This is a genomic window from Halanaerobacter jeridensis (genome assembly GCF_016908315.1).
Taxonomy (GTDB): Bacteria; Bacillota; Halanaerobiia; order Halobacteroidales; family Halobacteroidaceae; genus Halanaerobacter; species Halanaerobacter jeridensis.
The window spans coordinates 1-57,671 of the sequence record NZ_JAFBDQ010000005.1 but is presented as its reverse complement, the minus strand read 5'-3'; the positions used below and the strand labels follow the sequence as shown (position 1 = coordinate 57,671).

Below are 57,671 nucleotides of genomic sequence, written 5' to 3'. Positions count from 1 at the left end.
CAAAAATATAGGGTAACTTTAGAGGAATTATTAGCTGTTAATCCGCAAATAGAAAATCCTAATCTTATTTTTGTTGGTCAGATAATTTGTATTCCAAGTGTAGCTGTAGTACCTAAAAAAAATATAATTTTAATGACTTATACTGAATATTTAGCATCTATTTCTCAATTTATTGCTCGCACAGTTGAAGGATTGGTTTTAGTGCAGGAGTTAGAAAATGGGAAAGCGGTTGTGACTTTTTTTGGTGCCAGGTTACCTGCTCCCCAAGAATTAAAAGGAGATGCGTTTGATTCTTATTTAGGCGAGATAAATATTGCTGATGAACGTTATTTTGCTAATTTAGAGATTGTGATAGAAGAATTTAGTTATTTTATTCAGAGCGGAACAATTACTATTGAGAAGCCGATTTTAGTGGGAACAATAGTCATTCCGGATAATCCGTTTGCTGTATTTAAAAGCAAAATAGCCATTAAGCTCTATAATCAAGTTGAAAGGGTAATGTCTGATTCTTTATTAGTAGGTAGAGTAATTAAAGATGAACTAAAGCATAGCTGTGAAGGAATAAGTTATGTTATTCAACCAGAAGATACGCTTTATCAGATAGCTCAGAAACTTAATATTTCAGTTGAAATGTTACTTACAGCTAATCCACAGTTAGAAGACCCTAGTCAACTTTATATTGGGCAGCCGCTTTGTATTCCAGAAGGAGTTGTTCCGCTGAGCAAATGGGCTGTAGTATTAGCTCCTCCTGCAGGTAGAGAATTGTCTTCTTTAGCTGGTGGAGTAGCTTTGCTGGATAAATTAGAGGAGAATAATTATGCTGCAACCTTTGTTGTTACTGGAGTGCCTGCTCCGGAAGAATTGGAAACTGCTGAGTTTAATGATTATTTAGCTGTAGTCGAAATTGCTGGGGAAGAATATACTAGTATTCTGAAAAAGACTACTTCCAGCAACCAAGAACCAACTTGGGCGGGAGTAGTTGTGATTTCCAATAATCAGTCTGTGGAGCCTCAAAATAGTAGATTAAACGTGTTTCCGGTTAATAAGATAACTAAATCTAGAGGTGATGTTATCTTAAGTGGAACTGCTGATAGGCAGAAGATCATCCGAAATTTATAAATTTAAAAATGATAAATAAGTAGTTTTTACTTTCATCACAGTTTAGAAATAATATCAAATTGTTTCTAAACTGTTGTTATTCAGCTCAGTGGGGAGCCTATTAGCAGTTTCTGCCTATCAATGCAATAACCAAAATATTTTATCAGGCATATAATAATATAAACTACTAGTTAGAGGTGATTGAAATGAGTGACGGCAGAAAGTGTAAAGGAGAAGTTATACTTGTGAGAGCAGGAGATACATTATATAAAATTGCTCAAAGATATGGAATTACCCTAGAAAGTTTGTATGCAGCTAATCCACAGTTGGGAGGTTCTAGTCAGATTGATGTAGGGCAGAAACTCTGTATTCCTACTGCCAATGGGGGTGATGAGTTTATAAAAGAAGCGGTATTACTGCTGCCGCCAATGTTGCCTACTCTTGAAGAAAATAATCTTCCTATCCCCTATGATTTAGGCGGAACAATGTTGTTACAGCAGATAGATGATGATGCTTATGAGGCAGTCATATTTGCTACAGGGCTGCCTAGTTTAGAAGAGTTAGGAAATTTTGATTCTTATGTGACTTTAGTAACTAGGATGAATGAATATGATTCTCCTCCGGAAATTGGAAACTATAGATATACTAAAGTTTTGAAAAAAACTACCCGAACAGCTGGTGGTTCTCTGCAACCAGTTTGGTCAGGAACTTTAGGTACGATAGATCCGGAGGAATATTTGATCAGGGTTTTTGCTTTACATCAGACCACTGGTCGAACATCAGAAGGAAATATTTTAATTGAGGAAGATTATTCTGAATATGGAACAACTTATCGAATTCAAGCCGGAGATACTTTAAGTAAAGTAGCAGAAAAATATAATTTGACTTTGGACCAATTACTAGCTGTAAATCCTGATATAGGAGATCCAAGCCAAATTTTTGTAGGTCAAACGATTGTGCTGCCGCCGGAAGCTTCTATACCGAGAAAATATACGGCAGTAATGACTGCTTCAGATTATTTTAAGCCTGTTCCACCTTGGACTGGGGGAGTAGTTTTAGCTCAATATACACCTGACAGAGGATATGTTGTAACATTTGGTGCAGTGGGGATACCGCCTGTGCCTGAGGTTATAGGTGATGAGTTAGAGTATGATAGCTATTTAGCTACGATCAATATTCAACTTGGGTTTGAACAGCAGCTTTCTTATTATGCTGTTTTAGAACGAGTTGTTACTCCAGTCCAGGGTTCAATCTGGGCAGGAACAGTAATTTTACCTCCGGAATTGCCATATAGTGTGCAGGGAGCGGAGGTCAATATTAGACCATATTATCAACCGGATGAGATATCAGGAGCAGAAATTTTATTATCTGGCAAGATAGCGGAGGAATTTTAGGATTATGACCTGATTAAAGGTTAGATAAATTGACTTTTAGTAAAAATTTTAATTCAAACAAAAAGAAAGGTGGTGAAAATCCTGCTTATAAGAAAAACTGTGCATAGGATTATAGCTAACACAATCTAATCTTGTATGATTGTGGTCTATGCATTATGCATAGGATTTTATATTATAAGCAGGAATTATATGAATGATTGTCCAGGGACTAGATATACTGTGCAGCCGGGCGATACTTTAAACAAGATAGCTCAGAAATATGAAGTTGCAGTAGATGATTTACTGGCTGCTAACCCGCAGATAGAAAATCCTAATTTTATTTTTGTTGGTCAGGTAATCTGTATTCCAATTGAAGAAATTGAGGGAAGTGAAAAATGGTCAACAGTACTAACTCGACCTCAAAATACTGAATATCCTTCAGTTTCAAACCGAGCTGGAGGAGTGATTTTACTACAGCAGCTAACAGAAGATAGTTATGATGTGACTGTTTTTGCTGCTGGGCTGCCGGAACCAGAATTGCTAGAATCTCAGCTTGATTTTGATTCCTATGCAGTCATGACTAGATTTTTTAGTCGAGAACGCGGAGGAACTTTTTACTCTGAATTAAAGCAGACTGCTGTGGGAAATCAAGAACCAACCTGGAGTTTGGCTTTAGGTGGAATAAATTTGTCTAATACAAAAATAGTAGGAATTGTGCCTTATGATTCAGTTGCTTTTGTGCCGGGCTCTTTTGTGTTAGTAGAAAATCAGTATTCAGCCGATCAAACAACTGATTGTGTAGGGAAAACTTATACTGTCCAAGCAGGAGATACTTTATATGAAATAGCCCAAAGATATGGAATTACGGTAGATAATTTAATTGCTGCTAATCCTCAAATAGAAAATCCTAACCAAATTTCTGTGGGAGAAAAGATATGTATACCTACAGAAGCAATCGTACCGGAAAAATGTGTTGTGATACTGACTGCACCTGAATATTTGAGACCTGTGCCTGCTCGACGAGGTGGTGTTGTTTTAGTGCAGAAATTAGCAGAAAACAGCTATGCTCTGACTGTTGGTGCTACTGGTTTGCCGGCTCCAGAATCAATATTTGATGGGCAGTTTGATTCTTATGTAGCTGGAGTGGGAATTGGCATTGGTACTGGCGAAGGGCGGAGTTATTCTATTATTTTAGAAGAATCAACTTTTTCTGGGGAGCAATCAACCTGGAGTGGAACAAAAGTTATTCCTGAAGATCCATTTGCTGTGCCGGGAACTAGAATATCTGTCATGCCGTATTCTAGAGATACTGGGGTACGAACTAATCCTTTGTTAGATGGTATGTTGGGGAAATGTAAAAGGTGAAAAAAGGCAGTAAAATAATTAGTCTACAAATTTTGATTGCAATCTTATAATTAATCTGCTAAAATTAAATGGTAGGCGATGGAGCTCGCCTTTAACTATTGCTAAATATAGCAATTGATGGCTCCTACTTGCTTGGGGATTACTTTATCTTCTCAGCGAGTAGGGGTCTTTTTTATATAAAGTGTAGCTTTCCAGATGTAGATAAAATGATTTTTTATTATTCTGCGTTAAGACTTATTGCAAACTAGATTTAAAGTCGCTGCGAAAAAATTTCATCTACATCTAAGGTAATCTTACTTTAATAGTGTGGGGCAGGAATGGTCTTATAGAGATATTCTCTTTTAAAAGAAAATATCTTTAGCAAAGATTCTTTTAACTTTAACTGTCTTACTTATATAGAAAAGGGAGTGGGATAAAAAATGGCGTTAAGTTTAGCAATTATAATTTTGTTTGGTCTAATACTTAATAAGGCTTTTGACCATGTTAGTTTACCAGGGTTATTAGGAATGTTGATTTTGGGAGTAGCAATTGGTCCGTATGGTTTTGATGTAATGAGTCAAGAATTACTGCAGGTTTCGCCGGATTTAAGAAAAATAGCCTTGATTATTATTTTAATTCGAGCCGGACTAGGCTTAAAGAAAGAAACGCTAAAGAAAATAGGAGTTCCTGCAGTTAAGATGAGTTTTATTCCGGGGCTAATGGAAGGTTTTACGATTTTGTTTGTGGCTAATTATTTATTAGATATCTCGTTAATTGAAGCAGGAATTTTAGCTTTTATTATTGCTGCTGTATCTCCTGCTGTAATAGTTCCTCAAATGTTAAATTTGATTGATCGGGGTAAAGGAGCAGCTAAGGGGATTCCAACTTTAGTTTTAGCGGGAGCATCAATCGATGATATAGTCGCAATTACTCTATTTTCTACTTTTCTAGGATTTTATGGGGGACAGAGTGTTAATTTAACTTGGAAACTTTTAAATATTCCGATTTCAATTATCCTAGGAGTAGCAATTGGAGTTGTGGTAGCTTTATTCTTGATTTATTTGTTTAAAAAGTATCATATGCGTGATACTAAAAAGGTATTGTTGATTTTAAGTGTGGCTATATTTCTGGATGTATCTAAAGAAGCGCTCGAAGGAATTATATCAATTGCTAGTTTATTGGGAGTAATGACAATTGGTTTTGTAATTATGGAAAAATATAAGGAAGTAGGGCAGAGGTTAGCGGCTAAGTTTAATAAAATCTGGGTGTTTGCTGAATTATTATTATTTGTGTTAATTGGTGCTGAGGTTAATATTGAGGTGGCTTTACAATCAGGCTTAGTCGGGCTAGTAATTATTGCGGTTGGTCTTTTAGCTAGATCGATTGGGGTTTTAATTTCATTAATTAATACTAATTTAGAGTGGAAAGAGAGATTATTTTGTGTGATCGCTTATCTACCTAAAGCAACAGTACAGGCTGCTGTAGGGGCAGTACCGTTAGCTGCAGGAGTTGAGTCGGGGGAATTAATTTTAGCATTAGCAGTCTTATCGATTGTAGTAACTTCACCTCTAGGAGCATTAGGTATTAAGTTAACAGGAGAGAGATGGTTGGCTGATGGTGAAAATTAAGTAATTATTATTATAGCAGTTGTAATAATTTATAATTAATGAATAAATCCTTTGACAAATAGCTAATCCTGTGCTATTATTTATTTAGGTTGATAAAAAAACTTCTTATCAACTGTTTTAAAAAACTTAGGAGGAATTTTATAATGAAAGAACAAGGTAATGTAAAATGGTTTGACGGGAAAAAAGGTTATGGATTTATCGAAAGAGAAGCAGGAGATGACGTATTCGTTCACTTTTCTGCAATTGAAGAAGAAGGTTACAAAACTTTAGAAGAAGATCAAGAGGTAGAATTTGAAGTAGTAGAAGGCGATCGTGGATTGCAAGCTGAAGATGTTGTTAAGCTGTAAATAAGCTCTAACTAACATAAATTGCGACCTTACAAAGCTCTGGGGAATTTCCCCAGAGCTTTTTTAATTTTTTGTAATTTTAAAAGTTCATAATAACTAGCATAATCCAGGAGTAGCCTTGAGCTGCTCCTGGATTATTTTTTGCTTAACTGATTGATTTGTTTTTTAATCAGTCTAATTAATTTGGGGATAGACTGTCTTAGTGGATGAGAAAGTTCTGTTCCTAAATTTAGATTAGCAGGTTCAATGCCATAATAGATTACTGTGTGAGGTAAATTGTTAATTTCGCGAGCTAAGGCAATAACTTGAGGTAAAGAATAATTATGAGTGGTTCTTTTAAGTCTATTTTTTGATCTGTGTTTTGCTAAATTAAAGTGATAAATGGTCCCAGCCGGTTTACCTTTTTTAATAGCATCAATTACAATTACGTGCTGCGATGTACTCAATTGTTCAAGATAAACTAGGGGACAAGTACCGCAGTCTACAATTAAAATTTCTCTACTCCAGGTTTCTTGCTTTAATTGTTTAATTACAGTTGCTCCTAAACCATCATCTGACATTAAGATATTACCAAGTCCTATAATTGTAACTTTATAATTGATTTTTTCCATAGTTAATATTTATTAATAAGTTGAATTAATTATACATTGCTAGCGTCAATTAATAAATAAAGTTAATATTTTTTGTCTCTTTTATTTTTGCTTGGAAAATTTTCGTTTTTTAAGACTATAATCAATTAATAGTGATAAACAATTGATTAAGCAGTCAGAGTTAATTGTAGAATTGCTATATGTATTATATTTGTCTTCATATTTTTGAATATTGTTTTTATACTTTTCAAGTTAGACTCCCCCCATAAGCTTTTTAATACAGCATATTAGATAAATGTTCTTTCGTTACTAAAATAGAGTATAAATAATTTTAATAATAGATAATTTGAAAACATAATATTATTAGAGACATAAAAAGGGGAGGTATATTTGTGAAGCGAAATGAGTTTATCAATCTTTGTCAGAATTATTCTCCTTACCAAGGTAATAAAGGGCATAGTTCTTTAACTCATAAAATCTTAGCAGAAGTAAGTAGTTATCATGATTCTCAAACTGAAAAATTACCTGTAATTTGGTTAGAAACAAATTGTAGTTGTGATAATAATATTTCAATCATGAATACAACATATCCCTATTTAGACCGATTTTTGGAGGAAACAATTGATTTGTTATACAGTAATACTTTTATGGCTGCCCAGGGCCAAGATGCGGTTAATAATCTCAAAGCTGCTGCTAATAAAAAAGCCGGTCAATTTACTTTAGTAGTAGAAGGAGCAATTCCTTTACAAGAAGAGTACAATGTTGTCTTCATTACTTCCCAAGGAGAAGTTAGTGCTTTAGAAGCAGTAAAGTGGTTAGGTGGCTTGGCTAAATATGTAGTAGCACTAGGAACTTGTGCTAGTTTCGGTGGCCCTAGTGCAGCTCGACCTAATCTCAGTCAAAGTGTAGCAGTCAGTGAGGTATTAGACCGGGAAGTTATTAATGTCAGTGGTTGCCCGGTGAATGCTGATTGGTTTGTTGGAACTTTAGCGCATTTATTAATGTATGGACGGCCAGAACTTGATAACCGCAATCGACCAACTTTATTTTATGGTTATACTATTCACCGCCATTGTCAGCGTCGCTCTTATTTTGATAATGGTAACTTTGCTGAAAATTTAGGTGAGATTGAATGTATGTTCAGTCAAGGATGTGTAGGGCCTAAAACTAGAGCAGATTGCCCTTATCGGAAGTGGATTAATGTTAATTGGCCAGTCGAAGCTAATACTCCTTGTATCGGCTGTACTAATCCCGATTTTCCCGATGGTTCGACGCCATTTTTTACTCCGCTATCTGAAAACAGTAATGAATAAACAGTCAAGACAAAAGAGAAGATAAAGCCTAATTCTTAGACTTAAACTCAATCTTTATTATATTAAAGAAGGGGGTTAGAGAATATGAGTCAGACGATTAATTTTAGTCCTGTTACGCGATTAAGTGGATTACTATCAGTCAAGGTAGTTATAGATGATGGTTGGATCAAAGAGGCTAATGCTAAAGGTACGATGTTTAGAGGTTATGAAAAAATTATGCAGGGCCGGAAAGTAACTGATGCTGTATATCTGACGCAGCGGGTATGTGGGATTTGTTCTTTGGCCCATGGAGCAGTGGGTAGTTATTTATTAGATGAGTTATATGGTAGTACTTTATCTCAGCGGGCTCAGTATTTAAGAAATATTATGCTGGTTGCTGATTTCTTACAAAATCATATCCGCCATTTTTATTTTTTTAGCTTGCCTGATTTTGTTGAGTTTCCTAATCGGCCTCCGTGGCAAAATCAAAATCTTGTTGATGGGCGTTTGAAGCCTAAAGATAATCAGCGCTTAGTAGGTCATTACTTTGATGCTGTCAAGGTTGCGCAGGAAGCGCATGAGATATTAGCTTTATTTGGCGGGAAAGCACCGCATCAACATAGTTTTGTGCAAGGTGGTGTAGCAGTAGCTCCTACTGCTGATAAGATTAATCGAGCTCAAGCATTATTAGCTAATATTTTGCAATTTATTAGAGAAAAACTGATTCCAGATACAGAATTGTTGGCCCAAGTTTATAATGATTATTTTAAGATTGGGGTTACTCCTAAGCGGTTAATTTCTTGTGGCTTATTTAAGTTTGGTGAACAGAATCAAGATGATTTTTGGCCTAGGGGAGTAATTAACGGGCGGCAGTTTGCCCAGCCTGATGTGGATAAAATTGAAGAAACAGTAGCTAATTCTTGGTTTGAAGAAGAAGATGGTCAGTTAGAGCCGGCTCCAGATAAACCAGGAGCTTATAGTTGGACTAAATCTGTGTAGTATGACGGAGATTTTTTTGAAACTGGTCCTTTAGCGCGGGCAATTATCAGAGGTGACTATCCGTTAAAGACTTCAACTATGGATCGTATTGTAGCCCGCTCACGAGAAACACTGCAGATTGCAGAATTAATGGAGAAATGGTTGGCTCAATTAGAACCTGGTCCACCTCCAATTAGTCAAAGTGAAAAGCCAGTTAAGACTAAGGTCACAGCTACTACTGATGCGATGCGGGGAGCGCTATTGCATCAGGCAGAAATTGAAGGAGAAGAAGTATCAAGTTATCAAATTATAACGCCTACCGTTTGGAATTTTTCTCCTAAAGATAAATTGGGCCGGCGGGAACCAGTAGAAAATGCTTTAGTCGGAACTAAAATTCCTAATGCTAATTTATTAACTACGATTTTAGGACGGATTATTCGCTCTTTTGATCCTTGTATTTCCTGTGCTACTCATGTGCTTAATGTTGAAGGAGAGATAGAAGAAAAGGTTACGTTTTGATTGATAATTGAAAATTAATAATGGAGAATAGAAAAAATTATTGTTTGAAATGTTAATAGGAAATAAAGGGTGATTAAGATGCATGAAATGTCAATTATGGCTCGGGTATTTGAAATTATAACTGCGACTAAAGTTGAGCAGCAGTTAGAAAAAATTAATAGTGTAGAATTAAAAATAGGCCAACTAACTTGTATAGAAGAAAGTGCATTAAGATTTGCCTTTTCTGCTTTTGCTGCTAGTACTGGAATGGAGGAGGCTGAATTGAAGATAGAGTGGGTCACGGCTCAAGCTAAGTGTAAAAATTGTGGGACTCAGTTTAAAGTGAAGAAGCGAAATAAATATTGCCCTAATTGTAATAGTTTTTGTCAACAATTGTTATCGGGGGATGAATTATATTTAAGTACCATTGAGGGGGAATCAGCATGAAAGTAGAAGTAGAGAAAAATTTATTAGCTAAAAATGAGCAAAGGGCACAAGAAAATAAAAGCATTTTAGAGCAAGCAGATGTTTTTGCTTTTGATATAGTTGGTTCTCCTGGCTGTGGTAAGACGACTTTATTAGAATATTTATTAAGTGAATTAGGTCAAGAGATTAATCTAGCAGTAATTGAAGGGGATTTATATACGAGAAGAGATGCCGAGCGACTAGAGGGTTATGGTAGTCAAGTAATTCAAATTAATACGCAGGGGGCGTGTCATTTAGAAGCATTATCAATTCAACAGGTATTAAAAAAATTGGATTTATAGCAGTTAGATTGTTTAATTATTGAAAACGTAGGTAACTTAGTCTGCCCTGCTTCATTTGCTCTAGGTACGGCAATGACAATTACTGTACTTAGCGTTCCAGAAGGTAATGATAAACCGCTTAAGTATCCTGCTTTATTCCAGCAATCTGATGCAGTAGTCATCAACAAGTTGGATTTATTAGAGCAGAGCAATTTTTCTCTTTCCGAAGTTGAATCTGATTTGAGATCTCTGCAGCCGGAGTTAAGAGTGTTTCCTGTTTCTTGTAGTAATCAGCAGGGATTAAAAGAATTTTGCAGTTATTTAAAAGAAAGGATTAAGCAAAATGAATGAGCAAGTAATTCGTAAGTTTGTGATAGTAAAGGGCATAGTACAAGGAGTTGGCTTTAGACCCTTTGTTTATAATTTAGCTCAGCATTATGATGTACAAGGAGAAGTTAATAATACTCAGCAGGGGGTAGAAATTGATGTGCAGGGCTCGCTGCGGGGAGTAACTAATTTGATTAATCAAATTAAATCTAATCCGCCAACCTTGGCCCAAATAGAAGAGATAATAATCAACCAGCTGCAATCTACGAATTATCAACATTTTAAAATCAAAGATAGTACAGATGATAATGAACAGTTAACCTTTGTGACTCCAGATGCAGCTTTATGTTCACAATGCCAAGAGGAATTATTAGATGGAGATGATAGAAGATATAGATATCCGTTTATTAATTGCACGAACTGCGGCCCACGCTTTTCAATTATTGAGAGTATACCATATGACAGGGAGTCAACTACTATGTCTGATTTTAGTATGTGTGAAGATTGCCTTAGTGAATATCAAGATCCGACTAGCAGGCGCTTTCATGCTCAGCCAAATGCCTGCCCTGATTGTGGGCCACAGTTATTGTTTTTGTGTAAAAAACCCAACGGGCTTGCCCTTGGGTCAAGAACACAACTATTCACATAATATATAATCTATTGTGGGATAATATGTGTTAAAGGAGCAAATAAAATGTCTTCAAGTAAAGATAATACTAAAATTAATATTGCAATTCCTTTTGATCGGGAATTAGAAAATTTAGCTAGTATTTATTCAGTTGAAGAAGAGACTACACTAAGCTATTTAGATTTAATGCGTAGAAGTATCAAAGAAAAGTATGATTTAAATGAATGAATATAATTCTACTAACCATTGTAAATATTCCATCAAATATCATTTAGTTTGGTGTCCTAAATTCAGATTTGAAGTTTTAAATGGCGATATAGCTTTATCTTTAAAAGATATTATCATTAATATTTGTAACAGATATAACTATAAAATATTAGAGTTAGAAGTAATGCCAGATCACATTCATATTTTTGTATCTGCTAGACCCACAGTTGCTCCTACTGATATAGTAAGAACTATTAAAAGCATATCAGCAATTAAACTTTTCAAGGAACATCCTAAATTAAAGATTTTTTATGATCGTTGTGGTTCTTTGTGGAGCAAAGGATATTTTGTAGATACAGTAGGTAATGCTAATATTGAAACTATTAGAAATTATATAAAAAATCAAAACCTTAAATAGGGAATGAGGTCAAATTATGATTAAGCGATTTGTTCCTATCGAACGGGGATATAAATGTCGGATATATCCAAATCAAAAGCAAAAAGATATAATCAACCAAACTATAGGGTCTAGCCGATGGGTATATAATTATTTTTTAGACAAAGCTAAACAAAATGGCTATGCAAATAAAACTCAATATATTAAAGATCTTCCTAAACTTAAAAATCAGGAAGAAACTTCATGGCTTAAAAATGCTGATTCTATAGCTTTGCAGCAATCAATTAGAGATCTAGATAAAGCTTTCCAAGATTTCTTTAACGGTGATAAAGGATTCCCTAATTTCAAAAGCAAGAAAGGTTCTCGACTATCATATCGTACCGAATATTTTAAACGATCTAGCGGAACTGAAAGTATAGAAATCAAAGGAAATAAAATCAAACTTCCTAAAGTTTCTTGGATCAAATTTTCTAATTATAGTGAAGAAAATATTGGAGGTAAATTAAATAATGTTACAGTCTCTAAATCAAGAACAGGAAAGTATTATATCTCTATCAATGTTGAAAAAATTAAAGTTGTAGAAGTTAATTATTCCAATGATGGTCAGATAGGAATTGATCTAGGTCTCAAAGATTTTGCTATTACATCAGAGGGCGAAAAGATAGAAAATCCTAAACATCTTTCTAAATATGAAAATAAACTAGCCAGATTACAAAAACAATTAGCTCGTAAAAAAGAAGGTTCTAATAACTGGCAAAAGCTCAAACATAAGATTGCTAAAGTACATGAAAAGATCAAAAATGTACGAACTGATTTCCTCCATAAATTAAGTACAAGACTAGTTAAAGAAAATCAATTTATCTGTCTTGAAAACTTAAACATTGAAGGTATGGTCAAAAACAGCAAACTTGGCAAACATATAACAGATGTATCTTGGGGCAAATTTACAGATATGCTAGAATATAAAGGTGACTGGTATAATTGTATCATTCAAAAGGTAGATAGATTTTTCGCAAGTTCTCAAACTTGCAACGAATGTGGAACTAAAAATCCAAATGTTAAAGATCTATCTGTAAGAAACTGGACCTGTGAATGTGGTGCTGAACATGATCGTGACCTTAACGCAAGTTTGAATATCCTCCAAGAAGGAAAGAAACTGTTAGCAGGTTAGTCCACATCCTACAAGTCCTAACGGACTTTTCGTGAAGCTCATAAAAAACATATTTACCGTCGGGCTGACGGGAAATCAAGCTTCTGGAGGCGTTGTAAGTTGCCTCAACCAGTCTTTTGGCTGGTCTAGAAACTGTAAGACCTGATTTGTCTTGCCATTTACGGTAGGTTCAGATTAGGCTCGTTTCAATGAATGAAGAAACCTGAACGGGCTTGCCCTTCAGGTAGGTCATTGGCCCATGGACTTGATGTATTAGTAGCGACAAGTGGAAATTTAAGTGGACTACCGTTAGAATATACTAATCAAAGAGCAGGAGAAGAATTAACTGCAGTAGCTGACTACTGTTTATTACATAATCGCAAGATAGAGGTGCCGGTAGATGATGCAGTAACCAATGTAGCCCTTGGTCATGAACGAGTAATTAGACACGGCCGTGGTTTTGCACCACAAGTGATTAAAGTAAGCTCAGAGGTAGCTACTTTGGCCTGTGGAGGAGATTTAAAGAATACATTCTGTCTCAGCAAAGGAGAATTTGCTTTTGTAAGTCAGTACACAGGCAGTCTAAGTAACTTAGAGACTTACCAACGTTATCAAGATAATATTGAACATTTAGAGCAGTTGTATGATATAGAACCGGAGTTAATTGTTCATGATTTACATGAGGGTTATTATTCTACTCATTATGCTCAGCAATTACCAGGTGAGAAGATAGCAGTGCAGCATCATCATGCCCATTTAGTCAGTTCTATGGTTGAACATCAACTCCAACAACCGGTGATTGGAATTGCTTTTGATGGAGTAGGTTTAGGAACTGATGGTCACTTGTGGGGGGGAGTTTTTTATTTGTGATTATAGTGATTTTATGCGTGTAGGTCATTTGCAGTATGTAGCTCAACCCGGCGGAGATCAAGCAGTTAAGGAACCATGGCGGATGGCAGTTAGTTATCTCCACCAGGCGGGAATAGAAGTAACTGAAATCTTTACTCAAAATATGTCTCAAATAAAGCCTGATAAATTAGCTGCAGTAGAGCAAATGTTAGAACAAGATATTAATTGTCCTCTTACTTCTAGTCTTGGACGATTATTTGCGGCAGTAGCAGCTCTATTAGGATTGTGTTTAAAAAGGAGTTATCAAGGGCAGGCTGCTCTTAAGTTAGAAACTGCAGCTCAAACTGTTAATAATAATGATAGTTATAATTATCAAATCAGCAAGAGAGCAGGTCAGTATCAGATTTTGATTACCACTTTGATAAAAGAAATTGCTGCTGATTTAAGAGCGGGAGTAGATGCAGGTATGATTGCTCGTAAATTTCATAATACAGTGATTAATTTTAGTGTTAGGTTATGTGAGATATTGCGACTACAATTCAAATTAGATCATGTAGTATTAAGTGGAGGGGTATGGCAGAATCAGATCTTATTGATTGAGGTTTATCGCAAGTTAACAGCTGGGGGATTTAAAGTTCATCTACCTCATAAGATTCCTTGTACTGATGAGGGCTTAGCAGTAGGACAATTAGCAGTAGCTAATTATCAAGAGAGGGGTCATTTGTAATGTGTATTGCTGTGCCGGTTAAAGTTATAGAAATTGTTAATGATACAGAGGCTGTAGGAGCAGTAAAAGGAGTTAGAAAGACAGTCAATATTACTTTGATTTCGGAAGTAGAGGTAGGAGACTATGTGCTGCTTCATTCGGGATGTGCGATTCAAAAGTTAAATCAATCTGCAGCCCAGGAAACTTTAGCTGCTTTTAGAGATTTGGCCCAAGATGCGGGGGAAGAAAGATGAATTACTTAGAACAATTTAGGGCTGCAAAGATAAACAGTAAACTCTTAGAAAAATTGCAGCAAGAATTCACAGTAGTTAAAGGAAAGATTAAAATAATGGAAGTTTGCGGTACTCATACGCAGGCTATCTCGAAGATTGGGCTGCGGGAACTACTGCCGTCTAATGTAGAATTATTGACAGGTCCAGGCTGCCCAATTTGTGTAACGCCGTTTAGTTATATAGATACTGCTATTAGTTTGGCTCAGCAAGAAGGAGTAATGGTAGCAACTTTTGCTGATTTTTTAAAAGTGCCGGGTAGTAACAGTACTTTGGAATTAGAACAAGCCCAGGGGCCAAATGTTAAAACAGTATATTCACCGCTAGATGCTGTCAAGATTGCTGAAAATAATCCTGAACAAGAAGTTGTATTTTTAGCTGTTGGTTTTGAAACTACTGCGCCTGTGATTGCGTTAAGTATTTTAGACGCGCAAAAAAAGAATCTGACTAACTATTCTTTGTTACAAGCTCTCAAAACAATGCCGCCGGTGATGGAAGAGTTAGTTTTAAATCAGTACTTAGATATAGATGGCTTTTTGTGTCCGGGGCATGTAGCTAGTATCATTGGAGTAGAACCTTTTCAGTTTTTGGCTAAAGAATATGATTTACCTGCTGTTGTAGCTGGTTTTGAAGTAGGTGATATTCTCTTTGCTTTAGAGCAAATTATGGAGATGATTGTAAGACAGGAAGCTAAAGTAGTCAATGCCTATCCTAGAGTTGTCGAACAGAAAGGAAATCCAAAGGCTTTAAAGATTATGGAGCAAGTTTTCACCTCTACTGTAAGTCGGTGGCGTGGTTTGGGAAAGATAACTAATTCAGGGTTAGAATTAAGGCCGGAATATCAAGAATTTGCTGCTGAGAATAAATTTGATTTTGCTTCTGCAACTGGTAAAGTAGCAAAACAGTCGGGGTGTAGTTGTGGAGAGGTGTTGATGGGAATAAAAAAGCCAACTGATTGTGAGTTATTTGGGACAAAATGTACTCCATCACATCCTCTGGGCCCATGTATGGTCTCGCAGGAGGGGAGTTGCGCGGCGTACCTATATAAAGTTTCAGTGAAAATGAAACTTTATAGTAAAGAGTAATCAGTAATGAGTCAAAACCATAAAATCAAAATCTTAAAAAAGACACAACCACTAAGATTATAGTTTTTGAACTTGGTTTTGACTTTGTTTTTGATTTTCTACTCATCACTCTTTACTTGTTACTAATTACTATAAATCTTCACTAAAAAGTGAAGATTTATATAGAATTTAGGAAAGGAGTGAGCAAAGTGAAAACGATAACTTTGGCCCACGGTAATGGTGGGGAGTTAATGCAGGAGTTAATTAAAGATATTATTTATTATTATTGCGGTAATGATATCTTATTGCAGCAGGATGATGCTGCTTATTTGCCTGAAGTAGAAGGGGAATTAGTAACTACTACAGATTCTTTTGTCGTTGATCCCATCTTTTTTCCTGGGGGGGATATTGGTAAATTAGCTGTCTGCGGTACTGTTAATGATTTGGCTGTGAATGGAGCGCACCCGTTATATTTAACTTTGGGATTGATTTTGGAAGAAGGGTTGGAGATAGATAAATTAAAACGTATTATTAAGTCAGTAGCTGAAACTGCACGGAAGGCAGGGGTTAAGATAGCAGCAGGAGATACTAAGGTAGTGCCGCAGGGTAAAGGAGGAGGGATTTATATTAATACTACTGGATTAGGAGTAGTTGGCCCGGATATCAATTTACAAGATGCTAAAATAGAAACAGGGGATAAAATAATAATTAGTGGTTCTATAGGTGATCATGGAGCAGCTATTTTAGCTAGCCGAGAAGAATTTGAAGTGAGTAGTGCATTAACGAGTGACTGTGCTTTATTAAATAATTTAACTGCTCAAATTTTAAGCTCTAGTGGTGGAATTAAATTTTTAACTGATCCAACACGAGGTGGATTAGCTACTGCACTACATGAAATAGCTCAGCAAAAGCAGGTTACGATTAATTTAGAAGAAGAAATACTACCGATAAAAAAAGAGGTCCAAGGCTTAGGAGGAATCTTAGGAATCGATCCACTTTATTTAGCAAGTGAAGGGCGGGTGTTATGTGTTGCTGCTGCAGAAGAAGCGGAAGCAGTAGTTAATGCTATGAAAGATAGCCCTATAGGAACAGGCACTGCAGTAATTGGAGAAGTTACAGGAGATAAATCAAGAGTCTGCTTGACAACTAATTTAGGAGGGACGAGAATTTTAAGGCCATTGCAAAAGCAATTATTACCGCGTCTTTGTTAAAAAAAGGGATAAGCCGTAAAGACTTATCCCGAGATTAGTATTTATTGTGCTGGAGGTAATTTTATTTTAGTATCTGGATAAACTAAATTTGGATTTTCAATATTATTTAATTTAATGATCTTAGACATTTCAACACCAAACCAGTTAGAAATTTCTGATAATGTATCTCCTGCTTCAACTTTGTAAATATAGTGGTTATTATCTTTAGCTACAGATAGAATTCTTCCATTTTGAGTAGGGGCTATAGTACCTTTGTCTTTAATATAATCAATTACTATTTCTGCTAAACCGTCTGCTTCTTGCACTGTTTCTGTGTCTTTAAGCATATCATATCCATCCCCACCAGCAGCCATAAAGTCATTGGTAGCTACGCGGTAGTATTTATTAGGTTTAACAAACTCTCCATTTACGTGAAGAAACATCCCTCTATCTCCCGCTGGCTTAGAACGGTTAAAGATAATAGACATATTGCCAACTTGTGGGAATAATCCTTCGTGAGCTGGATATTGTGTTAAACCGTGTTCAACTGCTTCCATTAGAGTTTTACCTTTCATTTTCTTAACAACTACATAGTTACCAAGTGGTAAGACGCGGATGATATCACCTTTAGTTATTTCACCTTGAGCAATAGAATCTCTAATACCTCCACTGTTAGTAAGTGCCACGTCAGCATCAGCTGCACTTAACATTGCATCGGCAACTAAATTACCTAAGTTAGTTTCACCAGTCCGAATATTTGCCCGGGCTCCATTTAGTTCTACGGCAGTTTTACCAATCACTTCAGAAGTGATTTTGTCCTGTTCTTGTTTGATTTCTTGGACTAGCTTTGTAATTTCTGGATCAGGCTTAACATCTGCAGCTTCTTTTTTAGTAATTAGATTGGCTTCGCTATTAACTAATTTTTTATTCTCAATAGTTAAGTTAACAACACCTAAGTTCTTAGTATGTTCTCCTGCCATAACAATTGGGGTATCATTGATGACTCGTCCTTCTTTTAATTCATGATGGCTGTGACCATCAACAATTAAATCAATGGCATCTACTTTTTTAGCTACATCAGCACTAGTATATTTACTACCTTCACTTAAACCTAAATGGCTGACAGCAATAATAATATCGGGATTTTCTTGTTTTTGTAGTCTATCTACCATCTTTTGAGCTGATTGAATTGGATCTTGGAAAGTAATACCTTGTACATTTTTTGGATGAGTTTTATAAGCAGTTTCTGGAGTAGCTAAACCAATAAAGGCAATTTTAACTCCATCAATTGTTTTAATTTCTCCTGGAGGGAAGGGATAGTCTTGAGTGTCATCTTTGTTAGTAATATTAGCAGCGATAACTGGAAAATCAGTCATTTCATTTAATTCTTTTAATCGTTTAACACCATAGTTGAAATCATGATTACCAGGTGTCATCACATCATAGCCAATAGCATTATAAATTTGAGCAATACTTTTTCCTTCGACTAGATTAGCAATGATTTGACCGTGAAAAGCATCTCCCGCATCAATAACGAAAACATTATCGGATTCATTGCGAGCTTCTTTGACTAGACTAGAAATTTTGGCAAATCCCATACCAGCATATTTGCCTGCTTCCACTCGGGCATGAGTATCATTTGTGTGGAAAATTTTCAGCTGTAAGTCGTCTGCTGCTGCAGTCACAGAAAAAGATACTAATAAACAAAGGACTAAGGACAATAAAAGTGTTTTTTCTTCAAAATTGCCACCTCCATAAATGATTTGGTTTAAGAGTTCATTATCTTAATTTCGTTATAGATAACAAAAATTCCTGTTAATTATTATAATTTAACTTAAATTTAAAAAATAATTGCTGAAATTTTATGTAATTTATGATATAATTATGATAATGATTATTATTTTTGTTAAGGCCAATAAAATTATTAAATAAATTGGAAGTGTTGGAGGGTTGATAATGAGATTAACTATTAAACAAAAGATTTTAGGTGGTTTTGGTATTGTTTTGTTATTGATGGTAATTATGGGAGGAGTTTCTTTTTATTTTATAGGTGAAATTGAAAATTTTAATTCAAAAGCGGAAAATTCAACTGCTGAAAAAATAAATGTTTTAGAAAGAGAGATTGATCATTTAGAATGGGTGAATTCTTTAGCAGATGTAATTTTACATCAAGAAGATTTTTCGGGAGAATTAGACCATACTCAATGTGCTTTCGGGAAAACATATTATCAATTATTGGATACAGAAGAATTTAAGAAAATGCCGTCTGAAATACAGAAAACTTTAAAAGATATTGAACAGCCTCATAAAGAACTTCATCAGTCAGCTAAAAAAATTATTGAGATTAAAGAAAATCAAGGGATACAAAATGGGCAAGGCTATCAATTAGCCTTAGAAATTTATAATAATCAAACGCATGAAAGTTTAAAGAAAGTACAAAGCAATTTTAATCAATATCAAAATTATTTAACTACTGAGCAAGAAAGAAACCTTAATATAGCAAAAACGAAAGTTAATTTAGCTCAAAAGGTGATATTAATTAGTACTATTATAGCAATTATAATTGGATTAGGAATTGCATTATTGATTAATAAAAGAATTTCTGGCCCTATAAATAAAGCTGTTAATTTTGCTGATGAAATAGCATCGGGTAATTTAACTATAGAGGCGATAGAAGTTAAATCTAATGATGAAGTTAGTGATTTAGTAACTGCTTTAACTCAAATGCAGGATAAGTTAAAAAAGATTATTACTAATTTATTAGATAAGACAGAAGATTTATCAGCTTATAGCCAGCAATTATCAGCTGCGGCAGAAGAGGGGAATGCTTCAATTGATACTACGAAACACTTAATTGAAAAGATGGCTTCTAGTATTCAACAGATTTCAGCTAGTACAGAAGAAGTAGCTGGTTTTGCTCAAGAAGCTAATGCCCAAACAGAAACAGGAGATAAAAATATTCAAGACACAATTACTAATGTAAATAATATTAATCAGTTAGTTTCTAAAGCAGTAAATGCTATTGATGATTTAGATAATAATTCTGAAGAGATTGAGAATATAATTAATTTAATTAATAGTATTGCTGAGCAAACTAATTTATTAGCTTTAAATGCTGCTATTGAAGCTGCTCGAGCCGGAGAACACGGACAGGGATTTGCTGTAGTAGCGGATGAAATTAGAGAATTAGCTCAAGAAACTTCTCAAGCTACGGATAAGATTGCTAATCTAATTGATAAGACACAGAGTAAAACTAAAGTTGGCCTTAAGGCTATTAGAGAAGTAGAAGAAAAAGCCCAAACAGGACAAACTATTGCTGAAAATACAGGAGAAGTTTTTGCTGAGATAAAAAATGCTAGTGGAGAAACTTCTGCTCAAATTGAAGAAACTGCTCATGCTTCTCAGACATTAGTTAAAGATACTGATGAAGTGATGAATGCTGCTGAAGATATCGATACTATGTCAGAAGAAGTTTCTGAATCAGCACAAGAATTAGCAACCATGTCGCAAGAATTACAAGAAGAAGTTGCTTACTTTAAAATTTAATCAAGATAAGCAGAGTTACTTCTGGGGGTTGAACTCCAGAAGTTTTTTATTTGCAAGAGGAAGAATTAATTATTAGCTAGAAGTTATAATAATACAGAGAAAATATGTAAATTGTATTAAGGAGGGCGTATTGAAGATGAAAACGGCTTATTTTAGATTTTATGCTGAATTGAATGATTTCTTCCCACCTGGACAGTCCGGAACTTGGCATCATCATCAATTTAAAGGTATCCAGTCAGTGAAAGATAGAATTGAGAGTATTGGTGTACCACACCCTGAGGTGAGTTTGATTTTGAGTAATGGAGAACCGGTTGATTTTTCTTATCATGTCCAAGCTGAAGATTCGATTAGTGTTTATCCGGCTTTTAGAACTTTTGCTCTTATTTCTGATATTAGGCTCCGCCCTCTATATGAGCCACCGTATCAATTTGTATTAGATGCTCATTTAGGTAAATTGGCCCGTTATATGAGAATGCTTGGTTTTGATAGCTGGTATCGCAATGATTATGATGATCCAGAATTGGCTCAAATTTCTGATGAAGAAGATAGGATTTTATTAACTAGGGACCATGGACTATTGAAAAGAAGTAGAGTAAATTACGGCTACTTTGTCCGTGAAGATGATCCGCGCCGGCAGCTGCATTCAGTCTTAAGCCGCTATGATTTATTTGGCAAAGTTGGTCAGCGAGGCCGGTGTACTGAATGTAATACGCTTCTAAAAGCAGTAGAGAAAGAAAAAATAATTGATAAATTAGAACCCAAAACAAAGCAGTATTATCAGGAGTTTTATTTATGTCAGCAGTGTAATAAAGTATATTGGAAGGGGTCGCATTATCAAAATATGTTAGCAGGGATTGCTGGTTTAAAGAAATAGCAAAAGATAAAAAGTAAATAGTAAGTTTAAAAAATCTCCTAGATTATTCTCGGGAGATTTTTATTTTGTATAAAGCAAAGGATTTAGGTAATAATAAAGAATTGAGCTTTGCAGGAATGCAAAGAATGGTATTTAAATACATATTATGAAAACTAATAAACCGATAGCTGCTATTTGTCATGGGATTCAAGTATTAGCTGCTGCTAATGTATTAGAAAATAAAGAGTGTACTGCCTATCCTGCGGTAAAAACAGAAGTTGTTAATTCTAAAGGAAGTTGGGTAGATAAAGATGTTGATGCTGCTCATGTAGATGATAATTTAGTTACTGCTCCTGCGTGGCCGGCTCATCCGGAATGGTTAGCTAAGTTTTTAGAGATGTTGGGAACAAAAATTAAATTATAATTTTTATTTCACATAAGTTCTCTCAATATATGACTTACTATAGTTGAAAAGATTAGAATAAAATGGTAAAATAAATTTAATGAACTATTCTTTGGGTAGCAAATTTAGATTCACTGCGAAACATGTTCACAGTAATTTTAGGAATCCGTTAATAAATGAGAGTCTGCTGTTAATTGAAGGGAGATAAAAAATTGGAGTAATGAGGTGATAAAGTGAAAGTAAATGGAATAAAGAAAATGTTGATTTTATTATTGTTAATGATTAGCATTATGGGCTGTAGTTTTCAACCAAGTGTCACCAGAAATCCTAAGCGAGATTATCCTGAGATATATCAACGGATAAAAGAAAACTTAGAAAGTGGTTATCATGAAAAATTTGAGATGAAAAAGATGAGATACATAAGTGAGACAAATGTTTATGTAGCTTATTGTAATCCAGTGGATGATAAAGAATTTGTATTTGAAGCTCGGACAGGCGGTCATAAATACGGTAATTCAGTTTGGGATAGATATGGGAGAAGACGAGTAGGGCACAATATTAATCAATATTACGAAAATATGATTGAAGACCTTTTTCCTTATGAAAAAAAAGTTTTTTATGTTAATGGGGGTACTTATTCAAATTGGGACCATATTCCTTCCCAAAAAGAATTATTTGAAGAAGATCACGAAAACACTTATATATTGCCGCATATTCACATATTTAAAAATGTAATAAAAAAAGATAAAGAAAATTTTTTAAGAAGTGTTTTACGACTCAAAGAAAAGCTAGAAGGACAAGATTTAAAGAGGTCAGGCATATATATTTATATATATAGAGGAGAATTATTTAAAGATATAGATGTAAATTGGTTACTGAATGCGACAGATGTATTTAGTAATGACATAGATTTAATGAAAGATGGTTATGATGGTCATGCAAAGTATAGTAGAGCTAGAATATACATGGCAGAAAAAAATATAACTTAAAAATTAGAAGTGAAGATTATAAAAAAATCAATTCTGTTAGTGATATTCAAGAGGATTGCATTTCAAAAACTGGTTGGGAGGGATATAAAAAAGAAATAGAAGAGATAAAAAATAGTTATAGAAATAATTATTTAATTACAGAGGAGGAGATCAATGAGTGGAAAAAAGCCAAAAGCAAATGATTATTTAAGTTTGATTTTTAGTGATATGGTTTATGAAGATTTTTATAATGGTAAAAAAGCGGATGGGGGAGATGAAAATTCTACTATAGAAGAAATATTTTTTAATTCAGCGGAAAATAGATTTAAAGATGATCCCAAATATAGAAAGAATAGATTGGAAGTTAATTATACTAACTATGATCAATTAAGTAATTGGAAATTTTTAATGAAAGATGGAGAAAATAATTTAGAAAGAAAAGAAGAGCCAAATAATTTATTTTATAAAATAAAATCTGTAATTATGAATTTTGTAATGGGTCAAGCAGGTCCTATGATCGATGCAGGAACTGACCCGGATGTATTATCATTAGTTATAAAACAAGTACCTCTGTTACCTGTGCTAGCAAAATTAAATAAAGCGGCAATTTCTTTTAATTTGACTAATTGGGCGTTGGTCAATCAATTAGAAGATTTAGTTTATAGTAAAATAGATAAGTTCTTGGAAGGAGATTTAGGTGCAGGCGATGGATTTTATGCAGCAGCTTTTGTAAATGAAGGTGATAAAGAAATAATCATTGCTTATCGGGGGACAAATGAAACTAGAGATCATACAATGACTAATTCTTTGATTGCTGCTGGTATTCCTAGTGAGCAATTTGATAAGGCAGAAAATTTTTATAAACTTATTTTAAAAGATCATTCGGAATATAAGAATTACTCTTTCACTTTCACTGGACATTCCTTAGCTGGAGGATTAGCTCAGTATGCAGCAGTTATGGCTCAAGGGAATGGTCATCATGTTTATTGTAAGACGTGGAATGGAATTGGAATTAAACATTTTAAGAATTTCTATGGTAATGAGTTTTTAGGCTATAAGGATGCTTTGCTCTTTTTAGTTAATAAAGTTTTAATAGGGGAAAGAGACTTAAGAGATGAACTTGATAAGAGGGTCTATCAGGAAATTCAAAAGTCAGATATTATTCAAGGAACTAGTATAAATTCTAAATTTGTAAAAAAGAATGAGGCAGGAATTCCGGAAATAGATAGGATTAAATTTATTAGAGAATTAGTAAAACATAGATTAGATATGATTGATGAAGCAGCAGATAAAGTAAAAAAGTTCAAGCAAGAAATCAAAGCAATTGAAGAGAGAATGGAAGCAGGAGATTATAATCAATTTACTTATCAGATGGAGTTGAATAATGATTTAAATAAAAAAAGTTTACTCCAAGGTAAGATTGACAACTTAAAAGATGAGTTGCTTAGTGAGGGTTATCAACAATTTGAAGATATTAGTGATACTGATCAATTTACTGAGCAGTTATTAGCACTGCAGAAAGATTATAAACAAGCATTAATAGAGGATAGTTTGATAAAAGAATCTGGTTTATCTTTAATTATGCCGATTGAAGAGGCTGAGGAATTAGAAGAGATAGCATTTGAACTTGCAAATAGAAAATTACGTTTTGCTGAAAAATATAAAAAATTGGATAAGTCAAATCTCCAAAATTATGCTAATTCTTATGATATTACGGGAACAATTTTTAAGCATGTAGGTAACTGCTATTTAGTAGATAAAGAATTTAAAGATAATAGCGAAATAAAATATTCGGATTTAATAGAAGAAGGTTCTCTTAAAGATGGGGCAGGTGAAATAGGAGGAGAAGAATTAGAATTAGCTAAGCAGCATGGTGTTAATATATTTTACCCTTATATATTATTAGAAAAGAAAGGTAACATAGGAGAACCAGAAAATTATAAAGGCGGGACAGCAGAAATCGGAGAGTTAACAGATAGTTTGAGTTATGATTATTTGCGTTCAATAATAAAATATATAATTTTAGAAATAACTGATGATGGTAATGATTTAAAAGAATTAGAAGAGTTATATTTAAAATATAAATCAGCTAGTAGAAAGAAGACTGAAGAAACTTTTCAAGATAATTTATTTAAATTATCTAAGGCAACTTTATTTAATAGTGTTAAACAGCAAGGTCGGAAGTTAGATGAAGTTACTAAAAATAATATTAACCAGGATTTAAATGAAGAATGGATAACAATAGAGGAGTCTTCTTTGCTAAAAATATTAATAACTATTTATAATGAATGTAAATATACAATAGTAATTGATGAAAATAATAGTGAGTATAGCTTAGATACTGCTATTTTAGCGCAACTAAAGAAAATAGATGAACAAGACAGGAAAAAATTATGGCGCTGGTCATCATCTGGAAACATCAAGCAGTTATTCTTAGGGACAGCAGGGGTAACGCAGGAGGAAGAAACAATCTACCACAGCACTCCAATTACTAATTCTTCCCAACAGATAAAAATGAACATTACGGCTCCACCAAATAGGCATAATTTATTTGGCAGCAGTAAACTAGAAGAGAATAGTAAGTCTCAAAGAGATCCGTTTGAGTTTGTGATGGGCATGGGCCAAATAGATACTTATAATCAAGACAGTGATCCCCAGACTGATATCATAATTAATGAAGTACAGTTAGGAAAGAAAATTGAGATTCAAGAGGAGTATTTAAATAATCTAAAAGAAGATGAAGATAAGTATTATGGCACTGAAATATATGAAGAAGTATTTGCAGAGCAAGATTTTAAAGTAGAATATCACTTACAGCCTAATTTTAGTCAACCAGAAGAAAACGTACTGATTGCTTATTACGGGCCAAGCGCAACTAAAGATGGTGTGACTGAATTTACGACAGAAAAGTTAAATAGGACAAGAATAGATGAGTTTGTGAATGGAGATTATGGCATCTATCTCCCGCGTGTACATAGAGTAGAAGGTAGTTTAGAGGCGGAGATAGTTGATGATGGAATCAGAGAACTGCAGTATTATGAGATTTATGCCCACCGCCAACAGGAAAACTCTAAAATTAGTGGTGATGGATTGAAAATTGCTCTACCGAATGGCGAGCAGAAGTTATTAGGTCAAGACTTAGAATTTAAAAATGAAGTAGAACTTATAGAGAATAAATTAAAGTATGAATTCACGGATAAGTTCGGCTTTTATTATGCTTATATTCCTGAAGAGTCTACTGTAGAAGTTAATTATAGTTATGGGGCAAGTTTTGGCAATAACAAACAGTACTTTTCTAAGTACGGCGGTAAAGTCATAATAGATAACTATCAATATGGTGACTTTGGTTTAGAATTTATCGTGCCGGAAGATGTGTTATACGGTAGTAGGAGAAGATACGATCTTGAAGATGAAGTAGTTAATTATGCCACAGTCCTCTACGGCAGTCGGAATTTGGTAGTCCAACTGGATAGAAGTAACTGTGAATATAAATTTACTGCAGGCAGCAGCGGTTTTTGGCAGCATAATAATACTGTAGAAGAGGAAAGTAACGGCAGTGGAAAGATACTGCTGAAGTTTGGAAAGCAGGACTATAGGGATGCAGCTAGTTTATTAAGTAAGACTGAAGTTGCAAAGGATACGCAAAAAAATGTCTGTTTAAATGGTGATAAGATCACTTTTACTTATCTAAAAGAGCTGGGCAATTTAGTAATTAATTTTGGTGACTATAACAATGCCTTATTAATTAATGGTTTTGAAAATGGAGACTACGGTCTGAACCATGCTAAATTCAAGTTTCAAGATAACCGAGGTCAGTCACCAGACCAATATATATTTTATAACGGAGAATCAACTCCAACTTACAAACGAGAAGATGAAGGAACAAGTAGTTTTAACGGCGTCGTTATGGAATCAGACGGCAGCGGCAAGATCCTACTAAAATTATTTGGACAACTGCATAATTTAGCTGAACTTAATTTTAAGCAGTTACCTAAGCTGAAAAGAATAGCTAATTCAGATGGTAATACTTATGGAATAAAGACTTTTTATGAAGTTAAAGTCAAGAAATATAAAACGGCCACTTTATATTGTGAGTATAGCCAAAATTGTTATGACGACAAGTATGATTTAGTAATTAAATATGGTTCGAATCAGCAGTGGAAGATAATGATTAAGAAGTTTCGGAACGGTGATTATGGAATTAAATTACCGCTTAATAGGATTGATGAAATAGCTGGAGCTAATTCTAAATTCAATCGTAAAGAAAGGGATAAACTAATTTGTTATGCTTAAAATTATTTGAGGGTGGGGTAAAATGACAGGAAAGAATGAATATCAAAAGACTAAACTAGCTAAAGATGAGCGTGAAATTAATATTGATTTAGAAAAAAGAAAAACTAAAATTAAGATTAATGGCAATTTGATTGGCCCGGGGATTAAAGAAACAGAGGAAGAAGATATAGATTATAAAGATCAATATGATAATAAATACCGTAAAGAAGATGGTAACTTAGTGATGTTATATTTAGATCAGAATAATGAATTAAATTGGGCTTTAATTGATGATTTTAAAGAAGGGGATTATGGTTTGTGGCTAGATAAACCTGCTCCTTATTATTTAGAGCAAGGAAAGATATTTGAGCAAAGTGCGGAAGAAGAAGATACTAAAGGTGCAGTACTAGGAGTGAAAGAAAATCAATACTTAAAAGAAGAAAAACGAATAAAAAATAATTTTTTATGGATTTACCGAGGCGATAAGATAGTCTTTCCGGAAGAAAAAGAAGAAAATAAAAAGCAGCAAAACAAAGAACAAAGTAAAGCTCAAGGTCAAGTTGCTGCTAGTGTTGGTAGCAGTAGTGAGAAAGAGAAAGGAAAACAAGGTGCAGCAACTAATAGGAACAGTAATAATAGAGCAAGTTATAGTCAGACGAGCAAAAATAATAGCGGCGGTAATAGTCAAGGAAGTTCTAGTGGAGGAGGTCAGTTGTATGTCTGTTCTGGTGCAAGGCTGAAATGTAGCGCTGGAAGTACCCCCAGTCAATTACAAGTAGTATCAGGACATAATTCTAAAGTCTGTGGTAATTTAATTGCAAATGTTATTGCATTAGTTGTCAGAAAACCCTAATGGGCTTGCCTTTGGGTTAAATGACAACATTTTAGAAATAATTGAATATTATTTCTAAAATAAGATATACTAAATATAAGTCAAAAAAATGAAACCCTACGATAAAGAGTAAGCGACAACCAAGCTGCTCTATAAAATTAGAAAAGGGTTAAAATATAATACATACCGTCGGGCTGACGGGAATTCAAGCTTCTGGAGGCATTGTAAGTTGCCTCAACCAGTCTTTTGGCTGGTCTAGAAACTGTAAGACCTGATTTGTCTTACCATTTCGGTAGGTTTAGATTAGGCTCGTTTCAATGAATGAAGAAACCTGAACGGGCTTGCCCTTCAAGTAGGTCATTGCAAAATTACTGAAAGCTCTTGTACGCCTAGTCTTCCCTCACCATGGACTAAGGTGAAAGAAAACGTGAAAGTTGGTCAACAGTCTGCTTTATTGGAAGGTTCTAAATTAATGTGTTCTACTGGCGGTCAAATAAAAATAGTTGCTCCTGGGCAAAGTATTCTTAAAGAATGAGAAACTGGTAGTGCCCAGTTGTAATTAGTGAAGAGTGACAATTAAAAAATAAAAAGTAAAGAGTAAATTCAAAATTTAAAAAGAAAAAACTAAAAAAAGATAAAAATGGGTAGACGAACATTTTTATTAGATATTAGCAGCTAAAGTAAGCAAAATAGTCCGTGTATTGTGCCAGTATTGTTCTAGGTTGTCAAAGGGTAAAGATTTATCCCCATTTTTTTCACCAATTTCAATAGTAAAACCAGGGCGTTTGAATTCTTTGATAAACCAGTCTTTATATCCAGCTGCGTACTTATCACTTTCTTGTGGTGAGACTAGTTTATAACCGGCAGCTTGGCTTAATTTCTGGGCCAACTGATAATCGTGGTGGTACTGCTGCTTGCTTTGATTATAGTACCAATAAATGACCTGCCCACTACTGTGAAAAGCAACTACTGCAGCAAAATCTTCTTGCCGCGTGAGGTTTGCTAAAGCTTTACTTTCCGGCTCGCTTTCAGGGCGTGGTCCTTTGTAATGAGCAAAATGAGGCTCTGTTTTTGATTTAAGTTCTCCCCAATGAGCTGGAAATTGTTTATTGAGGTCAACACCTCGTCCATTAGCTTTCCAACGTTGAAAGTCATTACTCCCTTCATTAGCTTTCAGATAAAATTCTTTGCTTTTTAAATTTATATTAGTGAGGCCCTGAGTAGCTATTTCAATCCCGTCGGGATTGAGCATCGGGATAAAATAAAAACTAATTTCTTTTAAAATATTATCTAATTTATAGTTAGCAATGTTGTCTTTTTGGATATGATCTTCAATTAATTTTAGAATCAGTAATGAAGTGATACTTTCACGACCGTGAACACCGCCGACAACTGTAATTTTTTTAGGACCTGTACCTAATTTGAGCAGGTATAGTTTTTTATTAGTTAGTGATCTACCGAAGGAACTTAGAGCTAGAGAATCGTAGTGTTTGCTTAGTTGTTTAATATCCTGCTGCATTTTTTGGTAGTTATATTCTTTTTGGGCTGTAATAATTTTAGCTGGTGTTTGTGGGGTAGGAGAGAGATTATTGTTTTTATTAGAATGATTAGGTGATTGATGATTAGAACAAGCAATTAAGATTATAGCAGTAAGTCCGCAAAGTAAAATTAAATTTATTAAAATTATTTTTTTGATTTTTGTTCATAAGGTCACTTCCTTTTTAATAAAGTTGTAAGGATAATAATAGTTTGAACAATTATTGCTTATTTTATTCGCTAGAGTAACAAATGTTCGTTATAATATAAGTAAGAAAACTATTTTAGAAAGGAGTTAGAATAATAATGAAAAAAGTATTAGTCTTTGGTGGAGTTTCTTATAATACTATGGTTGAGTTAGGAGAAACTGTAACTCTTAATCAAAGCTCGTTATCAGCAGCAGATTATCATGAAACAGTTGGTTCTACTGGAGCTGGAAAGGCTTTAGCATTAAATAGACTAGGAATAGATTTAACTCTCCATGGTGTAATTGGAGATGATCGTTACGGAAGAATAGTAGAAGATTATTTAATTGAGGAAGGAATTGATTTTATTTATGATATTGATCCCGAAGGAACAGAACGACATGTTAATTTAATGACTAACCAAAATACCGAAAGAACTTCAATCTTTTTACATACACCGCCATACGATATAAAGTTAGATGAAGCAAGAATAGAAGAAATGATTAAGAATAGTGATATCATATTATTAAATATAGCTCCCTATTGTAAAAGATTTATTTCGTTAATAGAAAAATGTGAGGCAGAAATTTGGTGTGATTTACATTCTTATGATGATCAAGATGATTATTGTGAGCCCTTTATCAAGTGTGCTGATAAATTAATCTTTAGTTCTGAAAAAGTTGATAATTATAGAGAAATTATGAAAAGTTGGATAGAGGAAGGGAAAGAATTAGTCGCCTGCACTCATGGAGCAGCAGGCTCAACTCTTTTGTCAGCTAAAGGAGAGTGGATAGAAGAATCTAGTTTAGATTATGAGGTAGTAGATACTAATGGAGCAGGAGATAATTTCACTGCTGGTTTATTATATGGTTATCTTAATAATTTCAGTTGGGCTGAAGGAGCTAAACTGGGAACCATTGCTGCTGGATTAGCAGTAACTTCTAAAGAATTGACTGCTGGAGAATTGAGTCCTACTAGATTAAAAGAAGAGTATAATAAATATTATAAATAGCCTTTATCAGCAATATAATAATATTAATGTAACTCCCTGCAATCATTGATTACAGGGAGTTATTGAATTTTTGCAGTAACTTAGATATTACTTGACATCTAAAATATTAAATGGTATTCTAAAAACAGTATATTTTTCAAAATAATGTAATAAAAGATAGGGGAGTAAAGTTGATTAAAAAATTGCTTATTCAAAAGTTGGTTCCAATTGTAGTGAGCGTAGAAATCATTTTGTTTGTTGACTCTCTGCAGCAGTTTGGATGGGGGATTTTAGCAGGTGCCTTATTAGTGGAGGTGCTAAATTTGTCGTTAAGCAATGGATATAAAAAAGAAGAAAAATTAAAAGTAGATATAGATGAGAGTAAAATGCGAACAGGTAATGTTTCTTATAAGCAGGAGATAATTTCCTTTATTGCTGAATTAAAGACTCAATTTAGTGATTTGACAAATACTAATCATTATCAGGAAAGTGCTCGTTTGGCTTTAAATCAATTATTAAGAGTGATTGAAAAGTTTGAAAAGTTTAAGAATATTTTAGATATCAAATTAGATAAAAACGGAATTACTTATCAAAAATTCATGAGGGTCACAGAAGAAGTATACTATAATATTTTAGATAATTTGGCCCAAGTTAAAGATATTTATCAATCGATAGAGGATATTAACCTTAATTATATTAATTCAAGAATTGAGTTACTAGAAACTAAAGATGAGTTAACTGCAGAGATGGGAGATGAACTTAACTCATTAAAAGAGAAAAAAGAGATGATTTTAACTGAATTGCAGGCAATTAATAAATATCTTTCAATTAATGAACAAGCAATTACAGACTTAGATAATATGAAAATAAAATTAGCAAAGTTAAAAACAATTTCCCAACATGCTGATAGTGAATTAGATTTAAGTATTGTCAATTTGAGAAAAATGGCAGCTAGTTTGAATAAATACGAAGGTAATAATAGTAATTAGTAATGAGTGACTAGTGAAGAGATAAAAGTCAAATACAAGAGTAAAGCAGAATAATAGTGATGAGTAATCAGTAACAAATAATCAGTAAAAAACACAAAAGACAGTGAAATAGAAAAACAATAATAAGTAATCAGTGAAGAGATAAAAAAAAGTGAGGAGTAATGAGTGATCAGTAAAGAGACACAAAATAAAAGTCAAGTGCAACAGTAAAACAGTGATGAGTAACAAGTAATCAGTGAAGAGATAAGATAAAAGTCAAATTCAAGAATAAAGCATAAAAACAGTAAAACAGTGATCAGTAAAGAGACACAAAATAAAAGTCAAGTGCAAGAGTAAAGCAGTAACAAGAAAAAGCAGTGACAAGAAAAGAGTAACAAGTAAAAAGTAACAAGAAAAATAATAATCAGTGAAGAGTAAAACAGAAAAAACAAAAACAGTAACTCCGGTTTTGTGGAGATTCTAACTGTTGTAGAGACTTTGCATTGCCAAGTCTAGGTTGTAGGTTTTATTACAATACTGCCAAGTGTAATTAAAACAAAAATAACAATGATGAGTTATGAGTAACGAGAAAGTTACACAAGAGAATATCATTAAGCCAAAAGGAGAATGAAGGTTTATGGAGTATATTGCATTTGCGTTTAGTGGGATAAATATACTGCCGTCGATGTTGTTAATGATAGTTATTTTTTATTGGCTGTCAGTGATATTAGGAGTCTTTTCAGTTAATGTGATAGATTTTGATCTTGATTTCGACCTGGATTGTTCTTCGAATCTGTATTTTGACGGCGGTGTTAAAATAATTAAGTTTCTTAATATTGGTGCGGTACCAATTATGATTTATGGGACTATTTTATTTCTTGTATTGTGGGTCTTAAGTATGTTAGTGTATTATACTAATATTTCTCCCCAATCGTTCGGGGGATTTTTAATTTTTGGGCAAAATATAATTATAGCAGTTTTGCTTACCAAGGCTTTAACTGAGCCGTTAACAGGATTTTTTGCCGCCATGGAAGATAGCAGCAGTGTAGAGATAGTGGGAAAAGATTGTGTGTTGAAATCTACTATTAATGCAGAAAATATAGGGCAGGCAGAAATTATGGTTGATGGCTATCCGATTGTGATTAATGTTAAATCTGTAGGAGATACAATCCTAAAAGGTAGTGCTGCGGTGGTAGTATCTAAAGTGGAAGAAAAGGATTTATATATAGTTAAAGAAAAATTGCTTAATTAAATTCTAGGACAAGAGTTAAGGTGATTCTTAATAAAACTAGAGTTTGAATATCTGTTAATAAGTTGATTTAATTTAATTATTTTTTTAATGTTAAATGGATAAAATATAAAAATATGCAAAATTATGTTTTAATAATTAAAGCAAATTTAAACCTTAAATAAATTGGATCAACTTAAAAAATAAAAGCTATATTATTATGAGGAGGAAAATTTAATGTTAGAGATGGTGTTGTATGTAGTAGGAGGTATTTTATTTCTTGTTTTTATTGGATTTCCTTTATTATTACTCTTATTTTACAAGAAAGTAGGTCAGGGAACAGCAATTGTCAGAAATGGAATTGGGGGAGCGAAAGTTTCTTTCACTGGAACTTGGATGGTTCCTATCCTGCACCGCTGGGAGACAATGGATGTTTCAGTAAAAAGAGTAGAGATTCATCGTGACGGCAAAGATGGGTTGGTCTGTAAAGATAATTTACGAGCTGATATTAAAGTAGCTTTTTTCGTGCGGGTTAACCATACTGAAGAAGATGTGCTGCGGGTAGCAAAGTCTTTAGGGACTAAAAAAGCTTCTGATACGGATACGTTAATGAGATTTTTTGATGCTAAGTTTTCTGAAGCTCTAAAAACTGTAGGAAAGAAGTTTGATTTTACTCAATTATATACAGAACGAGATACCTTTAAAGAAGAAATTTTACAGGTGATTGGCACTGATTTAAATGGTTATGTCTTAGATGATGCAGCGATTGATTACTTAGAACAGACAAAATTGGATTACTTAGATGAAAATAATGTCCTTGATTCAGAAGGAATTAAAAAGATTACAGAATTAACTGCTACGCAGGCTATGGAAGCAAATGAAATTCAGCGCAACAAAGAAAAAACAATTGTCAAACAGGATGTCAGTGCTAAAGAGGCAGTTTTAGAATTAGAACGCCAGCAGGCTGAAGCAGAGGAAAAACAGAAGCGAGAAATTGCTAATATGAAGTCTAGAGAAAGTGCGCAAATCAAGACTGTGGAAGAAGAAGAGAGATTAAAGTCTGAAAATGCGAGAATTAAAACTGATGAAGAAATCGCAATTGCAGAAGAGAATAAGGATCGTCAGATAATTGTTGCCAAAAAGTCTAAAGAGGCGACTGAAGCTGTGGAAGAAGAGCGGGTGACTAAGGAACAAGAAATTGAAAAGACGGAACGAGAAAAGGTAGTTTCTTTGGCCCAAATAGAAAAAGATAAGAACTTAGAGAAAGAAAAGAAAGATATGCAGGAAGTAATTCGCGAACGAGTGATGGTGGAAAAGTCGGTAGCTGAGGAAGAAGAAAAGATCAAAGATACTAAAGAATTAGCAGCAGCTAAGCGGGCTAAAGATGTGAATATTACTACTGCAGAAGGTGATGCAGAAGTAGAGGCACTGCAAAAGATTAAATTAGCGGAAGCAGAGAAGCAAAGTGAATCGGAATTAGCTGAAAAAGAGGTTATTAAGGCTGATACTGAATTAAAGACTTCGCGCAAAAAGGCAGAATCGATTAAGATTATGGCTGATGCTAATGCCGAAGAATCTGCTGTAGAAGGTATTTCTGATGCTCGAGTGATGAAGGCTAAAGCTGAAGCGTCTGAAAAAGAAGGTGCTACTCAAGCTAAAGTGAAAGAAATGCAGGCTGAAGCAGAAGCTAAAGCAATCAAGTTAACAGGAGAATCTGAAGCAGAGGTAGTTAAAGGCAAAGCTGTAGCAGAGGCAGAGGGGATTAATAAGAAAGCGGAAGCAATGAAACGATTAGACTCTGTTGGTAAAGAACACGAAGAATTCAAGTTGAGATTAAATAAAGATAAAGAAATAGAGTTAGCCGAAATCAATATCCAACCTCAAATTGCCCAAGCGCAGGCTGAAATCCTGAAAGACGGCTTACAGAATGCTAATGTGGATATTGTCGGTGGCGAGTCTATGTTCTTTGATAACTTAATTAATTCGATTACGAGAGGAAAACAGGTAGATAGATTAGTTGATAATTCTGATGTCTTAACTGATGTTAAAGATACATTTTTCAGTGGAGATAGAGACGAGTTTAAACAAGAGGTTAAATCTTTAATTGATAGTTTTAATTTAGATTCAGAAGCAATTAAGAACTTAACTATTTCTAGTGCAATTATGAATTATATGAATGACGCCACTGGTACTAAGAAAACTGTATTAAATCATGTGTTAAGTAAAGCTAAAGAGCTAGGGCTAGCTAATACTCCAATTAAAAAGATAATGGAGTAAGGTGGTTAAAGTGGCTAAAGAATCTACAACAGAAGAAAAACAGGATAGTTTTGCTTCTTATAATGTGATTAGAAACCGGTTAGTAGAACGAGCGGAAGAATTGCAAGAAAAATTAACTAAATTAGAAGAAAAGCGAATAGAAATCTATGGAGAAACAAAGAATAAATTAAAGAATAGTGAAGCAATTGTAACAGAAAATAGTTGTATACCGCGTGATATAGTTTCGGTTGGGGAGCAGGTTATTTTAGGTTATAATGTGCACTTAGGCCTAAAATCTGAAACTAAATTAAGCGATGTCTTTTCTCTTTATCAGTATAATGGGACTAGATTTGTTAAATCGGATTATACGCTGCTGGATGATGAGAGTTTTAAAGCAGACTTTAAAGAGTTGTATCAATACTATAAAGAAAGTTTTTTTGCTAAGTTTTATGAAAAGAACGGTTTTCTGTATATGGTCTTTCAAACCGGGGATAATGTAGATGATATTAAAAGTTTCAAGTGGTTAGTTAAAGATAATCAAACTATAGAATACTTAGGAAATAGATTTAGTCATGAGATCTCTTATCCACCTCAACAGGAGATTGAATGGATTGAAACGACAAGAGAAGACCAGGTGGCTGGTCTTTATCCCCATATTTCAATTGACGATCGTTTGTTTGTAGAAACTATTAATGGCGATGTAACCCTAAAAATAGAGAATAATACAAATTCAGGGAAGGGAATTTATTCTGATGAAGTAGAACGGAAAGACCAAAAGCTTGATGATGCAACTATCTTTTACGCTGTAGTAGGTAACTTTATTTTACTAAAGATTAAACCTTATCAAGAAGAGAATTATCGTTATATTGTCTTTAATGAAAAGACAGAAGAAGTAGAGCGCATAGACTCGATTGGTAAATCAGTGGTTTTATTACCAGAAGACCAAGGCTTGATCTTTCCTGACGGTATTTTTCTGCAGTCAGGAGAATTCAAGCGTTTTCAGTTAAATTATGCCAATATGGTTTTTCAAAATAAAAAGGCTTCGCTCAATGGAGAAGACTATCAGTATATTTTTTATGACCGCGTAACTGGTGAATATTCAATTCATAATTATAATATTATTCATCAAGATATTGAGACGCCGATTATGTGTAATGGCTACACTCATTTTGATAATGGAGAGATGATAATTTTTACTGCCGCTCAAGAGGCGAAACGGAACCATACGATCCAAATTTGGGAAACGCCTTTTGGTAAAGAAGTAGGCACTGATGCTGCAGAGAAAAGTGATGAATTTCTATATAATATCGGCAATAAGCAGATAGTTAGGGTCATGGCAGATTGTTATTCGCTGTATAATTTATCTAAAAAAGATGACAGTTACTATGGTTTGTATGTAGATATAGTTAATGATGCCGAAAATATTATTAATAACTATTTCTGGCTTGATAAACCGGAAGCTTTTAAGATTAAAGAGTCTCTCCTAAAGATTAAAGAAGCAGGAGCAATTGCGATTAAAGAGTTTGATAAGGTCAGCAAAATCAAGGAAAACACCGAGCAGCAGTATCAGCAAGTTAAGGAAAAAGTAACTAAGATTACAAAAGCAATTAGCTATGCTAGTTTTGAGAATATTAATGACTTTGTCAAATATCTAACGCAAATTAGACAGGTGAGAGGCGAAATAGCGGGGCTAAAGGACCTGCAGTTTATGGAAGAAGAGCAGGTGGAGGAATTAGCGGAAGAGATTAAGGAAAAGCAGGAGACCTTGGCCCAAGATTGTATTAACTTCCTGCTGCAGGAGAATAGTTTAAAACCCTATCAAGAAGAAGTACAAGAAATTAAGGATAAATTACCGGAGATTGAGAAAGTAGTAGATGGTGAAGAATTAAATAAAAAGATAAAAAAAGTCTCTGAAGAATTAGAAATGTTAATTAATATAGTTAATAATCTAAAGATCAAAGATGCGACTAAAACTTCAGTGATTATTGATAAAATTTCGGCGTTATTCTCTAATTTAAATCAGCACAAGTCACAGCTCAAAAACAAAATAGATAATTTAAGTGCGCAGGAGAAAGAAGCTGAGTTTTATTCTAAGTTAAATCTTTTAACTCATTCTGTAGCTAATTATTTAGAACTATCAACTACTGTTGAGAAAACTGAATCATATATGTCTAAAATTATTATCCAAATTGATGAGTTAGAGAGTAAATTTTCTGAATTTGATGAGTTTATAGTGCTACTGACTGAAAAAAGAGAAGAGATAGTATCTACTTTTGAAGCTAAAAAGCAGCAGCTAATGGAACAGAAGAATCGAAAAATTGATTCTTTAGGTAATGCGGCGGATAGAATTTTTAAAAGTTTAAAGAATCGGGTTCATTCTTGTGATGAAGTAGCAGAGATTAATGAACTACTATCTACTAGTCCAATGGTTGATAAGATAAGAGATATTATTGCAGAATTAATTGACCTTGGAGCGAGCACCAAAGCAGATGATATTGAAAACAAACTTAAATCGTTAAGGGAAACTAGTATCAAGCAGTTAAAAGATAAGCAGGAATTATTTTTAGATGAGAATACAATTAAGCTCGGCAATCATCATTTCTTAGTTAATAATCAAGAAGCTGAGTTAAGTTTAATGCGTAAAGATGACGGCTTTTATTTTCACATTTCCGGTACTGACTTTTGGGAAGCGATTGAACAAGAAGAATTTAGTGCTTACGAGCAGGTGTGGGAGCAGGAAGTAATTTCTGAAAATAAAGAAGTTTACCGAGCTGAGTTTTTAGCCTATAATATCTTTAAAAAATATGAGGAGCAAAATCAATTAGATAACCTCTATCAAAAAGATGAGCAGGCTTTAACTAAAATCATTAAAGATTATATGCAGCAGCATTCTAATGAATATTATACCACTGGAGTTCACGATCATGATGGACGAAAAATACTAAAGGCAGTAGTAGAGAAATACCGTGAATTAGAATTAGCAGCTTACAGTCCTCAAGTTAGAGCAGTAGCAAACTTGTTTTGGGAGTTTGGTTTAGCATCAGAGAAAAAAGAAAAGTTGCAGCGGAGATTAAAAACAGTTAATGTCATAGCTAAGTATTCGCAGCGGGAGTTAGTGGCTAGTTTTATCCCTATCTTAGCGGCTGAAATCAAATCATTTACAGCAGATAATGAATGGATTAAATGTAGTCAGTATCACAAAACAGCAGAATATTTAGCCAAAGAAATAAGTCAAAATGAGGCTTTTGCAATTAGTAAAGAAGCAGCAGAAATCCACCAGCAGTTTGCTGATTTTCTAATTGCTAAGAGTGCTAAAAGTGATTTTGATAGTTCAGTGGAAAAATTAGCAGATGATTTGGAAGGAAAGTATATTTTAATTAGTGAATGGCTGCAGTCTTATTTACATGAAGAAGAAGTGAGTTTTAATCATTATGTTGATGAAGTATTATCTATTTTAATGGTTGATGATTATGAGCAGCGGCGTATAATTAATGAAGAATCGCAAATTGAGATTGATAATTTAGTAGGTACTCATCCTCAGCTTGATAATGGGCAGTATCAAATTAGCTTAACGGATTTTTTAGCTAAGTTAGATAATTTTAAAAACAATATTGTGCCCCAGTATCAGGAGTTTCAGCAGTTAAAGTTTGCTAAAATTGCGGAACTTAAAAGTAGGTTTAATTTTGAGGATTTAAAGCCGAGTGTGCTGACTTCTTTTGTCCGCAATAAATTAATCGATAAAGTTTATCTGCCGTTAATTGGTGATAATCTAGCTAAACAGATTGGAACGGCTGGTAAAGATAAGCGGACTGATAACATGGGAATGCTGTTGATGATTTCTCCGCCGGGTTATGGGAAGACGACTTTGGTGGAATATGTGGCTAACCGCTTAAGTATGATGCTGGTTAAAGTCAATTGTCCGACAATTGGGCATGGGGTAACCTCACTTGATCCGGCGGAAGCTGAAAATGCTAGTGCGAGGGAGGAACTCGCGAAGTTGAATTTGGCCCTGGAGATTGGTAATAATGTGATGATTTATTTAGATGATATCCAGCATTCTAACCCTGAGTTTTTACAGAAGTTTATCTCTTTATGCGACGGTCAGAGAAAGATAGATGGTGTCTATCAAGGCCAAAGTAAAACTTATCAATTTAGAGGTAAAAAGGTAGCTGTAGTAATGGGCGGTAACCCTTATACTGAAAGTGGAGATAAATTTAAGATTCCTGATATGTTAGCCAATCGGGCTGATGTCTATAATTTAGGTGATATGTTAAGAGAAAATGAATCGGCTTTTAAACTTAGTTATATTGAAAATGCTATCACGTCTAATCAATATTTAAATAATATTTATATGAAAAATCAAACAGATATCTATCAACTATTAGAGGATATTACAACTAAGACGCAAGAAGAAATGAATTTGCAGGGTAGTTATACTGAAGAAGAGTTAGAAGAAGCCCAAAAGGTATTAGAAAGTTGTCTCCAGATTAGAGATGAAGTGCTAAGAGTTAATATGGAATATATCAAATCTGCTTCGCAAAATGATGATTATAGAACAGAACCACCATTTAAACTGCAGGGGTCTTACCGGAATATGAATAAAATTGTAGAAAAAGTAGTCCCGATTATGAATGAAGATGAATTGGATAAGTTGATAGTTAATAGTTATATTAATGATGCTCAGACCTTAGCAACTCATGCTGAAGCTAGTTTGTTAAAGTTTCATGAAATTACTGGACGGATGACAGCAGAGAAAGAAGAAAGATGGCAGGAAATAAAAGAAATCTACCGTAAGAAAAAGTCCAATCAAGACGGGCAAAAAGTAATCCAAGTGGTCAATGAATTAAATAACATTGGAGAAAATTTAAAGTTGATTGGTAGTAGTTTAAAAAATTAATAATTAATATGTAATTAAGAACATGTCTGAGATTAGATATGTTCTTTTTTTCTTGATAATAATTAAAAAAAGAGTAAAATGTAATTAAGTAAACTATTAGTTTATTTAATTACACTTTCATGAAAGGAGATAGATTATGGGCGTTGAATCAAGAAAAGAAAAAGCAAAAGAAATAAATAGAACAGAGATTGTTGATGCGGCAGAAAAATTATTTTTTGCCTACGGTTATGAAGATACTACCATGAGTGAAGTAGCCCAAGAAGCATAATTTAGTAAACGAACTATTTATGTTTATTTCAATAGTAAACAGCAGTTGTATTTAGCAGTGATTATTCGGGCTTTTGAACAATTTATTAAGTTGATAGAACAGAATTTAGAAGCTATGTCTGAACAAAATGGTTGGGTCAAGATTGAGACAATTGGCCGTAGTTTTTTAGAGTTGTATCAAGAATATCCCGATTACTTTAAGGCAATCGCTAATTATGAAACCCAAAAAGAAGATTTTAGTAGTGATGATCAGTTGATGCAGGAGTATTATCAAAAGGGAGAACAGGCTTTTGAGTTTTTAACTACTGCGGTAAAAGAAGGAATAGCAGATGGAAGTATTAGAGAAGATATAGATGTTACTGATACAGCATTAATTCTGTGGGCCAATATTATGGGAGTTAATAGTTTGGTGGCTAAAAAGAAAGCTTATTTAGAAGGATATCATCAGCGAGAAGTAGAAGAGATCATAACAGCTATGTTCGATTTTGCTAAGCGGTCTATTAGAAAATGACTGGAGGGAATAAAATGTTAAACAAAAATAAGATATTGTTGTTAGGATTGATGTTAATAATAGCTATTTTGTTGTTAGGAATGAGTAATACTCCCCCAGAAAAAGAAATAATTAAGACGAGACAAGAACTAGCTGGAAAAGAATTAAAATTAGAAATGTTGGAGTTTCAAGAAGGGGAGCCGATACTAAATTTTGTTTTTGCGCAGAACTTTGCGGAATTTGATTAACTGGTGTGCAGTTTTAGTTGAATCAATTGAATGAGAATTAAGTTTTACAGAGAAATATTATAGTAATTAGAGTTTTATGTGATAAAACTGAGAGGTGAAGTGTTAGGGGAAGAAAATTTAATTTTAGTAGAAGGGCTGCCTAGTGCAGGAAAGACTACTGTATCAAGGTCAGTTAATCAATATTTAGTGGAGCAAGAGGGGAAGGACAGAATATTTTGAGGAAGGTGCCTATAATCATCCGGCTAATTTTGAAGCAGTAACGTATTTTGATGAAAGAGGATTTCGTAAGTTGTTGGCCCAGAACAAAGAATAAAATATTAGTAAGGGAGAATAAATTAATTCAGTGGAATATATTGTTGCTTGGATTAAAAGTAATTAAATTAGTGGAGGTTTTTTTCAATGAAGACGAAAGAGCAGTGGTTTGAAGTACAAGAAATAACAGATGATATTTTAGCAATTGATGATAATGGTGATAATACTATTTATTTAGTTAGAGGTAGTAAGCGAGCTTTATTAATTGATACTGGCTGGGGTATAGGAGATTTAAAAGAATTAATTTCTGAATTGACAGAACTGCCAATAGTAGTAGTTAATACTCACGGTCATCCTGACCATGTAGGTGGAGCTTATCAATTTGATAATGTTCACATCACTAAAGCTGATGCAAAATTATTAAAAGGATGTTTTGAACGAGAAAGTAGGGAGTGGGCTTTAGAGAAAGCACAACGGGGACCTTATCCCCCACAATTTGATGTAGAGGGATGGCTTGAAGCAGATTATAATAATTTAATTTTCATAAAAGATGGTCATCAATTTGACTTGGGAGATAAAAATATTGAAGTAATTGCCCTGCCTAGTCATTCTGCAGGTAGTATTTGTTTGCTTGATAAAGAAGATAAAGCATTATTTACTGGAGATGCAATAGTAGAGGGGCACATTTGGTTGCAGTTAGGAAGTTCAAAGTCATTAAATACATTTTTAGCCGGACTCAAGAAGATAAAAAGTAGAATAGATGAATTTGATATGGTTTTACCAGCGCACAGAAGGACCCCTTTAGAAGCAGATATAGTTGATGAATTGATAATAGGAATAGAAGGAGTTTTAGCTGGTGAAATTAGTGGAAAAGAACATAGAACCTTTGCTGGTGATGGTTTGTTGTATGAGTTTGATAAGACAGCTATTGTTTATGATCAGGAAGGAAGAGAAAAAAGTAAATAAGGTAGTAAAATTAATTGAATAAAGGTGATCAATGATGCTAAACAAAATATTTTATTTTTCCGGAACAGGGAATTCTTTATTTGCTGCTCGTCAGATAGTAGAGAAACTTGATAATGTTGAGTTAGTAGCTATTTCTGAAGCTATGAATAATTGTGATAGTTTAGAAGCAGAAAGAATAGGTTTTGTCTTTCCAGTTTATGCTTGGGGTCTGCCGAGGATTGTTGCAGATTTTGTGAAACAGATTAAACTAAGTGGGGAAGAGTATACTTTTGCTGTAGCTACTTGTGGAGGAACACCAGGAAATACTTTGATTCAGCTAAAAGAGTTGTTGAATAAAAGTGGAGGAGATTTAAAAGCGGGATTTGCAGTAAGAGAGGCTAGTTATACTTTTTTAGAGGAAAATATTTTTATGAAAATAATGAGGAATATTGCAGGAGAACCGCCTCTTCCATTTGCAGAACGATTATCAGAGATTATTGAGGTAGTTGAGAATAAGCAGCAGCACAAATTAGAAACTAGCTCAAAATTAGCTAATTTTTTGGGGGGAATGATCCATAAAGGTGCAATTAAGCAATTCAAAGAAGCCGCAGCTGATTTTTGGTCAACTGAAGATTGTAATTTATGCGGTAAGTGCGTAGAACTTTGTCCTAGAGGTAATATTAGTTTAGTTGATGATAGTCCAGTCTGGGGAGACGATTGTGAATTGTGTTTTGCCTGTATACAGTGGTGTCCAGAAGAAGCAATTCAATATCAAGAAGTTAGTATAGGTAAACAAAGAGATCATAATAAGCAAATATCATTAGAAGATATGATAGAATAATATTTTTAGTAGTTAAAGGGAATAAATTAAAAACTTATCAAGTATCCTTAGTAACAAAACAATATCTATTTTTAAACTCAATTACCTTAATTCCACTAATTATTAGTTGAATATTATATAATTACAGATACTATATTAGCTATGTTTGGCCCTACTACTTAGATTTTAATTATGGTTATTTTTATTTTCACTGGAATTGTTGCTATTTTGTTAATTAATAAATCAATTCATTTAATAAATTTGGCAGAAGAAAAACAGGCTGAAGCTTTAGATTTAAGTCAGAATTTAAATATCATTATTAATAATATAAAAGAAAAAGTTGGAGAAGTTACTGCTACTAGTCAACAATTATCAGCTGCTGCTGAAGAAGGGAATGCCTCAATTGAAACTAGTTCTTCTTTGATTGAAAAAATGGCACTTAAAATACACGGTATATCTAATAGTATTAACGAAGTAGCAGAATTTGCTCAAAAAACTAATAAGAGAGTTCAGTTGGGTAGCAAAAAAGTTCAAAAAGCAATTGACAGTATGGAAGACATTACTGATTCTGTAAGTCAAACAGTAAAAACGATTAATCAGCTTGATCATAATTCTGAAGAAGTTGGGAAAATAATTAAATTGATTGATAATATAGCAGAACAGACTAATTTATTAGCTTTAAATGCAGCAATAGAAGCTATAAACAATTCCACCCAAACTTTAGCTGAAAATAGTGATGAAGTTTTGGATGTATCACAAGAAATAACTCATATGTCTGATGACATTGCAGCTTCTTCTCAGCAATTAGCAGATGTAGCTGAAGGTTTAAATCAATTAGTTCAGAAGAATGATGTTTAATAATAAATATTAATTTTGATTGAGTAACTTATTTGTTGTTGGCCCTAGTTTATAGATAAAAAAGAATATAAACTTTAATTTGCTATCAAAATTATTTTGATAGCTTTTATTTTTTTGTAAAAATAAGTAGAATAAATTGATTTTAACGATGAATGTGCAGGAAAATATTTTTTAGTGGAGAAAAATAAAAGTATAACTAGAATATGCTATAAATGTATATAATCAATAATATAATAAGAAAAGCTAGTTGCAAATATATTTTAATGTATATTAGCTCTTAAATTTGGTTATAATGTTATAAAATCTATTTTTTGTTAGATTTAATTTTATGCGTGCGAGAGAGGAGCTAATTTATGACATTAAGAATTGAAAAGTTAGAAGGACAACTAGCTGTTAAATTTGATTATTCGGAAAGAAAAATTAAAAAAATTAAAGAAATTAATAAGCGGGAATGGGCCCCTAAAGCTAGAGCATGGTTAGTACCTTATGATTATGATATTTTAGAACAGTTAAAAGAGAAATTTGTTAATGAAAGAATTATAATTTCCAGTGCTTTAGAAAATGAACTAGTAATTAATGAACTAAAAAATCAGTTAAATTTAGAAGGTTATAGTGAAAAGACGGAAAAAGTTTATATGAGTCATATTAGGCAGTTTGCACGATTTATTAATAAGAAGTTATCACGAGTGACTGATGCTGAGATTAAGGATTATTTGTTGGATTTATTAGACCAAGATTTATCACATTCATTTGTTAACCAGGGGATTAGTGCTATTAAGTTCTTGGCCCGGGAAGTATTGGATAATAAAGATATTTCAGTTGTTTTATCACGACCACAAAAAGAAAAAAAGTTACCGGAAGTATTAAGTAAAAAAGAAGTAGCGAAGATTTTAGATAGTCTAGATAACCCCAAACATAAAACAATTTTGTATGTAGTTTATTCTGCTGGATTAAGGGTTAGTGAAGTTGTTAAACTAAAAATGGATGATATTAATAGTGATAGAATGCTAATTAAAATTAATCAAGGGAAGGGGAGAAAAGATCGCTATACGATCTTATCAGAATCTTGTCTGAAACAGATAAAAATGTATCATCAATTATATCAACCCGAAAAGAGGTTGTTTCCTGGAGGCAAAGAAGGAGAACACTTAACTACAAGATCAGTACAAAGAATATTCAAAAAAGCCTGTAGAAAAGCTAATATTACTAAAGATGTTTCTGTACATACTTTAAGACATTCTTTTGCAACACATTTATTAGAGCAAGGAACTGATTTACGATACATCCAAAAATTATTAGGACATAAGAGTTCTACTACTACTGAAATATATACTCATGTCAGCAAAAGAGATATTGCAAACATAGAAAGTCCGTTAGATAATTTAATCAACTAATCTGATTTTAACGACACAATCATCGTAAATATAAGGAACAACTATAAATTATGATTTTTGTGTCGTTAAAAAATAAGTTATGTGAAACTTCTTATAAAACTTTTTATCTATATTGCAAAAGGAGAGCAAAACAATTATGAAAAAATCTAAGGATATTGATATTGAACAAAAAAATAACAAAGGAAAGATTAGGATTTCTAAAGAAGTAATAAAAATTTTAATTGGGGTTATTGTTAGAGAAATAGATGGAGTAATTGATACGCAGGGAAGTTTTTTTGATGATATTCGTGTATTATTAGGAATAAATAATTTATCTAAGGGAATAGAATATAGAATAATTGATGACGGATTTATTATTGAAATTAATGCAATAATAAAAGATGAAATGCAAAGTAATATAGTAGCCCAAGAAATAAGAGATACTGTAAAATATAGATTGAAACATAAAACAGGAATTGAAGTTAACAAGGTTAAAGTTAATATAAAAAAATTTGATTATACTGAACCAGATGATCCAAGTAATAGATTATTTCCTAAATATAAATTAGGAAATGAAAATAATATTGAATTGAATTCAATTAGTATTGAAGATGAAAAATATAACAAGATAGAAGAGTTAGTGGGAATAGTTGTTAGAGAGATAGATGGGGTAGTAGATACTAATGGAGGTAGTTTTTTGAATGCGCTTAAGGATATATTAGGTTTAAAAGATTTATCTAAAGGTGTTGAGATTGAAAGACAAGGTGAAAGAATTACTGTTAACTTAAATATAATTGTTGATTCTAGAAAAAAGTTTATAAAGTAGGGCAAACAATTCAAGATATTGTGAAAAAAGAATTAGAAAATAGAATTAGATTTAAAATAGAAAGGATTAATGTTTATATACCAGGAGTTGAGTTGCAAATTGAGGAGTAAAAGTAAGGTTGAATATAATATTAGTATAAAATAATTCGAATTATAGTTGTTTGATATGAGTATTTATTATTATGCTAAATTTTAATGAGGGTTTTAATTTTATTGGGGATTATTTTTTATTAACCGATCAGAAGCATCACATAACATGGGGTTAGCGACATCTAGGCTAGGAGGATGGGTGAAGGTAGAGATTACATATGAAAGTTTTATAGGAAGGACAAGTTATAAGAGGGTTGAGCTAGACGTCGCGAACCCCAGGGACGTTAGACGACATTTGCTTTTGTTATATTATATTTTTTAAAGGAGGAAATTTATTTGTGAATGATGTTCATAAAAAACCAACACCATTTCAAAAGAATATAGCAATTAAATTAGAAGTTGATATTTCTAATGATACTCGTAATGTAGCAAGTGCAAGGATTTATGATGCAGTTGAACCAGCAATTGATCCTAATATGGAATTTAATGAGTCTACTGAAAAACAAATTGAATTTGGAGAAGAATTGGGTTTAGATCTTAAAAACAATTCGTTGAGAGTTGCCTCAGCAAAAATTGAGGATAAATTAAAAGAAAATAATAAGCAAGCAATTGAAGAATTAAATTTAAAGCCTGGAGACAAAGTTAAAAAGAAAAGTAAAGTTGAAATTGATGGTGAAGAAAAGAAGTATATTACTAAACATGTTGTTTCTTCTATAGGAAAAAATTATAGAGTTTATTTTAAAGGAGGAAATGGTCAAGGAGCTTGGCCTACACAGTTAGAAAAAGTAAATTTGTGACAAGGGAAAAAGGGAGGTAAATAATGAAAAATGTTTGGTCTAAGATATCTTTGTATGAAAGCAAAGATTTAGTTTCAAAATTTTATGAAGAGAAGCATGATAGAGAACTTTCGGCTGGAAAAGCAGAGGAAATAGTTTCTCATATTACTCAAGGAAGAGAATATTTTTCCAGTGCAAAACAGGCTGATAATGTTGTATCTCCTCTATTGTTTTATTACGGAGTAGTTGCATTTTGTCGTGGATTAATTTTATTTTTAGATCCTTTTGCAAGAGTAACTAGCCTTAAACCATCTCATGGATTAAGAGTGAAAAATTGGACCCAAAAACTTTCAGATGGAATAGAAGAAGTACCTAATTTGAATGTTGAGATTACTTCTGGCACATTTTCTAAGTTATGGGAGGTTACAGAAAATATTGAGAGAAGTTCAATATATATAGCTCCATATCCAAATCGAACTAAAATAAAACAATATGGGGGTAAAGAAGATAGTAATAATTTAATTACTATTAAAGAAATATTAGCGAGGATTCCGGAATTACAAAATATATATGAGAATACTTTTGATGATTATTCTAAATGTTATAATGCAATTGTTTTTTGTTTATCTGAACAAACAGATATTGCAGTGTTAGAAACTAGTATTGGGTTACCTAATAAGGAATTAGTTAGAGATGACTTTGGTTTACCAAAAGACATTAAAACGAGAAAGAAGGAAAAACATAATTTTGCAGGTAATTTAGAAAATATATCTTTTAGAATAATTCATTCTTCTAATGAAGAGTTTTATAATAGAGTTCCGTTTGTAAAAAATGATAGAAAAAATAATATATTTGCTGTTGCCCCTTTAGCTGATAATTTAAATTTTTCTTCTTTATTAACTATTTACATTATTTCATATGCGATTGGTATGTTAGTTCGATATTATCCAACTCATTGGATGTCAATGATTACTAGTTCAAAAGGAGATTTTTCTTATCCGCTTTTAAAAGAAGCTATTGCTGTAATTGAATATAAATTCCCAAAATTAATAATTGAAGAAATAGAGAGAAGGTAATGATTTTTATCAAGCAAACATCGTCTAACATAGGGTTAGCGACATCTAGGTTGAGAGGTTAGGGAAGGTTAGGAATTGAATATTGAGTTTTAGAGGATGGACAAGTTATAGGAGGGTTTAGCTAGACGTCGCGAACCCTAGGGACGTTATCCGAAACCCGGCTTAGCTGCTATTTTTATTGAAAGAAATACATATTAAAAACATTAAAAACCATAATTTAGGGGAGGCAGATTATGAAGAAGTTAAGTGTTTTATTATTGATTGTATTGCTATTGGTTTTGACAGTGAATGTTTTAGCAGATGATGTAACTACTAAGTTAAATGAGGATTATGGTTTAACAGAAGAGAAACTAAAACAAGCTGAATTAAGTACTAATAAGGCTAAAACTAAATTATATGACGAATTAGAAGAAATAAGCAAATTAGAAGATAAATTTATGAAACCAGGAGAATTCGCAGAAAATTTAATTGAAATAGATATATTGACTAAAGATAATCTTTCTAATTTAGATTTAGCTTATAAAGAGTTGTTGAAATCAGAGAATAAAAGATTGAGAAAAGATTTTATAGAAGCTCCTAGTTGGGTTAAAAGCAAAATAAAAGAAATATTAAATGAAGGTGAGAGTAGTAAGGAAAGTACTGAATGGAGTGATGAAGAGTTAAGTGCATTAGATGAGGCAGTTGAGCAGTCTGATAAGAAATTACAACAAGAAAAGAAGGAAACACAACAAGAAAAGAAGGAAACACAACAAGAAAAGAAGGAAACACAACAAGAAAAGAAGGAAACACAACGGTTAAAACAAAGATTAGAAATGTTAAAAGAAATTGAAGAACAATTAGAGCAAGAGAATGAAGAACTAGCAGAAGAGAATGAAGAACTAGCAGAAGAGAATGAACAATTGGAAGAAAAATTAAAATCAGTAAACAATAAATTGAGAAATAAAATAGAAAGATTTATAGAAAAAATAGAAAATAGTAAAAAAGTAAATCAAAAATATGTAGACTGGGCTATAGAAACTCTAAATGAAGCGAAGGGTTTATATGATAATGAAACAAAAAGTGAATATTTAGATATATTAAAAAGTTACTAGGTTAAAAGAGGGATATATTTTTTATAGAAGCCGGGCGTCGGATAACATGGGCTTAGCGACATCTAGGTATAGAGGATAGGGCAGGGTTGCAGCACTGACTTATGAAATTTATGAGGATAAGCAAAAGTATAGGAGCAGTCCCGAGACGTCGCGAAGCCCAGGGACGTTATGTGACATAGTTAGCAAATGGGTTTGTTTGTATTAGAATAGAAAATGCTGCAGAATTCTATAACCGGTCAAGAGATAGAGTAGATGCTTTTTTATATTAAGGAAAAGAAATATAGAGTTAAGGCTTATATAAGTTATGTGGAAGTATATTTGTTTGAAGTTAGTCCAGTAGCGATGCCTAGGCTATATTTTGGGCGTTGGTATAATTTTTCGGCGAAAATGCTCAGGTTTAGAGGCAAATTTTTGAGTATAGTGAAGTTAAAAACACATTTAGAAACCATTTTAGGGAAGGATATCTACTCTATCTCTTTCGGTTTATTCTTTTTTTAAAGTTATAGAATTATAGTTGTAAGAGAACTCTAATTAGAGCTGTTTGGGAAGGATTGTGAAAGAAAAGTCTCATTAGCAAAGGTGAGTAGAATAGGTTTAGCATAGTTTAGAAGTGTTTGCATAGGTTTTGGAGAATATAGAAAATATCTTTTGCTAACTACATCACATAACATGAGCTTAGCGACATCTAGGTAAGAGGATAGGGCAGGGTTGTAGCACTGACTTATGAAATTTAGGATGATGAGCAGAATAGAGGAGCAGTCCCGAGACGTCGCGAACCCCAGGGACGTTATCTGACATAGCCATTTTGAAAAAGAGGTTATCCAAAGAGATTAAGATCAAATATAATTTTTCTTGATTTTAATCGATGAACTAATTTTATTTAAATTAGAAGATTAATTACTTAAATTGAAACGGGGGCAAAAAAAATGTTTGTAAGTGAAATAAAAGAAGTAAAAAATTTCAAGAATTTAAGCGGACTAAATTTTAAATTTGATGAGGAAATTAATTTTTTAGTTGGAGAAAATAATGTTGGTAAAACTAATGTAATGGAGTTGCTTAATTGTTTATTACGTAAGGGTAAATTCTATGAAGAACATTTTGATGATACAAAGAAGGAGATATCTGTTAAATTCACTATAAGTTACAATAAAGATGAATTGGGTTTTTTTGAAAATAATTTTGATATTGATGATGAATATAGTTTAACTATTATAGCAACTCAAGAAGATATTTATAGTCGAATTGAATATAAACATGCATCTCCGGCAGATACATATATAAATCCAATAACTATTAAAAAAATCAATTTTATTTATTATTCGTCATTAAGGAATCCTAGCAAAGAAATAGATTTTTCAAAAAACACTGGAACTGGAAAAGTTTTAAATTACTTAGTTGAAAACATTTTGGAGGAAAGAGATATAGAAAATTTAGATTTAATTAATATTAGTGATGTTAATGAAATTGTTGATGATTTAAATAAAAAAATATATAAAATAAATGGGTTAAAAGGAGAAGTAATTGAAGCATTTGTGGATGATGATGAGCAGAATATTGTTAGTCGAATTTTAGAGGTAGGAGACAATACAGGTAAAAGTTTAAATGAACTTGGTGATGGCTTACAATATTCATTTAATATATTTTTATATATTTTAGATTTGTTAATAAAATTAAAAACTAATAAGAAAGAAGAAAAATTTAATAATATTTTAATTAATGATGATGAGGGAAATAGATATTTACCAATTGTAATTGCTTTAGATGAACCTGAAATACACCAACATCCATATAGACAAAGAGCATTAATTAAAGGTATAAAAAGAATTATTGATAATAAGAATGAAGACTTTATCAAACTTCTCGAAGAATTATTTGAAATAGATGGTTTGATTGGACAAGTGTTTGTTGTTACACATTCTCCTAATATATTATTAAATAACTATAAACAAATTACTAGATTATATAAGGTTAATGATAAAGTTAATGTAAAGTGTGGTAGAAATATAGATTTTAATGATAAAACTCATAAACACTTAATAAGAAGTTTTATGTATATTAAAGAAGCTATGTTTAGTAAAGCTGTAGTTCTTGTAGAAGGTGATACAGAATTCGGAGCTTTACCAGTACTTATTGAAAGAATAGGATATGATATTGATGAAGAAAGTATTGGAATTATAAAACTTGATGGGGCTGGTAGTGTTCTTAGATGTATGAAACTTTATGATGCATATGATATTAGAGCTATAGCTATAATTGATAAAGATCAAGAAGAAAAATATAAAAATGAAGATGGAATATTTTTCACAAATGAAATAGATTTTGAAGCAGAAATATATAATAGTTTTGATTTTAATGATTATTTGCTTTATCAAAAGGAAGCAGATAAAATTACTCCTTTTATAAATTATTTAAAAAAGGAGATGGAAGAATTTAGTCCCAGACTTTTTATAGAAGCTCCTGAAGAATATGAGGTTCCTGAGGAAGTTAAAAATAGAATTATGCTAAATTATCAAGAAGAAGAAATAAAACAATTAAGGAATAAAAAAAATGCTTTAAATGGTTCTCTTTTAGCAAAATATGTTACTAATGTGCCTGAAGTTTTTAAAGATATTATAGAAGAATTAATGAATGGAGTAGAAGATAATGAAGAATAAAAAAGCTATTTCTAAATCAATTGAGGATATTCATGGAAAAGATGAAGAGCAACTTGATTTTATTTTCAGTCAAAAACAAAGAATAATTGTAACTGCTCCAGCTGGATATGGGAAAACCAAAACAATGATTAGTAAAATTGCTTACAAAATAGTTACAGATCCGACAATACATCATAAAAAAATATTAGCCCTTACATTTAGCGTAAATGCAGCTAATAAAATTAAAAAAGATACTAATGAATTATTACCTGAATTATTAGATGATGAAAATGTTGATTTATCCAAGAAACTTGATGTAGCAAATTATCATAATTTAGCAAGAATTTTGTTAAAAAAACATGGATATTTATTAAATAAAAATTTGGGGGCTATGGATTCTTTTAGAATAGTATCCGATTATTCAGCAGTGCTAAAGGATTATCTATCATCTTCGGAAATGGACATTTTATCAGAGTATGACAAATGTATTAAAAATTTTAATGGGTTTGAAAAAGAAAATATTGATAATGTTGAAAAGTTAGAAAGCAATTATTTTGAGATTTTAAACGAAATATTAATCCCTAATGAAGTTATTACATTTAATGGATTATTGCTTTTTTCCTATTATTTATTAAATAAGAAATCAATTAGAAATTTTTATCAGCAATATTATAAAATGATTATTGTTGATGAATTTCAAGATACTAATTATTTATCATATAGATTGCTTACAAAATTAATGGGAGAAAACGAAATTATTTTAATGGGAGATAAAATTCAGAAAATTTATGGCTTTATTGGAGCTATTCCTGATTTGTTTGACCATATGGCTGAGGAATTTAATATGGAAGAAATGAGATTCAAAACAAATCATAGATTTGATGATAATGAAAAGATGAAAAAATTAGACAGTTATATTCGTAGTATCTTTTTAAATTATAGTGAGATGGATTCTTTTGATAAAGAAGCTGAAATGAATTTTAAATTTTTTAAGAGCAATCATAAAGAAGCCGAGTTTATTGTAGAACATATTAAAGATAAGATTAGTGATTCTGATGATGTATCTATTTTGTGTCGAGCTAGTTATTGTACTAATGAGGTAATTGAAAAATTAGAAGAACAATCTATTTCCTATTTTAATGGATTATTCAATGATACTGACAGAGAATATGTAGCTTTTCATGAGAAAGCTTTAGATGTGTTTTTGGAAGAAAGTGGTATCAATCAATCTATTGCAAAACGTGTACTAAGTAGAGTTGTTGATAGAATGGAGGAATTGCTTACTGAAGATATATATGAAGATGATACAATGTATATATATAATTCCTTGTTAAGGTTATTAAAAAAATTGTTTCAAAAAACTAAAGCAGAAAATATATCAAAAAATAAAAAGTTTGAAAAGATTTCTTTTGTGTTAGAAAATGAATCTTTAAAGCATTTAATGAATGAAATTGATGAAAGGATAACAATAACTACAATACATGGTGCCAAAGGATTAGAATGGGATTATGTATACATTCCTAGAGTTACAGCATACTCATTTCCTACTTCAAAAGGACTTTGCAAGTTGTGTAGTGCTAAACAAGGGAAGGAAGAGTTTGATAAATGTTGTAAATTCCAGTTTTTGTCTTCTTTAAGAGAAGAATTTGAAGAAGTGCTTAGCATTTTTTATGTTGGGATTACCAGAGCCAAGAAGGATGTGTTTTTATTTGCTAATATGGGGCTTAATCGCTATGGATATCATAAAAAAGCAAGTTGTTTAATTGCCTTACCTAATCTTAATTATAACCAAAATTTTTGATGTAAGTACAGTAGTTTTTATTCGACAATGGCTACGTCAGATAACATGGGCTTAGCGACATCTAGGCACAGAGGATATGGCAGGGTTGCAGCACTGACTTATGAAATTTAGGAGCATAGGCAAAAGTATAGGAGCAGTGCCTAGACGTCGCGAAGCCCAGGGACGTTATGCGAAATGCTAAATCTTAGTTACATATTTTAGTGACAATTTTTTAGTTTGAAAAGGAAAGTGTGACATTGTATTTTTTTCCAGCTCTATGAACTATTGAATTGTCGGTATTGAAAAACTAAAAAAATTAATTGATCGCTTGATTGATTGTTTATTTATAAATAGTGAGGTGTGACATAAAATGACAACACGTATAGAAAAGATTCTTCAAGATGATGGTCCAATGGTTTCCGGAGTATTAGCTAAAAAATTAGAAGAAAAACATGAAATAACTAATGATGCAGCTAGAAAAGCTATTTCCCGGGCAAATTCTCCTGTGAAAAAAATGAAGACTATTTCTTTTAATAATAACCAACAATTTATTTATTTAAGTGATCATTTTAAGACTCAACTTTTTTATCAAAATTTAGTAAACAGTTTTGAAACTCATGCTAAAGCGTATCATTTTTTTATACAAGCAGTATTATTTCATGATGGATTTATAGATATGAATCAATTACCTAGTTATACTTGTTCTCCGATTAAAAAGTTAAAAGGACATAAACCGGCTAGCTCTATTATTGATGATTTGCTACAATTAGATGTTTTAGTTGAATATACTGATGATATATATCAGTTGAATTCATTAATAGAAGTTAGTTCAACTCATACCAGATTTAAAGCAATTGAGTTAGCAAAAGAACTAACTATTTCTAATTTTGAAGATTGGGCGAAAAAAATAAATTTCACTTCTTATAATGATGCAGAAAAGTTATCTAATAATGCGGAATTTTATAAATTTCAGTGGGGTTTTACAGCTCCATCTTATATTCTTAATTTAAGAAATGAAGATTCACCAGGATTTATTGTGGCAGATATTTTACTGGGAAAAGAAGTATTAGAAGAGCATGTTGAATATTTTTTAAATAAAATTGATATTATCAAACAGAATCATAATGTTTCTTCTTTTATCCCTATTATTATAGTAGAAGATTTAGAGAAGGAAGCTTTTCAGTTGCTTAAATCTCGAGGAATATTTATTGGATTTGTTAATGAATTATTTGATAACCAATATACTGAAGTATTGAAGTCATTAGTAAATGTAATCGAAAATGCTTCTGCAGTTATTAGTAAAAATCCTGATAAATATTTTGATTTATTTGATAAATTATCTGATTTAAGAGGAGCGTCTATTAATTTAAGAGGAGCACTTTTTGAATTGGCTGTAGGATATTATTATTCTCAATCATCTATATATATTAAAATCAATGAGGTAGTTCTTGATAAAGATAGTGGGGAAAGAAGAGAAATTGATGTTCTTGCTTATGATAATCCCGATAGATTAAGGATTGTTGAATGCAAGGGAAAGAAAGCCCCAATAGGAAAGGGGTTTGCTAAAAAATGGGTGACAGATAATATTCCTAAAATAAGAAGTTGGACTTTTCAAGAAGATGAACATAGAAATAAAGAGCTCATTTTTGAGTTATGGTCTACTGGTGGTTTTGAAAAAGAAGCAGAAGATTATTTGAAAGAACGCGCTCAAAGCACTAATAAATATCAAATAAATTATTTTTCCAAAGAAGAAATTCGAAATAAAGCCAAAGAGAAGGGAGTAAAGAAATTACGGAAAATCATTGATAATTATTTTTCAAGTGATATATAGTTGTTATCTGAGATTTAGCACTTCGCATAACAGCAGCTTAGCGACATCCAATTGTAGAGTATAAATGAGGTTAGGACTGACTTATGAAATTAAGGTTGCATTAGATTAGGTTATAGAGCATTGATGGGACGTCGCGAAGCTGCGGGACGTTATATGAAAGAGCTAAGATATTGATTTTCAGTTATAGAATCCAACCAGTAAGAGATCACTATTTTCGAGGGAAGGTTAGGAAATAGTGATTTTTTTATAGGTTTAAGATTTTTAATAGCAAATTAGGGAAAATAATAGAGCTTTTTTAGTTACTTATTTAAAAAGAAAACAAATTAGGGTTAAAAATCTTTCATTAAAACCTCAGGTAAAAGATTCAATTCAAAAAAAGCTTCAGCAATATTTTTATAACATTTCCTAACCTCTTTATCATTGTGCAAGTTTATTTATTTGGATTATTCTTAGGATAGAAGTGTGACTACTTATAAATTTTCAATGCAGAATAAAGAGCATAAGAGTTATTAAATAATCTGTGGTATAGCATGGCTAGATTGATGTAGTCAACTTCTATCTTGCAGAGAAAATTGGAAAAGGGAAAGGGGGCAGAAGAAAACCTTTCTTTATCCTTGATTAGGAATTATTAGGCTAGTCTTTTCGTTAGGAAAACCAGTGCGGTGCTGGACAGGAGTTAGGCTAAATGGAGAGCTTTTTAATTTGTTAGTAAAGAGCATTGTGATAGACGATAAAAAACTTGGAATAGCATGGCAAAATTGTATTAGCTAACTCCTTAATTTCATTTTGAATGTGAAAGTTGAAAACCCATTTTTATCTTTTTGAAAATTGGATTATTTTATGAAGGGTTTATACATATTAGCAAGAATTACATAATTGAGAGAAAAGATTCACTTATTAGGAAGATAGAAGTTTCGCCCCCTTTCCCTCAGGTAAATAGTTTTGGGCTAGGAATAGAACTGCTTTGTGATGCGTAAGAAATGATTTTTAGCTAAGATAATAGCAAAAGCAGAATTTTATCTTTGTGGTTCCGGGTCGCTCCATCATATAACATGCGATTAGCGACATCTAGGTCTAGAGGATAGTGCAGGGTTAAGCACTGACTTATGAAATTTAGGAGAATAGGCAAAGTATAGGAGCAGTAGCGAGACGTCGCGAATCGCAGGGACGTTATCCGAAATCCTATTTTAGAAGTTTTGTTTTTTATGTAGTTTTGAATATTTTTATTAATGGTTCTAATAAAAATTTTATTTTTAAAATATAATTTTAACTGTAAATTCATTAATATTTTTGTTATTATTAAAAATAAGAAAATAAAAAAGTTATCTATATATGCAGGAAAATATACTTATATATAGTATTACTTACATATGAGTATAGTTTATAAAAAATTCAAATTATAAACTTATGCGAGGAGGAATAATATGTCAGAAATTAATTTTGAAAAACAAGAAGAAATAGAAAATTTATTAACAGATAAAGAAAAGTGTGATGAAATTGTAAATTGTTTAGATGAAATGAATAAAAAAGGGATTATAGGATTGGATGTAAATTATATGTCATACGGAATAGGAGTATCAGAGACTTCATATAATGAATATATAGAAGAATATGATTTGAATGAATTTTATTTAAAATATACGTTACATATTTTAACTGAACTTATTGAAGCATTTATAGAGAAAAAATCTTTAGGAGAAAAGAATTTTGATAAAGATTTTATTGAATTAAATTCATACTTAATTGAAAAATTACGTGAAATTATTTTGACTGATGAATTCAAACAAAAATTATTATTTCATATTTCGTGTTTAAATGATAAGTTAAGGTCATTAAATTATCAAGTAATAAAAAAAGAAGAATTAGGACATAATATTACTACAGCTTTAATTGAATTAGATATCGCTTGTAATGATGGGGAAAGTAAAAAGGTTAATTTCGAAGTTAGTAAAGAAAAGGTAAAAGAATTAAGAGATAAGTTAGATGAGTTGTGTAATAAATTTTGAATTTAAAGTGAAATATAAGACGTCTTATGTCAAGTAAAAGTTTTACAAGTTAAAAAATGGAAACTAATTTGACCTAGCAATCCCCAAAGCAATAATTATAGATTTTTTAACTAATGGCAGCTAATTCAGAGATTATCAATTAACTGGCTTGATTTAAGACTTCGTACTCAGGAGTTTCAGGTAATTCATAGGTAGATTTGTCTCGCATCATAGCATAAATAATATCAACTAAGCGTCTTTTTAAGCAGACTAAAGCAGCTTTGCGTGATTTACCCTCAGCTAATTTTTTCTGATAGTATTTATAGGCAACTGGATTTTTAGGTCTGTTATTTCTAGTAGTGCCAATTTGTTGTAAAGCTAGTAGATAGAAAGCCCGGTTTAGGTTACGACAGCCGTATTTTTTCCTAGAACTTTGCTGAGATTTGCCTGAGCTGTATTCAGCTGGTGCTAATCCAGCATACCTAGCTAATTCATTAGCAGAATCAAAACGGTCAATATGACCGATTTCAGCAATGAATTGAGCTGCTAAAGTGTAACCTAATCCAGGTATAGTAGTTAATTGATAGGGGTTATCATCAATTTTTTCAGCTAATTGTTCTTTGATTTCTTCAATCTGTTGATTGATAAGTTTAAGGCGATTAATCAGCTGAGGGATAAGAGCACTTCTAGTGGT

The 57,671-nt window shown here is 32.6% G+C and carries 47 protein-coding genes, 3 pseudogenes and 1 riboswitch (1 of these 51 running past the window's edge); of the genes and pseudogenes, 46 read left to right on the top strand and 4 right to left on the bottom strand.

Features of this window, described 5'->3' with window-relative positions; all coding sequences use genetic code 11:
* The 5 genes from JOC47_RS05890 to JOC47_RS05870 all read left to right on the top strand — a co-directional run.
* A protein-coding gene (locus tag JOC47_RS05890) for a YoqH family protein (protein ID WP_204701136.1) crosses the window boundary here: on the top strand, positions 1-1,119 show its 3' portion. The gene continues 75 nt to the left of window position 1, outside the view; only the last 1,119 of its 1,194 coding nucleotides appear in the window; its start codon lies off the left edge, out of view; it ends in the stop codon at positions 1,117-1,119.
* Positions 1,120-1,304: 185 nt separating this feature from the next.
* Positions 1,305-2,492 carry a LysM peptidoglycan-binding domain-containing protein gene (locus JOC47_RS05885; protein ID WP_204701135.1) on the top strand — a complete coding sequence of 396 codons (1,188 nt, stop codon included), beginning with the start codon at positions 1,305-1,307 and terminating at the stop codon, positions 2,490-2,492.
* Between the two features lie 189 nt (positions 2,493-2,681).
* Entirely contained in the window at positions 2,682-3,836 is a 1,155-nt protein-coding gene (locus JOC47_RS05880; protein ID WP_204701134.1) for a LysM peptidoglycan-binding domain-containing protein, read from the top strand.
* Positions 3,837-3,901: 65 nt separating this feature from the next.
* A riboswitch (Fluoride riboswitch) is annotated at positions 3,902-3,970 on the top strand.
* A 285-nt stretch (positions 3,971-4,255) separates the two neighbouring features.
* Entirely contained in the window at positions 4,256-5,443 is a 1,188-nt protein-coding gene (locus JOC47_RS05875) for a cation:proton antiporter domain-containing protein (protein WP_204701133.1), read from the top strand.
* 143 nt (positions 5,444-5,586) lie between these two features.
* Entirely contained in the window at positions 5,587-5,790 is a 204-nt protein-coding gene (locus JOC47_RS05870) for a cold-shock protein (protein WP_204701132.1), read from the top strand.
* 134 nt (positions 5,791-5,924) lie between these two features.
* On the opposite strand, the gene JOC47_RS05865 is transcribed toward JOC47_RS05870, so the two are convergent.
* Positions 5,925-6,401: a hydrogenase maturation protease gene (locus JOC47_RS05865; RefSeq protein WP_275579372.1), complete on the bottom strand. Its 477-nt coding sequence runs from the start codon at positions 6,399-6,401 to the stop codon at positions 5,925-5,927.
* A 371-nt stretch (positions 6,402-6,772) separates the two neighbouring features.
* On the opposite strand from JOC47_RS05865, the gene JOC47_RS05860 reads away from it, so the two are divergent.
* The 13 genes and pseudogenes from JOC47_RS05860 (at position 6,773) to hypE (ending at position 16,723) form a co-directional block, all read left to right on the top strand.
* Complete coding sequence (locus JOC47_RS05860; RefSeq protein ID WP_439109073.1) at positions 6,773-7,693, top strand: hydrogenase small subunit; 921 nt, start codon at positions 6,773-6,775, stop codon at positions 7,691-7,693.
* Positions 7,694-7,777: 84 nt separating this feature from the next.
* Positions 7,778-9,169 (top strand): annotated as a pseudogene (locus tag JOC47_RS05855) (nickel-dependent hydrogenase large subunit).
* Positions 9,170-9,247: 78 nt separating this feature from the next.
* Positions 9,248-9,595, top strand: coding sequence for a hydrogenase maturation nickel metallochaperone HypA (gene hypA / locus JOC47_RS05850; protein WP_204701130.1), 348 nt, complete (start codon positions 9,248-9,250; stop codon positions 9,593-9,595).
* Positions 9,592-10,245: pseudogene (hypB, locus tag JOC47_RS15385) on the top strand (hydrogenase nickel incorporation protein HypB). Before hypA ends, hypB begins: the two are co-directional and overlap by 4 nt.
* Positions 10,238-10,870: an acylphosphatase gene (locus JOC47_RS05835; protein ID WP_204701128.1), complete on the top strand. Its 633-nt coding sequence runs from the start codon at positions 10,238-10,240 to the stop codon at positions 10,868-10,870. The pseudogene hypB and the gene JOC47_RS05835 overlap by 8 nt, the downstream one beginning before the upstream one ends.
* Before the next feature lie 45 nt (positions 10,871-10,915).
* Positions 10,916-11,077, top strand: coding sequence for a hypothetical protein (locus JOC47_RS05830; protein WP_204701127.1), 162 nt, complete (start codon positions 10,916-10,918; stop codon positions 11,075-11,077).
* Positions 11,070-11,474: an IS200/IS605 family transposase gene (gene tnpA, locus JOC47_RS05825; protein ID WP_204701126.1), complete on the top strand. Its 405-nt coding sequence runs from the start codon at positions 11,070-11,072 to the stop codon at positions 11,472-11,474. The genes JOC47_RS05830 and tnpA overlap by 8 nt, the downstream gene beginning before the upstream one ends.
* 16 nt (positions 11,475-11,490) lie before the next feature.
* Positions 11,491-12,624: an IS200/IS605 family element RNA-guided endonuclease TnpB gene (tnpB, locus tag JOC47_RS05820; RefSeq protein WP_204701125.1), complete on the top strand. Its 1,134-nt coding sequence runs from the start codon at positions 11,491-11,493 to the stop codon at positions 12,622-12,624.
* Positions 12,625-12,816: 192 nt separating this feature from the next.
* Positions 12,817-13,473 carry a Sua5/YciO/YrdC/YwlC family protein gene (locus tag JOC47_RS05815; protein ID WP_204701124.1) on the top strand — a complete coding sequence of 219 codons (657 nt, stop codon included), beginning with the start codon at positions 12,817-12,819 and terminating at the stop codon, positions 13,471-13,473.
* Complete coding sequence (locus JOC47_RS05810; protein WP_204701123.1) at positions 13,439-14,179, top strand: Kae1-like domain-containing protein; 741 nt, start codon at positions 13,439-13,441, stop codon at positions 14,177-14,179. The genes JOC47_RS05815 and JOC47_RS05810 overlap by 35 nt, the downstream gene beginning before the upstream one ends.
* Positions 14,179-14,412, top strand: a complete 234-nt coding sequence (locus JOC47_RS05805; RefSeq protein ID WP_204701122.1) for a HypC/HybG/HupF family hydrogenase formation chaperone — start codon at positions 14,179-14,181, stop codon at positions 14,410-14,412. The genes JOC47_RS05810 and JOC47_RS05805 overlap by 1 nt, the downstream gene beginning before the upstream one ends.
* The gene (gene hypD / locus JOC47_RS05800; RefSeq protein WP_204701121.1) at positions 14,409-15,533 is read left to right on the top strand and encodes a hydrogenase formation protein HypD; all 1,125 of its coding nucleotides are present in this window, start codon (positions 14,409-14,411) and stop codon (positions 15,531-15,533) included. The genes JOC47_RS05805 and hypD overlap by 4 nt, the downstream gene beginning before the upstream one ends.
* Before the next feature lie 188 nt (positions 15,534-15,721).
* Positions 15,722-16,723: a hydrogenase expression/formation protein HypE gene (hypE, locus tag JOC47_RS05795; protein ID WP_204701120.1), complete on the top strand. Its 1,002-nt coding sequence runs from the start codon at positions 15,722-15,724 to the stop codon at positions 16,721-16,723.
* A gap of 41 nt (positions 16,724-16,764) precedes the next feature.
* Here hypE and JOC47_RS05790 read toward each other — a convergent pair whose 3' ends face one another.
* Positions 16,765-18,423 (bottom strand): 5'-nucleotidase C-terminal domain-containing protein, encoded by a 1,659-nt coding sequence (locus JOC47_RS05790; protein WP_239550946.1) that lies wholly within the window; start codon positions 18,421-18,423, stop codon positions 16,765-16,767.
* Between the two features lie 235 nt (positions 18,424-18,658).
* On the opposite strand from JOC47_RS05790, the gene JOC47_RS05785 reads away from it, so the two are divergent.
* From JOC47_RS05785 to JOC47_RS05755, 7 genes and pseudogenes are all read left to right on the top strand, one after another.
* Positions 18,659-20,248: a methyl-accepting chemotaxis protein gene (locus JOC47_RS05785; RefSeq protein WP_204701119.1), complete on the top strand. Its 1,590-nt coding sequence runs from the start codon at positions 18,659-18,661 to the stop codon at positions 20,246-20,248.
* 136 nt (positions 20,249-20,384) lie between these two features.
* Entirely contained in the window at positions 20,385-21,122 is a 738-nt protein-coding gene (locus JOC47_RS05780; RefSeq protein ID WP_204701118.1) for a Mut7-C RNAse domain-containing protein, read from the top strand.
* Positions 21,123-21,261: 139 nt separating this feature from the next.
* Positions 21,262-21,525, top strand: a pseudogene (locus JOC47_RS05775) (DJ-1/PfpI family protein); the annotation flags it as partial.
* A gap of 212 nt (positions 21,526-21,737) precedes the next feature.
* Entirely contained in the window at positions 21,738-22,493 is a 756-nt protein-coding gene (locus tag JOC47_RS05770; protein WP_204701116.1) for a hypothetical protein, read from the top strand.
* 153 nt (positions 22,494-22,646) lie between these two features.
* On the top strand, positions 22,647-26,765 hold the full coding sequence (locus tag JOC47_RS05765) for a Tle-like phospholipase domain-containing protein (protein ID WP_204701115.1): 4,119 nt from the start codon (positions 22,647-22,649) through the stop codon (positions 26,763-26,765).
* Between the two features lie 22 nt (positions 26,766-26,787).
* Positions 26,788-27,597 (top strand): hypothetical protein, encoded by an 810-nt coding sequence (locus tag JOC47_RS05760; RefSeq protein WP_204701114.1) that lies wholly within the window; start codon positions 26,788-26,790, stop codon positions 27,595-27,597.
* Between the two features lie 310 nt (positions 27,598-27,907).
* Positions 27,908-28,111 carry a PAAR-like protein gene (locus tag JOC47_RS05755; protein ID WP_204701305.1) on the top strand — a complete coding sequence of 68 codons (204 nt, stop codon included), beginning with the start codon at positions 27,908-27,910 and terminating at the stop codon, positions 28,109-28,111.
* Positions 28,112-28,237: 126 nt separating this feature from the next.
* On the opposite strand, the gene JOC47_RS05750 is transcribed toward JOC47_RS05755, so the two are convergent.
* Positions 28,238-29,095, bottom strand: coding sequence for a M14 family metallopeptidase (locus JOC47_RS05750; protein ID WP_204701113.1), 858 nt, complete (start codon positions 29,093-29,095; stop codon positions 28,238-28,240).
* A 323-nt stretch (positions 29,096-29,418) separates the two neighbouring features.
* Here JOC47_RS05750 and JOC47_RS05745 point away from each other — a divergent pair, with 323 nt between their 5' ends.
* The 21 genes from JOC47_RS05745 to JOC47_RS05650 all read left to right on the top strand — a co-directional run bounded on the left by JOC47_RS05745 (position 29,419) and on the right by JOC47_RS05650 (position 56,998).
* Positions 29,419-30,309, top strand: coding sequence for a carbohydrate kinase family protein (locus tag JOC47_RS05745; protein WP_204701112.1), 891 nt, complete (start codon positions 29,419-29,421; stop codon positions 30,307-30,309).
* Between the two features lie 170 nt (positions 30,310-30,479).
* Positions 30,480-31,277: a hypothetical protein gene (locus JOC47_RS05740; RefSeq protein WP_204701111.1), complete on the top strand. Its 798-nt coding sequence runs from the start codon at positions 30,480-30,482 to the stop codon at positions 31,275-31,277.
* Between the two features lie 616 nt (positions 31,278-31,893).
* Complete coding sequence (locus tag JOC47_RS05735) at positions 31,894-32,508, top strand: hypothetical protein (RefSeq protein WP_204701110.1); 615 nt, start codon at positions 31,894-31,896, stop codon at positions 32,506-32,508.
* Between the two features lie 213 nt (positions 32,509-32,721).
* Positions 32,722-34,761, top strand: coding sequence for a flotillin family protein (locus tag JOC47_RS05730; RefSeq protein WP_204701109.1), 2,040 nt, complete (start codon positions 32,722-32,724; stop codon positions 34,759-34,761).
* 10 nt (positions 34,762-34,771) lie between these two features.
* A complete protein-coding gene (locus tag JOC47_RS05725; RefSeq protein WP_338035325.1) occupies positions 34,772-39,637 on the top strand; it encodes a DNA repair ATPase in 4,866 nt (1,621 codons plus the stop codon).
* 136 nt (positions 39,638-39,773) lie between these two features.
* Positions 39,774-39,905 (top strand): TetR family transcriptional regulator, encoded by a 132-nt coding sequence (locus tag JOC47_RS05720; RefSeq protein WP_204701107.1) that lies wholly within the window; start codon positions 39,774-39,776, stop codon positions 39,903-39,905.
* A gap of 57 nt (positions 39,906-39,962) precedes the next feature.
* Complete coding sequence (locus JOC47_RS05715) at positions 39,963-40,415, top strand: hypothetical protein (RefSeq protein ID WP_204701106.1); 453 nt, start codon at positions 39,963-39,965, stop codon at positions 40,413-40,415.
* Between the two features lie 14 nt (positions 40,416-40,429).
* Positions 40,430-40,642 carry a hypothetical protein gene (locus JOC47_RS05710; RefSeq protein WP_204701105.1) on the top strand — a complete coding sequence of 71 codons (213 nt, stop codon included), beginning with the start codon at positions 40,430-40,432 and terminating at the stop codon, positions 40,640-40,642.
* Between the two features lie 99 nt (positions 40,643-40,741).
* A complete protein-coding gene (locus JOC47_RS15895; RefSeq protein WP_239550945.1) occupies positions 40,742-40,861 on the top strand; it encodes a KTI12 family protein in 120 nt (39 codons plus the stop codon).
* A gap of 180 nt (positions 40,862-41,041) precedes the next feature.
* Positions 41,042-41,860, top strand: coding sequence for an MBL fold metallo-hydrolase (locus tag JOC47_RS05705; RefSeq protein WP_204701104.1), 819 nt, complete (start codon positions 41,042-41,044; stop codon positions 41,858-41,860).
* Positions 41,861-41,891: 31 nt separating this feature from the next.
* A complete protein-coding gene (locus JOC47_RS05700) occupies positions 41,892-42,680 on the top strand; it encodes an EFR1 family ferrodoxin (RefSeq protein WP_204701103.1) in 789 nt (262 codons plus the stop codon).
* A gap of 171 nt (positions 42,681-42,851) precedes the next feature.
* Complete coding sequence (locus JOC47_RS05695) at positions 42,852-43,517, top strand: methyl-accepting chemotaxis protein (RefSeq protein ID WP_204701101.1); 666 nt, start codon at positions 42,852-42,854, stop codon at positions 43,515-43,517.
* Positions 43,518-43,870: 353 nt separating this feature from the next.
* The gene (xerA, locus tag JOC47_RS05690) at positions 43,871-44,911 is read left to right on the top strand and encodes a site-specific tyrosine recombinase/integron integrase (protein ID WP_204701099.1); all 1,041 of its coding nucleotides are present in this window, start codon (positions 43,871-43,873) and stop codon (positions 44,909-44,911) included.
* Between the two features lie 136 nt (positions 44,912-45,047).
* Entirely contained in the window at positions 45,048-45,716 is a 669-nt protein-coding gene (locus JOC47_RS05685; RefSeq protein WP_204701097.1) for an Asp23/Gls24 family envelope stress response protein, read from the top strand.
* Positions 45,717-46,143: 427 nt separating this feature from the next.
* On the top strand, positions 46,144-46,602 hold the full coding sequence (locus tag JOC47_RS05680; RefSeq protein ID WP_204701095.1) for a hypothetical protein: 459 nt from the start codon (positions 46,144-46,146) through the stop codon (positions 46,600-46,602).
* A gap of 23 nt (positions 46,603-46,625) precedes the next feature.
* The gene (locus JOC47_RS05675) at positions 46,626-47,657 is read left to right on the top strand and encodes a YaaC family protein (RefSeq protein ID WP_204701093.1); all 1,032 of its coding nucleotides are present in this window, start codon (positions 46,626-46,628) and stop codon (positions 47,655-47,657) included.
* A 233-nt stretch (positions 47,658-47,890) separates the two neighbouring features.
* A complete protein-coding gene (locus JOC47_RS05670; protein ID WP_204701091.1) occupies positions 47,891-48,748 on the top strand; it encodes a hypothetical protein in 858 nt (285 codons plus the stop codon).
* A gap of 926 nt (positions 48,749-49,674) precedes the next feature.
* Positions 49,675-51,402 (top strand): ATP-dependent nuclease, encoded by a 1,728-nt coding sequence (locus tag JOC47_RS05665; RefSeq protein ID WP_204701089.1) that lies wholly within the window; start codon positions 49,675-49,677, stop codon positions 51,400-51,402.
* Positions 51,392-53,182 carry a UvrD-helicase domain-containing protein gene (locus JOC47_RS05660; RefSeq protein WP_204701087.1) on the top strand — a complete coding sequence of 597 codons (1,791 nt, stop codon included), beginning with the start codon at positions 51,392-51,394 and terminating at the stop codon, positions 53,180-53,182. Before JOC47_RS05665 ends, JOC47_RS05660 begins: the two co-directional genes overlap by 11 nt.
* A gap of 349 nt (positions 53,183-53,531) precedes the next feature.
* Positions 53,532-54,992: a hypothetical protein gene (locus JOC47_RS05655; protein WP_204701085.1), complete on the top strand. Its 1,461-nt coding sequence runs from the start codon at positions 53,532-53,534 to the stop codon at positions 54,990-54,992.
* Between the two features lie 1,424 nt (positions 54,993-56,416).
* The gene (locus JOC47_RS05650; RefSeq protein WP_204701083.1) at positions 56,417-56,998 is read left to right on the top strand and encodes a COMM domain-containing protein; all 582 of its coding nucleotides are present in this window, start codon (positions 56,417-56,419) and stop codon (positions 56,996-56,998) included.
* 139 nt (positions 56,999-57,137) lie between these two features.
* Here the strand turns inward: JOC47_RS05650 and JOC47_RS05645 are convergent.
* On the bottom strand, positions 57,138-57,671 hold a 534-nt coding region (locus tag JOC47_RS05645; protein ID WP_204701081.1), incomplete at its 5' end, for a transposase.

Excerpts from the sequence above, each read along its gene's own strand:
- JOC47_RS05885 (WP_204701135.1), top strand. The coding sequence starts at position 1,305 with ATGAGTGACGGCAGAAAGTGTAAAGGAGAAGTTATACTTGTGAGAGCA.
- JOC47_RS05880 (WP_204701134.1), top strand. The coding sequence starts at position 2,682 with ATGAATGATTGTCCAGGGACTAGATATACTGTGCAGCCGGGCGATACT.
- JOC47_RS05875 (WP_204701133.1), top strand. The coding sequence starts at position 4,256 with ATGGCGTTAAGTTTAGCAATTATAATTTTGTTTGGTCTAATACTTAAT.
- JOC47_RS05870 (WP_204701132.1), top strand. The coding sequence starts at position 5,587 with ATGAAAGAACAAGGTAATGTAAAATGGTTTGACGGGAAAAAAGGTTAT.
- JOC47_RS05865 (WP_275579372.1), bottom strand. The coding sequence starts at position 6,401 with ATGGAAAAAATCAATTATAAAGTTACAATTATAGGACTTGGTAATATC.
- hypA (WP_204701130.1), top strand. The coding sequence starts at position 9,248 with ATGCATGAAATGTCAATTATGGCTCGGGTATTTGAAATTATAACTGCG.
- JOC47_RS05835 (WP_204701128.1), top strand. The coding sequence starts at position 10,238 with ATGAATGAGCAAGTAATTCGTAAGTTTGTGATAGTAAAGGGCATAGTA.
- JOC47_RS05830 (WP_204701127.1), top strand. The coding sequence starts at position 10,916 with ATGTCTTCAAGTAAAGATAATACTAAAATTAATATTGCAATTCCTTTT.
- tnpA (WP_204701126.1), top strand. The coding sequence starts at position 11,070 with ATGAATGAATATAATTCTACTAACCATTGTAAATATTCCATCAAATAT.
- tnpB (WP_204701125.1), top strand. The coding sequence starts at position 11,491 with ATGATTAAGCGATTTGTTCCTATCGAACGGGGATATAAATGTCGGATA.
- JOC47_RS05815 (WP_204701124.1), top strand. The coding sequence starts at position 12,817 with ATGAAGAAACCTGAACGGGCTTGCCCTTCAGGTAGGTCATTGGCCCAT.
- JOC47_RS05810 (WP_204701123.1), top strand. The coding sequence starts at position 13,439 with ATGGTCACTTGTGGGGGGGAGTTTTTTATTTGTGATTATAGTGATTTT.
- JOC47_RS05805 (WP_204701122.1), top strand. The coding sequence starts at position 14,179 with ATGTGTATTGCTGTGCCGGTTAAAGTTATAGAAATTGTTAATGATACA.
- hypD (WP_204701121.1), top strand. The coding sequence starts at position 14,409 with ATGAATTACTTAGAACAATTTAGGGCTGCAAAGATAAACAGTAAACTC.
- JOC47_RS05785 (WP_204701119.1), top strand. The coding sequence starts at position 18,659 with ATGAGATTAACTATTAAACAAAAGATTTTAGGTGGTTTTGGTATTGTT.
- JOC47_RS05780 (WP_204701118.1), top strand. The coding sequence starts at position 20,385 with ATGAAAACGGCTTATTTTAGATTTTATGCTGAATTGAATGATTTCTTC.
- JOC47_RS05765 (WP_204701115.1), top strand. The coding sequence starts at position 22,647 with ATGAGTGGAAAAAAGCCAAAAGCAAATGATTATTTAAGTTTGATTTTT.
- JOC47_RS05760 (WP_204701114.1), top strand. The coding sequence starts at position 26,788 with ATGACAGGAAAGAATGAATATCAAAAGACTAAACTAGCTAAAGATGAG.
- JOC47_RS05750 (WP_204701113.1), bottom strand. The coding sequence starts at position 29,095 with ATGCAGCAGGATATTAAACAACTAAGCAAACACTACGATTCTCTAGCT.
- JOC47_RS05745 (WP_204701112.1), top strand. The coding sequence starts at position 29,419 with ATGAAAAAAGTATTAGTCTTTGGTGGAGTTTCTTATAATACTATGGTT.
- JOC47_RS05735 (WP_204701110.1), top strand. The coding sequence starts at position 31,894 with ATGGAGTATATTGCATTTGCGTTTAGTGGGATAAATATACTGCCGTCG.
- JOC47_RS05730 (WP_204701109.1), top strand. The coding sequence starts at position 32,722 with ATGTTAGAGATGGTGTTGTATGTAGTAGGAGGTATTTTATTTCTTGTT.
- JOC47_RS05720 (WP_204701107.1), top strand. The coding sequence starts at position 39,774 with ATGGGCGTTGAATCAAGAAAAGAAAAAGCAAAAGAAATAAATAGAACA.
- JOC47_RS05710 (WP_204701105.1), top strand. The coding sequence starts at position 40,430 with ATGTTAAACAAAAATAAGATATTGTTGTTAGGATTGATGTTAATAATA.
- JOC47_RS05705 (WP_204701104.1), top strand. The coding sequence starts at position 41,042 with ATGAAGACGAAAGAGCAGTGGTTTGAAGTACAAGAAATAACAGATGAT.
- JOC47_RS05700 (WP_204701103.1), top strand. The coding sequence starts at position 41,892 with ATGATGCTAAACAAAATATTTTATTTTTCCGGAACAGGGAATTCTTTA.
- JOC47_RS05695 (WP_204701101.1), top strand. The coding sequence starts at position 42,852 with ATGGTTATTTTTATTTTCACTGGAATTGTTGCTATTTTGTTAATTAAT.
- xerA (WP_204701099.1), top strand. The coding sequence starts at position 43,871 with ATGACATTAAGAATTGAAAAGTTAGAAGGACAACTAGCTGTTAAATTT.
- JOC47_RS05685 (WP_204701097.1), top strand. The coding sequence starts at position 45,048 with ATGAAAAAATCTAAGGATATTGATATTGAACAAAAAAATAACAAAGGA.
- JOC47_RS05675 (WP_204701093.1), top strand. The coding sequence starts at position 46,626 with ATGAAAAATGTTTGGTCTAAGATATCTTTGTATGAAAGCAAAGATTTA.
- JOC47_RS05670 (WP_204701091.1), top strand. The coding sequence starts at position 47,891 with ATGAAGAAGTTAAGTGTTTTATTATTGATTGTATTGCTATTGGTTTTG.
- JOC47_RS05665 (WP_204701089.1), top strand. The coding sequence starts at position 49,675 with ATGTTTGTAAGTGAAATAAAAGAAGTAAAAAATTTCAAGAATTTAAGC.
- JOC47_RS05660 (WP_204701087.1), top strand. The coding sequence starts at position 51,392 with ATGAAGAATAAAAAAGCTATTTCTAAATCAATTGAGGATATTCATGGA.
- JOC47_RS05655 (WP_204701085.1), top strand. The coding sequence starts at position 53,532 with ATGACAACACGTATAGAAAAGATTCTTCAAGATGATGGTCCAATGGTT.
- JOC47_RS05650 (WP_204701083.1), top strand. The coding sequence starts at position 56,417 with ATGTCAGAAATTAATTTTGAAAAACAAGAAGAAATAGAAAATTTATTA.